Origin of the sequence: Marinobacter fonticola (assembly GCF_008122265.1) — a bacterium.
Lineage (GTDB): Bacteria > Pseudomonadota > Gammaproteobacteria > Pseudomonadales > Oleiphilaceae > Marinobacter_A > Marinobacter_A fonticola.
Map to the genome: position 1 here is coordinate 517,557 of NZ_CP043042.1, position 57,671 is coordinate 575,227.

The window sequence follows — 57,671 nt, forward strand, 5'->3', positions numbered from 1 at the left end:
CCAGGCCCGTGGGGGCCTGCAGCATGACGGTCTGACTGCGCACGCTGTTTTTGTAGGCGGCTTCCGCGAGCTGGCGCTGTCCGGTGCGAAAATTTTCGAAGGGAAATGCCAGCGTTTCCAATGCGTGATCACGGCGCAGGCGGTGCGCCTCTTCCTGTTGTGCCCACTGGCGATAAGCGTCGCAGAGGTCGGTTAGTTCCTGCCACAGCGCGCCAGCCGATGCGGCTTCGGTGAGCACGCTTTCCGTTTCCTTGCTCACATCGAAATAGACCAGCGCAAGCTGTACGCTATCCTGGCCGGTCTCGTGGCAGTGGAGGGCGCCATAGGCACGCAGTTGCGCGCGGTGCAGGGCCCGTTGGGCCGCGGACAGCCGGGACAAGTCGCCGCGATGAGTCTTGATTTCTTCGAGACGATTGGTCAGAGGGTCATAGCCATCGGCGCGGCCACTGAGTATCAGGCCGGCACACTCGCCGGACAACCGCCACTCTCGCTCGTAATGGGGACCGCGCCGGTCCTGAACCTTGCCGTGGCCGGCAATACCGTCCTCGGAGGATGGCGCCGGTGTGTAGCGGTGCTCCAGGTCGCCGCGGCGGGCTGCGAACTCGCATAGGGTGCGGACAGCTACCCGCATCAGCTTTCCGCCTCCAGCCAGCGCACGTAGCAGACGGCGACTTGAATGCCGTGGTCAAGGCAGAATTCCAGCCAGCGCCGCTGGTGGTCCTGTAGCCGGTCGCCGGGGCCTTTGACTTCGATCATCTCGTAATCACCGGCGTCGGGCCTGAAGCGAATCAGGTCGGGCAGTCCGCTTCGGTGTTCCTTCAAGTCTCGTAACAGTCTTAGGAAAATGAGCTTGAGATGGGCCGGTGGAATGCAATGCAGAGCCATGTCCAGGAGATCTTCAGTCAGCACCGGCCAAATCACGAAGGGCGATGTGATGCCTCTTTTCTCACGCCAGGCGTGGCGAATGCGCGCCTTGTAATCGCCGCTATCCAGCGTTGCCAAACAGGCGCCGAATAGATTCTGGCGCCGCTCGACAAAATCTTCCCGGTGCAGGTCGGCCGGCGCCATGTGAAACGGGTGGAAGAAAGCCCCGGGCAGCGGCGCGTAGAGCGCTGGCCAGCACAGCAAGCCGAATAAGCCGTTGAGCAGGGTGTTCTCGACATAGCATACGGGGGCGTCGTCGGTGCCCAAGTGCTCCAGCGCGGCCCACTCCACCGAATGCAGGCGTGGTTGAGGCAGATGCAGAGAGAATTCCGGTATCTTCGGGCGCCGGGGCGTTTCTGGCAGATCGTGACCCAGCTTTTTAGTCAGGCGCCGCATAAGGCGCTCCAAACCGCGAACTTCAGCGTCGCCGCGGGGCGCTGCCATGGCCTTCGTTGCCAGCGTCCAGGCTTCGTCGAAGCGTTTTTGGCGTTCCAGTAAGCGCAGTTGCCGCAATCGGGCTTCCCGGTGACCGCTGTCGCTCCAGGCTGTCAGGGCCAGCCCGGGGTTCCCTGCGCGTTCGGCTTGGCGGCCAAGCTCCAGCAGCAGGCGACCGCGCCGGCTTTCCAGCCAGGCGTTGCCGGTGCCGGTATCAGGCACATCCGGCCAAATGGAGTCAGGGCGTTCGCCGTCGTCCAATCGTTGGCGACACAGGTGCATCTTGAGGTAGCGTTCCACGTCCTCGCGACTCTGGAAGGCGCGCGAGTCGGGCGTGAACGGCACCTGTTCGTAAGCGTGATGACCCAGCTCCACCAGCACGAAATCCGACCAGCTCTGCCGCAGGTTGCCAAAGAACATCAGGCGAATCCGATCAAACAAAGGCATGTGGTTGAGCGCGACCAGACGATCTTCCGCTATTGGCCACCAGTGGGAGAAGCGGCGCGGTGCCGGTGCCTCGCTGACAATGTGAGCCCGCATGATTTTTTTGCTGGTGGCGCGGGGAAGGCCGGCTTCTGCGAGTGTCTGCGCGAAGACGGCCCGGCACTCCGGAGCCGTCAAAGCGTTGAACAGCGTGTCAATATCCAGTTCCGGGTCGACGTCCACCCAGCCACTATCGATCAGCCGGTCCAAGGCATCGGCGACGGGCAGACCCAGTTCGGCATAGTTCAGCCGGCTTTCGCGAAACAGCTCGCCGCTGCGCATCACCAAGCGCGCCAGCAGCGCCCGCACGGGCTGGTCCAGCGCCATTAGGGCGCCAATCGAGGTTCTCTCTTCGGCGGTTAGCAGGTCGCCGTGATGCTGGTGGACCCAGTTCACCACCGTCTCGAAATTGCGGAGGTAGTACAGCGGATCGTCCAGCGAAGCGGTTTGGGGACGCGGCGTCATCAAAAGCGTTAGGCGTTCATTCGGATTAACAGGGTGGGCGTTGCGGGGCGGATTCCAGGGCCGCCGGGCAGCGTATTCTGCCCAGTAGATTGGCGGCCCTGAAAATAAGTTGCAAGGGGTTTAACGTTACCGTTTTAGCGCCAGATGGAGCTGTCGATTTTCTCCGCCAACTCCGGATAATCCTGGGCTTTAAAACGCGGCACTTCGCCAGCCTTGCGTTGGCCCAGGTAGTCCTTGGTCAGCTTCACCACAGTGCCGGAAAGCAGCACGATGGCGATCAGGTTGACGGTAGCCATCAATCCCATCGACGCATCCGCCGTGTTGAATACGGTAACGACCGCCTCATAGCTGCCCCAGATCACCATGCCCAGCGCCGCCAATCGCAGCAGAGTCAGGGCAATCGTGCTGCTGCCGCCAAGATAGATCAGGGCGTTCTCGGCATAGGTGTAGTTGGCGACAATGGAGGTAAAGGCGAAAAACAGGATGGCGATGGCAATAAAGTAGCTGCCAAGGACGCCGACATGCACTTCCATGGCTTGCTGGGTCAGCTCGGTGCCGGTGACGCCGGATTCCGGGTCCAGCACACCGGAAAGCAGGATCATGATGGCGGTTGCGGTGCAGATCACCAGCGTATCCACGAAGACGCCGAAGGCCTGGACCAGACCCTGTGACGATGGATGGTGCGGGGCCGGCGTAGCCGTTGCCGCGATATTGGGCGCCGAACCCATGCCCGCCTCGTTAGAGAACAGTCCTCGTTTGATGCCGTTGAGCATGGCTGCGGTCACTGAGCCAGCCACTCCGCCACCAGCCTCCTCCAGGCCGAGCGCGCTATTGATGATTGTCATGATGACGCCAGGCACCTGATCGATATTAAAGAGCACCACGCCCAGCGCAATTAACACGTACGCGCCGGCCATGAACGGCACCACAATTTCGGCAAAGCGAACGATCGAGCGCAAGCCGCCAAAAATCACGATACCGGCGAACACCGCGATAACGATGCCGACCCAAATCTTGGGAACGCCGAAAGCCCCTTCCATGGCGTCGGCGATGGAGTTTGCCTGGACCGCGTTAAAGACCAGACCGAACGACAGAATGAGGCAGACGGCGAAGATTCCACCGGCCCAGGGCGCCTTAAGTCCTTTTGCCATGTAGACGGCGGGGCCTCCCCGGTACTGGCCCTTGCCATCACGCACCTTGTAGAGCTGAGCCAGCGTGCTCTCGGCATAGCCTGTCGCCATGCCCACCAGGGCAACCATCCACATCCAGAAAATTGCGCCGGCGCCGCCCAAATACAGCGCCACCGCGACCCCCGCCAGATTGCCGGTGCCCACCCGTGAGGCGAGACTGGTGCACAGCGCCTGGAATGGTGAAATGCCATTGGCGTCGCTCTCCCTGGAGCCCCGAATGGCGCGGATCATCTCACCGAAATTGAGAAACTGGAGGAAGCCAAGACGGATGGTGAAAAACACGCCCACGGCCAGCAGTCCGTAGACGAGAACGTAACCCCAGAGAATAGAATTCAGGAAATCGACAATTGCGGTCATGCAGTATCTCCAGCGGCCCTGCCGCGATACCGGTGAATTTCAAGCAAGCCGCCAGAATACCGACCTCACCCTGGCTTTCCATTATGCCTTGGTGGACTTCCTGCCTGACGTTTGCATGGGTAAGGCGTTAATTTTTTGAAGCTTATTCACATGCTCTTTAACCAATCTAGCCAAGAATGGCATGATCGACATTCAAATTCTCCACCCTGCATCTCTCTTCATGCTTCTACGCCATGGCCTTTAAGCTCCAACCACACCAGATCGCCGTCTATGGCACGCTCAAGCGCGGTTGCGCTAATCACGCGCTTCTTCGCGGCGCACGCTACGTCGGTACCGACCGATTGCAGTCGATCGCGCTTTACGATCTCGGACACTACCCCGGTGCGAAGCTGGAAAGATCGCAAGGTATCGAGGTGGAAATCTACGCGGTGACGCCCCGGGGCTTGAACCTGTTGGATCGGTTGGAAGAACATATCCCCCGGGCGCCGGAGCGTAGCGTTTACGATCGCAAGCAGCTAGAAACCTGTCACGGACCGGCGTGGGTTTACCTGTACAGGCGACCGGTTAAAGGTCATCGGCGCATTGTGCGGGGTGGCTGGTGAAGCACTCGATGGGCGCCTGCTTTTCGGTTATTTTCTGACCAAGGCTTAATCTGGCTCGTCTTCCGGCCTTCAGATGTTAGGCTAAAAGCGTTCCTGTCGTATCCATCGATCACAGGGAGGGCAGAGCCATGAGCAAGGTGTTCAAGAATAGGATAGATGCGGGACAACAACTGGCTGATAAACTGGAAGAACTCACCCTCGAAGACAATGCCCTGATACTGGGCTTGCCTCGAGGCGGCCTGCCGGTCGCCGCGGAGGTGGCTAACCGTCTTAATCTCGAACTGGACGTATTCAACGTTCGCAAACTGGGTGTGCCCGGTCAGTCCGAAGTGGCTATGGGCGCGATGACCGAAGACGGCACCCGCTACCTCAATCACGACCTGATCCAGGCGCTACAGATTAGCGATGCCGACATCGACCAGGTAGCCGCTCGCGAGCAAGCCACGTTGGAACGACGTGCCGAGGAATACCGCAGAGGGCGGAAGCAGCCCAGCTTCGAAGGGCGACAAGTGATATTGATTGACGACGGGCTGGCCACCGGCGCCACCATGCGCGCCGTCATCGAGTCGGTACGTCTTCAGAAGCCCGTGCGGATTACGGTGGCGGTGCCGGTAGCGGCACGGGACAGCGCAGACGCAATGCGGGGGATCACCGACGATTTCGTGTGTCCCTTGGAGCCGAGAGATTTTCGTGGCGTAGGTCTCTGGTACCAGGATTTTGCCCAGGTCAGCGACGATGAAGTGACGGAAATCCTCGCCCAGGCCCGCCGGCCGTAGGGCGAATAGGGTGGCTCCTTAGTTTTCCGGAGGGGCGACCCGGCTCAGCGTTAGGTCCTTGTGCAGCCGGTACTCATCGAAATCACGGGCCAGTTCCAGATGGCCGTTGTAGAACCGGCGCGCCTCTAATTCGATCTCGTCGATCTGCGGGGCGCCACCTTGCGTCAGTTGGTAGCGTGAGCTGAAGTGGGTGAGTATCAGGTTCGGTAGCCCGGCTGACTCGGCGAAGCGAGCCACTTGTTCTGCCGAGCTGTGCTGCGGCGCTGGACCGACACGGTTGGAGACAGCTTGGGTATAGGTGGATTCGTGGATCAGGAGGTGGGCATCGGAGCAGGTCTCGTGCAATAGTTCCGGTGTATCGTTATCGCCACCCACCACAATGCGCCGGGGATCACGGGTGACCGCAGCGTAGGTGTCGCTCTTGAGTACGCGTCCGTCGTCCAGCACGACATCGCGTCCACGCTGAAGCTCGCCCCAGGCGGGGCCGGGTTCAATATCATCGGCTTCCAGCTCGTCGGTCAGAAGCTTGCGCTCCAGGTTTTGCTCCGTGAACGCATAGGCCACGCAGGGCACGCGATGGGACAGCGGTGCTGTCGTTACCTCCACATAGTCGTCCGACCATACAAAATCCGCCGCACCCACCTCGATAAAATCGACGTCGTAGCCCAACTGCGAGTCGCAAGCGGATAGCGCCGTCTCGACATAATTCCGGAGTGGCGCTGGCGCAATCAACGGCAGTGGCGACGTCCGGCCGGACATCGATGCACTGGCGAGCAAGCCAGGCAAACCGAACGCATGGTCGCCATGCACGTGGGTGATAAAGATGGCCCGCAGTTGAACCAGTGAATGCCGCGTATGCAGTAACTGATGCTGGGTTCCCTCACCGCAATCGATCAAGTACCAGCCCCTGGCTCCGCCATGTTGCAGAGCCAGTGCCGTGACGTTGCGAACCTTGGTGGGTGTACCCGCCGAGGTGCCTAGGAAGGTGAAATACATGGCGATATCAAAACCTGTTTGTTTTCATCCTATGCTACGAAGCTGCCTTTTCCGCCTGATACCGTTCCCGTCCCGCACGTTCTTTCAGTCTTTCAATACACTCCCGGAACGTTCGGCTGATCAACGTCTGGTCCTCGATCATGGCCATCATCGGCCAAGTCGCCCGTTCGCCAATCCGGATATACATTTCCAGATCGGTCTCGCTGGGGTTGGCGAGCACTTTGCGATAGAGCATCGGCTTGAATGGAAACTGGATATTGATATCCCCCAGGTAGGACTGGGTCGCCATGGCGTGAGCTTGCTCGAGCAGAGGGCGGACCATCGTCGACGACCAGGTGTTGCTTGTCAGCTCCAGCACGGTCGCAACATGGGCATGCAGGATCGACGATGCGGCCTGCTTGAGGGATGCCCGGTAGCCACGCTCGAAACGGTGGCTGATAAAAGGCAGCACGTGTGGGTTCGCTTGGCTGACGATGGTTTTGTTGACGTTGTGCAGGCGCGCCAAGCGCATGTGCGGCAGGTCGCCCTGAACACTGCCGTCGATCCATCGCTCGGTCGGCATGTAGGGCGTTTCGCCCTTGCCGTCACCGGATTGGTCCCGGGCTTTCAGGGTCACCGAGGGGAAAATACCGGGTACGGCGCATGAGGCCAGCACAGCCGAATCGATCGTGACATTCGGCGAGGCCAATTCGTTCAGCAGACGTGGCTTCTGACGCGTGCGTGTTGGGGAGACGGAGATGTTCAGGGTGCGTCCGCTGCGCTCGAACGCTTCCCGGAAACTGTAGCTGCCGATATTGGTACGGATATGTTCGTGGAGCTGGGCCTGATCCATGGCGAAACCATCGCGCCAGATCTCGTCGAGTTTCAGCCAGCGCAGGGCGTCGCGGTGCACCCGTTCGGGATGATCGAAAAATTCCGCCAATTCCGTATTGTTGCGGCTGCAGACGCTGGCGGCAATGATGGCCCCCATGCTGGAGCCGGCAATGACGTCCGGCAGCAGGTGCTGGCGCCAAAGTGCCCGGGTAACGCCTAAATGATAGATGCCGAAGGCTGCGCCACCGCTGAGCATCAGCGCCGGTTGGCCGAACACCTTCTCCGCCTGGCGGAACATCTGCAGTTTCTCGGCCGCCGAGACGCCCGGCTGCTTTTGGTCGCAGATGGTGTTCATGCTGCGCCGGACTTCGCCGAGGAATTCGGTGACTACCAGTTTCGTGCCGGTGCGGGCGCGGGCGTAAAGATCCGGGTTGGAGAGTTCGCCCAGGTGGCGGTACAGGCTTTCCTGGAGAACGCGGGTTAGGGCAGCGGTCTGGCCCTGCTCACGGTATTTACGCATCAACTGGATATGCTCACGAATCAGCGACCCGTGCAGCATGTCCGTTTCGCCTTCCTGGCGCCACTTCAGTGCGCCGTCGAGCTCGTCCAGTTTCTCCGCGATCTCCCGCCACCGCTCGAAAGAGTCGGCTTCGGTGAGTTGGTGTTTGAGCTGTTTACGTACCTTGGCTTTGGTGTTCATAGCTCACACGATAGCGTATCGATCGCGATCGAGGTAGGGCTTCACCCATTCAGCCGCTGCCACGCCGCCACGTAGGCATCGGCGTTTTGGCGCAGTGTCGCTGCGTCGTGGCCCGGTTTGTAGAGGCCCGATCCCAACCCAAAGCCTTTGGCGCCGGCATGGGCAAAGGTGGCCAGATTATCGGGCATGACACCGCCGGTCGGTGCGACGACTGTCCCCTTGGGCAGCACCGAGAGCAGGGCCTTGATACCGGATGGACCGACAAGTTCTGCCGGGAATATCTTCAGGGCTTCAGCACCGGCTTGGAGTGCGGCAAAGGCTTCGGTGGGCGTCATGACGCCGGGTAGCACATCGAGCCCCCGGTGTACGCCAGCGCGAATCACGTCCGGATCTGCATGGGGCATCACCATCAGCTGCCCACCTGCCTGCTTCAAGGTTTCGACGTCTGAGGGCCGGGTTACTGTGCCGGCACCGATCAGCGCCCGATCACCAAACCGCTCGGCCAGCGCCGCGATGCTCTCGAAGGGATCAGGGGAGTTCAGCGGTACTTCGATCAGGCGAAAGCCCGCGTCGATCAGCGCACTGCCCAGGTCGATAGCTTCGTCCGGACGCATACCGCGGAGGATGGCGATCAGCGGCATGTCTTCGAAATAGCGGTTGAATGCGGTGCTTGGCATGGCGGTATCCTGTGCTCAGTTCCGGATAAGATCGGCGTGGGTGGCTAAGTGGTGGAGACCGGCGATGGCCGCGGCGTCGCCGTCGATGCACCGGGTGTTTACACCTCTCGCGTCGAGGGCGTCAGCGTATAGCGCCGTTAATTGACGGTTGGCAATCAGCGTGACGGTGCCCTGGGGTTTCAGCGCGTCTACCATGGCGTGGACTTCCGAACCGATCAGCAGGCCGGAAAGGTACGCTGCCGACGCCTGTGGTGGCAGATCGCCCAGCAGCACTTCGGTGCGTGCACTGAATAAGTGATGTAGCAAACCGCCGGGCTGATCGGTTTGCGCCAGACCCTGGCGGAAAGCCTGCGGATCGTGCTCGCCCTGGGTGGTGTAGCGTTTCAACAGCGTGTGGCTGCGGAGCGCGGCGTAGACATCACCGGTCATGCAGGTGCTGAACGTCATTACGCGCCGTCCCTCAAGCGATACCCATTTGGAGTGGGTGCCGGGTAGGCAGAACGTTTGCGCATCAGGCTTGGTGCCTTGAAGCGCACCGAGAATCTGAATTTCTTCGCCGCGCATGACATCGTGGTTGCCGGACATTGAACGCCCCCGCAGGCCGGGGACGATATAGGCCTGACGGTGGCCTTCGAGTTCGGGGACCGGCGCTAGTGCTTGAGCCATATCGTCCAGGCTGGCCGGACATTCCAGGTAGGGCACTTCAACCAACCCCTCGGCACTGCCGATCATGCCGGCCATGAGAAGAGGTGTATCCGGCAGGGCCGATAGCCAGGGTGCCAGCAATTCGGTCAAGGTGCTTGCCAGCATGCCCTTCTCCAGCTGCAGTAAGCCCTTCGGTGCCTGAATGCGATCGAGAATCTCACCTGCGTCATCAAGCAGTGCCGCGCGGAAATTGCTGGTCCCCCAGTCAACCGTAATCAGCTTGCCGGCCTGAATACTTTCGCCGGCCATATCAATGGGACTCCCGTGTCACGATATGGCCGCTGCCGCCGACCAGAAAGTCCAGGTCAGCCCCATGCTCGGCCTGCAGGACATGGTCGATGTAGAGCCGGTAGTAGCCACGGGTGTGGGGTGTCTCCGGGGCTTCCCATTCAGTCTGGCGCTGGATCAGCTCGTCCGGCGGGATATCCAGATGAAGCTGACGGGCTTCCACATCCAGCTCGATCCAGTCGCCGTTCTGAACCAGGGCCAAGGGGCCGCCTTCATTGGCTTCCGGCGAGATATGCAGGACCACGGTGCCGAAGGCGGTGCCGCTCATGCGGGCATCGGACAGGCGCACCATGTCCGTCACGCCTTTTTCCAGCAGCTTGGGTGGCAGCGGCATATTGCCCACTTCCGGCATGCCGGGGTAACCCTTGGGGCCACAGCCTTTGAGAACGAGGATGGAGTTCTCGTCCACATCCAGGTCCGGATCATCGATGCGGGCCTTGAAGTCTTCGATGGTCTCGAAGACCACCGCCCGGCCCCGGTGCTTGAGTAACGATTCGCTGGCGGCGGACGGTTTGATGATGGCGCCATTGGGGCAGAGGTTGCCTTTGAGTACGGCGATACCCGCGGCCGGGCGCACCGGGTTGTCCATCGGGCGAATAACGTCGTCATCGAAGCATTCCACCGCGTCCAGGGCATCGCCGATCCGGCCACCAGAGATGCTGGGAGCGTCCAAATGAAGCCGATCCGCCAGGCGCTTGAGCACCACCGGCACACCGCCGTTGTAGTGGAAGTCTTCCATCAGGTATTTGCCCGACGGCATCAGGTTGATCAGCAGCGGAATCTCCCGGCCCAGGCGGTCGAAGTCTTCCAGGGTCAGATCGATACCCAGGCGGCCGGCCATGGCCAGCAGGTGGACCACCGCGTTGGTGGAGCCGCCAATCGCCGCGTTCACTTTGATGGCATTCTCGAAGGCTTCGCGGGTAAGCACTTTGGAGATGGTCAGGTCTTCGTGAACCATTTCGACCAAACGCTTGCCCGTCAGATGTGCTAACACGCGGCGGCGGGAATCCACCGCCGGGAGCGTGCCGTTCAGCGGCAGCGACAGGCCCATGGCTTCCATCAGCGAGGCCATGGTGGAAGCGGTGCCCATGGTCATGCAGGTACCGACACTGCGGGACATGCAGCTTTCGGCATTGAGGAATTCCGGCAGGCTCATGGTGCCGGCCCGCACTTGTTCGCTGAACTTCCACACGTCCGTGCCCGAGCCAATATCCCGGCCCCGGTACTTGCCGTTGAGCATGGGGCCGGAGGAAATCACCGCCGTGGGCAGATTCACGCTGGCGGCGCCCATCACCTGGCCTGGCGTAGTCTTATCGCAACCGCCCAGCAGCACCACGCCGTCCAGCGGATTGGCGCGGATCGATTCTTCCACCTCCATGCTCAGCAAATTGCGGAACAGCATGGCGGTGGGGCGCATCTGGGTCTCGCCCAGGGACATGGCGGGGAATTCCAGCGGCACCCCGCCGGCTTCCCATACGCCTTTCTTGACGAACTCGGCGATGTCGCGCAGGTGGGAATTACAGGGGGTGATTTCCGACCAGGTGTTGCAGATCCCGATCACCGGACGACCGTCAAACGCGTGGTCCGGGAACCCCTGGCTCTTCATCCAGCTGCGGTGGATAAACCCGTCGCGGTCCAGCTTGCCGTACCACTGCTGGCTGCGAAGTTTGCGGTCCTTGTCGTTGCTCAACTTAATGTCTCCAGTGTTCGGTTTGAATCTTTCGCTAGGGCGTCTCTGCTCAACGCTTTGTCTCTGGGTGCAAGGGATTATTTAGCGGTTCCTTGGGATCTGTTTGCTTTGACCGGGCGGAGGGCTGTCCCATTCACAATCAGTTTAGTCGCCGGTTTAGGTCCTGTATTTCATGGGCAGGATACAAACATTAGTTCCTTATAATGGAACTAATGTTCCGAATATTTGGATAAGTTTGAAGTTTAATGAGTTCTAGTGTCAAGCAGGGCGGCTTTGTAACAACTTTGTTACGTTTGCCGATAACCTTGACGTAGGTAAATTAAAACGTCCATATTATGGAACTTATATCCTTTATGTCGGAACGTTCTGCTGGATTTAAAAAGGAGTATCCGGATGTCGTCGATTGACAAGGCGATTCAAGTGCTGGAGGCCGTCTGTGACAGTGCAGAGCCGGTGCGATTCACCGACCTCGTGACCCGCCTCAAGCTGCCCAAGTCGACGGCTCACCGGCTATTGACCACGCTGCTGGAGCAGGGTTTGGTGCGCTACGACCGGATTGAGCAGCGTTATTCGCCGGGCTACCGGCTGTTAACGCTGGCGCAGCGGACCTGGGCAGGAATGGATATCCCACGGGCGGCGAAGGACTACATGCAACGCCTACTGCAACAGGCGGGTGAGACGGTGCATTTGGCGGTGGTCGACGGCAACGAAATTATCTACGTCGACAAGCTGGAGAGTCCGAAGACCGTACGCCTATATTCGGCGGTTGGTAAGCGCGGGCCGATGTATTGTACCGGCGTCGGCAAAGCCATCCTGGCCTACCTGAGTCAGGAGCGTCAGGACGAGGTTATCGCCCAGACGACCTTTCAGCGGCATACGGCGCACACGCTCAGCGACGCACGGGCCTTGAGGCAGGCACTGGCGGATATCCGGGTAAGGGGCTGCGCACTGGATATGGAGGAGCACGAAGAGGGCATCCGTTGCGTGGCGGCACCGATTTTCAATTTCCGCGGTGACGTCGTGGCGAGTATCAGTGTGACCTCGGTGGCCTCTCGGATGACGAATACACGATTGCAGGATCTGCAGCCGGTGGTGCTGGACATCGCCCGCAGTATTTCGCGGGAATTGGGCTTCTTGCCCAATGACGGCCTGAACCGGACGGCAGGCTGAAGCCAGTGAGCCTGCAAGCCTCCTTAGGCTCATCAAACAAAACAACAAACCACGGTTAGGAGGGCGGCGAATGAAATTCCAGCCTGTGAGCACCGATCGCTTCATGCTGGGGGAAGGCCCCCACTGGGATGAAGCAAAGCAGGAACTGCTCTGGGTCGATATTGCCGGACGGCAAGCGTATGTCTGGCAACCCGGTACCGATCGACCGCGTCGATGGGCTTTCGATGAGCCCGTCAGCGCCATCGTGCCGAGAACGAATGGCCACTATCTGGTGGCAACAGGCCGCGGCGCTTACGATCTCGATCCGGAGACCAGCGCCCTCACACCGATCGCCGAACCCGCTGACGAACATCCCCGCAATCGCACCAACGAAGCTCGCGTCGACCCGCGGGGGCGTTTCTGGTTGGCGTCGATGGAAAACAATATCGGCCCTGGCGGTGAGAGCCTTCCCGTGGAGCAGAGCACCGGCATGCTCTGGTGTATCGATACGGATCGGAGTCTGCGGCAAGTGGAAACGGAAATCGGCATCAGCAATAGCCTGGTGTGGAGCCCCGATCACAAGCAGATGTATTTCGCCGATACCCTCAAGAGCGTTATCTGGGTCTACGACTGGGACGCGGACACAGGTCATCCCTCCAACCGTCGCGTATTTGCGGATACGCAAGGCTACGGCCACCCGGACGGTTCTGCGATGGACGAGGATGGCTGTCTGTGGAACGCCCGTTGGGGCGCTGGCTGCATTATCCGTTACCGGCCGGACGGGAGCATCGACCGCATCGTGGACGTGCCCGCGCGCTGCCCGAGCAGTTGCGTGTTCGGCGGTGAAGACCGGCGCACGCTGTATGTGACGACCGCCCACTTCGGTCTGGATCCAGCGGAGCGCGGGGAAATGGATGGAGCCCTGCTTGCGGCTCGAACGGATGTGGTCGGCCAGGCTTGCTCGCCTTTCGCCGGTTGACAATAAATCAAACAGGGCGCCGTTCGCTCCCATGGCGAACGCGTCGGGCGCCAACAACTCTCGCATAAACAAGGACAAGATATGCATGCCCTCACACTGATCTCGTTTCTCTTCTTTACGGGTCTGGTCGCCCTGATCACGTGGTGGTTCACCCGCCGGGATGACCACAGTAGCACCCGTGGCTATTTCCTGGCCGGGCGTAGCCTGACCTTCCCGTTCATCGCCGGTTCGCTGCTGATGACCAACCTCTCCACCGAGCAGATGGTTGGCCTCAACGGTGCTGCCTTCACCGATGGGCTGAGCGTCATGGCCTGGGAGGTCGTGGCTGTCATCGCCTTGGTCGCTCTGGCCCTGTTTTTCCTGCCACGCTTCTTGCGTAGCGGTATCGCGACGATTCCCCAACTCTTGCGGATTCGCTTCGACGGAACGACTCAGCTGATCTGTAACCTCATCTTCCTGGTGGCTTATGCGGTCATCCTGTTGCCGATTATCCTCTATTCCGGCGCAGTAGGGCTGCAGGGCATGTTGGATCTGCCCGGACTGACCGGTATCCAATCCGATACGGCGCTGCTTTGGGGAACGGTCTGGGTTGTCGGCATCATTGGTTCGATCTACGCCTTGTTTGGCGGTCTGAGAACGGTCGCCTTTTCTGACACCCTCAATGGTGTGGGGCTGCTAATTGGCGGGTTTGTCATCGCCTACTTCGGTCTGCAGGCGGTTTCGGACGGCAACGGCGTGATGGCCGGCTGGGAGATGCTCAAGGAGACCAATCCCGACAAGCTCAACTCCATCGGCAGTAGCGAACAGCAGGTGCCGTTTGCCACGCTGTTTACCGGCGTTCTGTTGATCAACCTGTTCTACTGGACCACTAACCAGCAGATCATCCAGCGGACCTTTGCCGCCAAAACCTTGGCCGAAGGCCAGAAGGGTGTCCTGCTCACCGGTTTGTTCAAGCTTTTAGGCCCGCTGTACCTGGTTCTGCCGGGGATCATCGCGTACCACCTCTATGCCGGTGACGACATCCGTGCGGACGAGGCCTACGGGCACCTGGTCTTCAACGTACTGCCGCCGTACCTGACCGGCTTCTTCGCCGCGGTGATGGTCGGTGCCATCCTGTCGTCCTTCAACTCGGCACTGAACAGTACCACCACCCTGTTCAGTATCGATCTGTACAAAGGTTTGCTGAACAAAGACGCCACGGAAGAACAGGTGGTGAAATCAGGCAAGATCTTCGGCTGGATCATGGCTATCGCTGCGATGACCATTGCCCCGATGCTGGCCGGTCAGGACAGCCTGTTCGGTTACCTGCAGAAGATGAACGCGATGTACTTCATCCCGATCCTGGCCGTCGTGCTGGTAGGCTTGCTGACCAAGCGCGTCCCCGCTATTGCGGCGAAAATTTCCCTGATCGGCGGCTGCATTGTCATCGGACTGGTGTATTTCGTGCCGCCCTTTACCGGTTTGCTGGACGTGGTCCAGAATTTCCACTTCGTCGCCATCGTTTTCGTGGCTTTGGTCGCTCTCATGCTGCTGCTTGGCAAGATCAGTCCGCGTGAGACCGCCTGGGTGCATGAAGACGCCCGCAAAGTCGACCTGACGCCGTGGAAAGGCGCGGTGCCTGCGGGGATCGTGCTGGTGATTCTGGTGATCTCGATCTATGCGGCCTTTGCGGGGTAGGTAAGTCGCAGCTAACAACGACATCAAGCACTTGATGACGCCACCATCGGGTTTTCTGCAAACCTGATGGTGGCGTTTTTATTTGGCTGGCGAAAAATTTAACAGCAAATAATAGGTTATTCGGTGTAAAAACAAGTCAAAAGTTGTAATTTGTCGGCTAAAACAACTAAAAGTTGTATTTTTGGTATAAAACAACAAATATATTGTTGTGTTTAAGAGGTTTGAGAGACGAGTAATCAATGAAAGCCGTAGCAGAGATATCGGAGGTACTGCAGGCTCAGCGTAAAAAGCTCGGGCTGAGCCAAAAGGATATGCTGATGCGCATCGGTATGTCCCAGCAGCAGTACCAGAAAATCGAATCCGGCAGCGATATGAGGCTGTCTACGTTGCTACGCATTCTCGAAGGTATGAATCTGGAACTGGCTATCCTGACACGCGAGCAGGCCCAGGGAATCGATGCTGTTACCTCCGCGCATGATGACTACAACACCCCGGAACGGGACTCCATCTGGTCGTCGGTGCTTGATGACCTGAAGGACGATCAGTGATGGAAGGCCGGCACGATAGACAGGAGTTGGTGGAGGCGCTTGCCATTGAACTGCATGGTGACCGTGTCGGCATTCTGGTCCATTACGCCGGCGGCAAGAATATACTCACCTTCGATCCGGCATACGCTGAAAGCGATCCCGCCTACCGACCCACGGTTACCTTAAGTCAGCAACTCAGTGAGCATTATCTTCACAAGCCCCAACTGGCTGCCCAGCGGCTGCCGCCACTTCTGTCCAATCTCCTGCCCGAAGGGGCTTTGCGGGAATGGATGGCCGAGTCACTGAAGACGCATCCGGACAACGAGTTTCCGTTGCTCGCTATTGCCGGTCAAAACCTTCCGGGCGCATTGGTTGCTCGGCCTTTGGCAAAGGGCCAGATTCCAGCTTGGGCTCTATCTTCCAGAGAGCGGGTCGAACCTGTTCAAATCGACGTCCGAACCCGAGGGCAGCGCTTTTCGTTGGCTGGCGTGCAGATGAAATTCTCCGCCAGGCGTCATGATCAACGCTTCAATATTGCGTCTGAAGCCAGTGGCGACGACTGGATCATCAAAACCCCGTCCACTATCCATAGGCATGTACCCGTCAACGAATATAGTGCCATGCGACTCGCCGAGGCTGTGGGTGTGGACATTCCGGACATTGAACTAATTCCTCTGGATAGATTGGAGAATCTGCCGGATATCCAGATGGGTGAAGACTACGCCTACGCGATCAAGCGGTTCGACCGCAGTGCACAAGGCAGGGTCCACAGTGAAGACTTTGCACAGGTTTTCGGCCTTTATGCCCACGAAAAATACGGCACAACCAACTATGAGCAGATTGGGCGGGCTCTACACCGGTTCAGTGCTGACGGGCTGACGCAGCTACAGCAAATGGCGCGTCGCATGCTGGTCAATATTCTCCTGGCCAACGGCGACGCTCATCTTAAAAACTGGTCTCTGATCTACCCTGACCGTCAAAGTGCTCGATTATCCCCGGCCTATGACATCGTAACGACACTTCCTTATGTGCCCGGTGAATCAGGCGCAGCGTTGAACATGGCAGGGACCAAACGTTGGGAGGCGATGAGCCTGAATCATTTCAAAACCTGGTCCGAACGAGTTGGGGTGTCCTGGCCGGCGATTCGTGTGCATCTGGTCGATGTGCTGAAGCGGGCGAAGGCCGACTGGTCGGCTATCCTGGATGCTTCGCCCATGGTGGACCCCCATAAAGCAGTTTTACGCCAGCACTGGCACACGCTGCACAAGGATTTCCGCTTGGGGCACGGCCATGCTTAGTTTTCTTTTTTGGGGATGGCGAGCGCTTCTGCTTTGGCTACTCGCGACTATGGCCATGTCTGCCTACGCGAACTGCCCACCGGAGCCACCGACCGCTTACGAGAGAATCTACTGCGCTGTAAATGCGAAAGGAGAGGGCGCTTCACTGCCTTCCTACGAGGACTTCCGTCGTAACGACCCAAAAGTCCAGGCGTTACTTTTGAAACGCCCGGCGCAACGCCTTGGTATTGAAGTGCCCGTGCCAACAGCCAGCGCTACGCAACCTCCCACCACCACCAACCAAAATCCTGGACCCCAATCAGAACCAGAGTCGCCTGTCCCTGAAACTCCGTCCGTCACGACCGGGCTGGATAGTTGCACCTTGCAGGGGAAGACGATCCTTTGCTCAGGCAGGGCCTATCGACTGGCAACAAACCAGCCCAACAGCGCATTGGCGGACGGTGTGCTGGACGAATCAAACACCCTGGGCCTGGACAACTATAAGGGCGACCTGAACGACGAAGCGGCGGCGCGCAGGTATCTCTCAAACGCCTATGACCGCTACATCGCCAAGATGCTGGAGATCGGTTTGGGCGGTGCATCCATGAGCTTCACCCGCTTCTACAACAGTTTTCACCGGCACGAAGCCGAAGGAATCGACTTCGCAGAGCGGATGGAGTCGACGTTCAGTTATCTCAAACAGGACAAGCAGAATCTGGGTATCAGTGGGCGGCTGACCGAAGAGTTGCCCAAGCGGATCCAGGAATGTGCCTGGGCCGGGCGCGCCATCATCGTCTGCGACAACGTGGCAACCAATTGGATATATGTGCGACAGGAATAACAAGCTGGATCGTTATTGATCATATTCACTTGAGGCGGGTTATTTTAAGTTAGGGGCAAAGATAAAATAAGGTTTGTGGCTAATTTAAGTTGCAGAGGGCTTATTTAGCAGCCATCAGGCTTTCGATGAGTGGATTTAGCCTGCTTTGCGCAATTCATTCAGTCGCTCCACAGCCAACTTCGAAACCGCACTCAACTCACTCCCATCACTCTCCGCATACTCAATAATCTGCTGCTTCATACTACGCGCCCAGAATTTCTTGATATGGCTAGCGACCGCTTCGGCGGCTTTGTCCTTATCGCCGTGATCGAGGTTGACGCTGATCTGGTTGATCATTTTGATCAGGGGCTGCAGTGGGTCACTCACGTCTTGTTCTCCTGGACTTGATCGATGGCATTTGTGGTCTGTCCCTGGTGGTAGATCACGTGGCGGCCCGGGCGGGCGAAGCCGATGAGGGTCATGCCGGCCTTGCGCGCTTCGCGGATGGCCAGACCGGTAGGCGCGGAGACCGCAGCCAGGCAGCCGATGCCCACGGTGGCGCTTTTCTGGACCATTTCGAAGCTGGCCCGGCTGGAGATCAGCGCGAATCCATTTTCGAAGGTGTGGCCAGCGTGCAGGTGATAGCCAACGAGCTTGTCCAAGGCGTTATGGCGGCCCACATCCTCGCGGACGGCGATGATTGAACCGTCGACGTCGCACCAGGCGGCGGCGTGGGTCGCACCGGTTTGGGCTTGCAGAGGCTGGTGCTGCCTGAGGCTTTTTAGCGCAACCTGGATCGCGTGATCGCTAACAGTCGGGTGCGGTCCAACCTTCGGGATTTTGCGGATCGCGTGGGCCAGCGACTCGGTGCCGCACAGGCCGCAGCCGGTGCGCCCGGCCATGTTACGGCGTTGCTCCTTGAGGGCGAACAGGCGCTCGGTGGCGATGGTCATTTCAACCGTCACACCGTCCGGGCCGTGGTGCATTTCGAGATCGTAGACTTCATCCAGGCTGCAGACGATGGTCTCCGTCAGGCTGAAACCCAGCGCGAAATCCTCCAGGTCTACCGGCGAGGCCATCATCACCGCATGGGAAATGCCGTTGTAGACCATGGCAACCGGACATTCTTCCGCAACCACATCCTCTCCTTCGCCAGCCTGCTCCGTGCCGCGTTCGTCGACGCGGGTACGGAACAGGGGCGAAGGCGCGCTTTCCTCTTCGGAGGTCGCGCCGATGTCACTTGAGCGCAAAGTTCGATGCATCGGAGGTTTGCTCAAGATAAGCCTGCTGTCGTTGGTCGAAATGCTGGAAGTGTTTCTGCCATTCCGACGGTTGCGTGACTTTTTCCACCTGCACTGCGGTCACCTTGTACTCGGGGCAGTTGGTCGCCCAGTCCGAGTTGTCGGTGGTGATGACGTTCGCACCGCTGCCAGGATGATGGAATGTGGTGTAGACCACCCCCGGTAGCATGCGGTCGCTGATCTTGCAGCGCAAGACCGTCTGGCCCACGCGGCTGCTGATACCCAGCCAGTCGCCGTCCTTGATGCCGCGCAGTTCTGCATCGCTGGGGTGGAGCTCCAGTACGTCCTCATCGTGCCAGGCGCTGTTGTCGGTACGCCGGGTCTGGGCACCGACGTTGTATTGGCTGAGGATCCGCCCCGTGGTGAGCAGCAGTGGATAGCGCCGGTTGGTGCGCTCCTCGGTGGCCACGTACTCGGTAATAGCAAAGTGGCCCTTGCCGATGGGGAAGTCCACTTCGTGCATCGTCGGCGTACCGTCGGGGTGTTCGTTATTGCACGGCCACTGGATGCTGCCCAATTCGTCGAGCTTGGCATAGCTGACGCCGGTAAACGTCGGGGCCAACTGCGCGATCTCGTCCATGATTTCCGTCGGATGGCTGTAGTTCATCGGATAACCCAGGGCATTGGCTAGGTCCTGGGTGACTTCCCAGTCTTCCTTGCCCGCAACCGGCGGCATCACCTTGCGCACGCGGTTGATACGGCGTTCGGCGTTGGTGAAGGTACCGTTTTTCTCCAGGAAGGTGGAGCCCGGCAGCAGCACGTGCGCGTACTTGGCGGTTTCGTTGAGGAAGATGTCCTGCACGATCAGGCAGTCCAGCGCGGTGAGTGCGCTTTCCACATGCTGGGTATTGGGATCGGACTGGGCGATGTCTTCGCCCTGCACATACATGGCCTTGAACGTGCCGGCGATGGCCGCGTCGAACATGTTGGGAATGCGCAGGCCCGGCTCGTCGTCGATCTTCACCTGCCAGATGTCTTCAAAGCGCTCCCGTACGGCTGCATCGGCCACATGCTGATAGCCCGGCAGTTCGTGGGGGAAGGACCCCATGTCGCACGAGCCCTGCACGTTGTTCTGGCCCCGCAACGGGTTCACGCCCACGCCTTCGCGGCCAAGGTTACCGGTGGCCATGGCTAGGTTGGCGATGCCCATCACCATGGTGGAGCCCTGGCTATGCTCAGTCACGCCGAGGCCGTAGTAGATGGCGCCGTTACCGGCCGTAGCATAGGCGCGGGCGGCTGCGCGAACCTGTGCAGCCGGCACGCCGGTTTCCGCTTCCAGGGCCTCCGGCGAGTTGCGGTCTTCGCTGATGAAGTTGCGCCAAACCTGGTAGGCCTCGGCTTCGCAGCGTTTCTCGATGAAGGCCTTGTCTTCCAGTCCTTCCGTGACGACGACGTGGGCCAGCGAGTTGATCAGCGCGACGTTAGTGCCCGGCTTCAACGCCAGATGCATGGATTCGCCGCCATGGGGTGTCTTGAGCAGGTCGATGCGGCGCGGGTCGGCGACGATCAAGGAGGCGCCCTGACGCAGCCGGCGGCGCATCTGTGAGGCAAAGACCGGGTGGGCATCGGTCGGGTTGGCGCCGATAACCAGAATAGTGTCCGCCTTCATCACCGAATCGAAGGTCTGGGTGCCGGCGGATTCCCCGATGGTGGTCTTGAGGCCGTAGCCGGTCGGGGAATGACAAACCCGGGCGCAGGTGTCGGTGTTGTTGTTGCCGAAGCCGGCGCGGATCAGCTTCTGCACTAGATAGGTTTCTTCGTTAGTGCAGCGTGACGAGGTGATACCGCCGATGCTTTCCCGACCGTATTTGGCCTGCGTGTCCTTGAGGCGTTTAGCAGCGAAGCCGATAGCGTCTTCCCAGGATACGGTGCGCCAGGGCTGGTCGATGGATTCCCGGATCATCGGTTCCTTGATGCGGTCCTTGTGCGTAGCGTAGCCAAACGCAAAGCGTCCCTTTACGCAGGAGTGGCCATGGTTCGCGTCGCCACCCTTGTAAGGCACCATGCGCACCAGCTGATCGCCTTTCATTTCGGCCTTGAAGGAGCAGCCCACGCCGCAATAGGCGCAGGTGGTGACAACGCTGTGCTCCGGTACGCCCTGGTCGATCACGCTCTTTTCCATCAGCGTCGAGGTGGGGCAGGCTTGTACGCAGGCGCCGCAGGAGACGCATTCGGAATCAATGAAGTCCTCGTTCTGGCTGGCGGCGACGGTGGAATCGAAGCCCCGGCCATCGATGGTCAGCGCGAAAGTGCCCTGAACTTCCTCGCAGGCGCGAACGCAGCGGGAGCAGACAATGCATTTGCTGGGATCGAAGCTGAAATAGGGATTGGAGGCATCCGTTTCCGCATCCAGGTGATTCTTGCCATCGAAGCCGTAGCGTACGTCCCGCAGGCCGACGGCCCCGGCCATGTCCTGCAGCTCGCAGTCGCCGTTGGCAGGGCAAGTCAGGCAGTCGAGCGGATGGTCGGAGATATACAGCTCCATGATGTTACGCCGCAACTTGGCCAGCTTGCCGGTTTGCGTGGTGACATCCATGCCTTCGGCCACCGGCGTGGTGCAGGAGGCGGGGTAGCCGCGCCGGCCTTCGATCTCCACCGCGCACAGGCGACAGGAGCCGAACGCCTCCAGGTTGTCGGATGCACATAGTTTGGGAATGGTGATGCCCGCCAGAGCCGCCGCGCGGATGACAGACGTCCCTTCCGGCACGCTGATCTCCATGCCGTCGATGGTCAGGGCGACGTGGTTCTCGGAGAGCCTGGCCGGCGTACCGTAGTCCCGATTAGGGTCGACACGGTGCTGGCTGGGATCGAAAAAGTTCAACATGGCTTGCCTCCAGTCGGTCAGGCTTGCTGCCGGGTCAAATCGTTCGGGAAGTGCTGCATGACACTTTGCACGGGAAAAGGCGTCATTCCGCCCATGGCGCATAGGGAACCATCCACCATGGTTTCGCAAAGGTCGGACAGGAGTTCGAGGTTGGCGTCGGCGTTCTCGCCGGCACGGATGCGATCGATCACTTCCACGCCGCGCACGGCGCCGATGCGGCAGGGGGTACACTTGCCACAGGATTCGACGCTGCAGAATTCCATGGCAAAGCGGGCCTGTTCGCCCATATCCACGGTGTCGTCGAACATCACCACGCCGCCATGGCCGACGACGCCGCCGAAGGCCGCAAAGCCTTCGTAATCGATAGGACTATCCCATTGGCTTTCGGGCAGATAGGCGCCGAGCGGGCCGCCGACCTGGACGGCTTTCAGTGGACGGCCACTCAGGGTGCCGCCGCCGAAGCCTTCCATCAGTTCACGCAAGGTGGTGCCGAAAGCAAGCTCTACAAGGCCACCCTGCTTGACGTTGCCCGCCAGTTGCAGTGCAAGGGTCCCGCGGGACTTGCCCATGCCGTAATTCGCGTAGGCCTGCGCGCCCTGATCGATGATGAACGGGACAGCCGCTAGAGATAGGACGTTATTGACCACCGTAGGCCGGCCGAAGAGGCCTTTGATAGCGGGCAGTGGCGGTTTCGCCCGCACCATGCCGCGCTTGCCTTCCAAGCTGTCGAGCAATGAGGTTTCCTCGCCGCAGATGTAGGCACCTGCGCCCAGGCGCACTTCCAGATCGAAGTGCCTGCCGCTGCCCAGGATATCGTTGCCCAGATACCCCGCGTTATAGGCGCGTTTGAGGGCTTCGTTAAACATCCGGTGGGCGATTGGGTATTCCGAACGCAGGTAGATATAACCCTGGGTCGCGCCCACTGCCAGTCCGGCGATAGTCATGCCTTCGATGAGCATGTAGGGATCGCATTCCATCACCAGCCGGTCGGCGAAGGTGCCGGAGTCGCCCTCATCGGCATTGCAGACGATGTATTTCTGGCCCTCCGGCTCGTCGTGGACGGTTTGCCACTTGATCCCCGTGGGAAAAGCCGCACCCCCACGCCCGCGCAGGCCGGAATTCTTCACCTCGTCGACAATGGCTTGGGTGGCCATGGTCAGGGCTTCTTCCAACCCGGCAAAGCCGCGATGGGCGCGATAGTCGTCGATGGAAAGCGGGTCGGTGAGACCGATGCGGGAGAAGGTCAGGCGCTGCTGGTTCTTCAGATAGGGGATTTCGCCAGTCAGTCCGTGAGCCAGCGCGTGCGCCCGTTCACCCTCGAACAGTCCGGCATCGGCAAGCTCAGCCACATCGGAGGGATCGACCGGGCCATAGGCAACGCGGCCCTCCGGGGTGTCGACCTCAATCAGGGGTTCCAGCCAGAACAAGCCTCTCGACCCATTGCGGACAAGCTTCAGATCCAGTTGGCGGCTTTCGGCTTCACGCTCGATCAAGCTGGCGACGTCGTCCGCGCCAAGGGCCAGGGCGGTGGTGTCGCAGGGCACATACACGGTCACGGTCATCATTTCACCTCCAGCGTCGAGGTGGTGAGCCGGTCCACCAGGCGATCGAATTTGTCGGCGGTCACCCGGCCGTGGATGGTGTCATCCACACGGATCGACGGGCCGCAGGCGCAATTGCCCAGGCAATAGACAGGCTCAAGGGTAAATTCGTTGTCCCGGCTGGTCTGGTGATAGTCCACGCTCAGCTTATTCTTGATATGGGCTTCGAGCTGGCGGCTACCCACCGCCTGGCAGGCTTCCGCGCGGCACACATGCACCACGTGGCTGCCCGCCGGGTGTGTTCGGAAATGGTGGTAGAAACTAATAATGCCGTGGACCTCGGCGCGAGTGTGGCGCAGAGCTTCGGCAATGATGGGCACGGCCGCTTCCGGGATATACCCAAAGCGGTCCTGGATCGCGTGCAGGATCGGCAGAATGGCTCCGGGCTTGTCCTTCAGGGCATCAATCTCCTGCTGGATCAACTCGGGGGTCCACTCTTGCGGCTGCAGTGTACCGGAAGGGGCCATGGACAAGCTCTCATCAATGTGGTTATTGTGCTCTAACATATGAATTATCGTTCTTAATTGTTTTTGGTTTTGTTAGGCTATTTATCTGCAAAATAGCACTCAAAAATTAACCAATAAATATGAATAGTCATGCATAAGAAAAAACTTCATATATCACCCGCCTGGGTATTTCGAACCGAAGACGGCGAGTTGTTCGAGCCGGTCCTCTTCCGCTTGCTCAAGGGCGTGCGCGATTCCGGCAAGCTGACGGTTGCCGCCGAGGTTGCCGGTATTTCCTATCGCCATGCCTGGAACCTCCTCAACCGCGGTGCCGACTTCTTCGACGTGCCGCTGGTACTGATGCGCAAGGGGCACGGCACGCAGCTTTCGGCCCTCGGGGAGAAGTTGCTGTGGTCCGAGCAGCGGGTCAAGGCGCGCTTGGGACCACAAATCGACAGCATGGCCTCCGAACTCAATATGCAGCTCCAGCAGTTGCTTGCGGGCGCCCACCCGGTGCTGCGCCTGCATGCCAGTCACGGCTATGCGGTGGCGCTGCTACCGGATTTCTCCGAATGGGTGGAGCTGGACCTGCAGTACACCAACCCCGCCGACGCCCTAAGTGCGCTGGCCCGGGGCGAGTCCGACCTGGCCAGTTTCCATTTTCCCGCCTGCCCGCGACTGGCGGATCAGGTCATGGCCCTCTACAGGCGTCAGCTCGACCTCAAGAACCTGCGCGTGATCCGCTTCGTCACCCGGGAGCAGGGGCTGATCATCCGCAGCGACAGCCGAGAGGCAATCGCCGGCCTGCAGGATCTCACCAAGCCGGACGTCCGCTTTATCAACCGTGATCGTCATTCCGGCACCCGCATCCTGTTCAACTTATTGCTGGAGGAGCAGGGCATCGTGACTGACGACATCCGCGGTGCCGATCAGGAAGAGTTTACCCACACCGCGGTGGCGGCCTACGTCGCTGCCGGCATGGCCGACGCCGGTTTCGGTGTGGAGGCCTCGGCCCGGCAATTCGGGCTCGACTTTATCAACCTGGCCACCGAGCACTACCTGCTGATCTGCCCTGAAGACAAGCTCAAGCAGGGCAACATGCGCCAGCTGCTGGAGCTCATGGGCGCGCCCGAGTTTCTCGCCGAAATCGACAAGCTCCCCGGCTACGCCCCGGATCGCTGCGGCGAGATCTGCTCCTTTGAACAGATGCTCGCCGGAGATCGGGGCGTCTGACGGCGATCCGGGATTATTCCCGGTCGCCTCTAGCCGATGACTTAGAGCAACGCTGCGGCTTTGGCCAGCGCGATATAAAGTCCGATGAGAAACGGAATGCCCACACCCAGCCAGCACAGCACGCCGGTAATGCCGAACTTGCCGCGCGCGGCGGTTTCGGCGTTGGCGGAAACGCGGTCTTCATGCTGCAGCGAGCGCTCGTATTCCACCTCTTCTTCGGTCATCTGGTCGGATGCCTTTACCGGCCGTACCAGCGCGTTGCAGATCAGGCCCAAAAACAGCAGGCCCGCCATAATGTACAACGTGCGGTCGTAGACCAGCGCGGGCTCTACGCCTGCTTCCAGTTGGGCTTCGCGTAGCGCTGCGATAATCAGCGGGCCGACCAGGCCGGCGGCGGTCCAGGCAGTGAGTAATCGGCCGTGGATCGCGCCCACCATTTGCGTGCCGAAAATGTCCGCCAAGTAGGCCGGCACCGTGGCAAAACCGCCGCCGTACATGCTCAGGATGACGCAGATGGAAAGGACGAACATGCCCGCCATGCCGAGGTGTCCCCAGGTGGGTAGCAGGCAATACATAACGATGCCGATGACGAAAAAGCAGTAGTAGGTGTTCTTGCGGCCGATCTTGTCCGAGAGGGAGGCCCAGAACAAGCGCCCGACGCTGTTGAACAGACTGATCAGGCCCACCAGGCCGGCGGCCGCCGCAACGACCGCGGCCTTCTGGGCATCCGTCAGCGTGGCGGCGCTGTCCTGGATGCCAACCAGCGCGGCGCCGAACACATCCTGAAGCATCGGGCTGGCCATGGAAATGACGGCAATGCCGGCTGTCACGTTGAGGAACAGGACCCCCCAGATCAGCCAGAACTGCTTGGTCTTCCAGGCCCGGTTCAGGTGAACGTGTCCCTGCGTGATCATCGCGTTGGATTTCTGGTCTTCGGAGGGTTGCCAGCCTTTCGGGCGCCAGCCGTTGGGTGGGACGCGAAAGCCGATAGCACCGCTGACCATGACGATGGCGTAGATGATACCCATGGTAATTAGCGTCATGGCGACTCCGGTGCCCCCATCCGCGGAGAAATAGCTCATCAGCAGGACCGCCAGCGGGGCGCCGATCATCGCACCGCCGCCGTAACCCATGATGGCAAAGCCGGTAGCCATGCCGCGGCGATCCGGAAACCACTTGATGAGCGTCGAAACGGGTGTGATATAGCCCAGACCCTGGCCGATACCGCCCAGCACGCCCGCGCCCAGGTAGACCAGCCACAACTGATGGACCATCACGCCGATACCGCCAACCACCATACCGCCGCCCCAGCACAGGGCCGCAATGCAGCCAGCTTTTCGTGGTCCGGCATGCTCCAGCCAGGCGCCCCAAATGGCAGCAGAGACGCCCAGCACGGCGATGAAGATCCCGAACACATAGGTGACGTGGGCCACCGACCAGTTACAGGTGGTGGTTGTCAGCGCCTGAATAAAGCCGATATTGGCGCAGCTGGCCGGGGCGTTGGCAATCTCGTTGCTCATTGGCAACCAGAATACCGAGAAGCCGTACGCCATCCCGATACAGAGGTGAATCGCCAGCGCGGCTGTGGGTACCAGCCAGCGGTTGAAGTTGGGTCCTGCAATTGTGCTTTCACGGGCGAAGAAACCAGCGGAGCGCCGCCCGCCGGATGCCAATGTTCCGTCTTCAGTGATGCCGTCCATAAACAGTTCTCTCTTTTCTTATTTGTTTTGCAGAAGGCTCCGTTACAGATTGAAGAGCCTGCGTACAGCTTCGGAACGGTGGAGGTTCTGACTGCTAGTGCGTTCGTCGTCGGTGAGTGAATACGCAGCGAACTCCCGGGGGTGGGAGCGCAAAGGATGGGGCGCGAGGCTGGAAAAGCGGGGCTATCCGGCCACAGCTGCACGGGATGGAATCGCTCATGGCAGCTCTCTTTATTGTTTTATATGAATTGGAGTGCATAGGTGAAACGGTGTTGACAAGGGCTTCACCAAAGGCGTCATTTGATTTGAATGGTGGTTAGGCTGCAACTAGTCGAAAGTCTTATGATTTATTATGCATATATTGTGGAGTGCACTCAGACCAGTATGCCTGGGCTCCTAAAACGCTTGGTCTGAAAGGGGCTTGCAGTTGAAAGCTCGATGGGCCTCTATTTCTGAGAACCAGAGGGATCTATTGAGGTGATTGGCGAAGGTTATGGGTCGTCAGCTCTCTGTCCTCGGATTCTTCGGATAATACCGCTCCGGCAGGCGCTCGATGTGCGGGAAAAAACGCGTGTCTTTGTAGGGCATTTTCATAAAGCCCGAAACGCCCAGCCCGGTGATCTGGTCCACGGCGGCGAGGATGTCGTCCAGGCAGCGGCTGAATTCAACTTCCTTGGCCGGGTCGAGCAGGCGGTAGTGGCTGTGGATCTTCAAATGGCGGGGTAGGGCCTCGAAGATGATCATGCCGGTGTGATGGATGTTGTTCAGCGCTTCCAGGGATTTCATGATGGCATCGGGCAGGACCAGGAATTCTTCCGGGTCCGGGCCATCCTCGAAATAGGAGTGGATGCGGGTGCGGTCCTCGATTTCCGGGGCGGCGCTAACTTCGTAGCGTAGCTGCATGTCCGGGGAGAGGATGAACGGCTGGTTCGGATCGTCGCGGTCGACGTGCAGGGTGTCGCGGGCATTGAACAGGCAACTCTTGAAGATGCCCTGGCGGTAGATCGCCTGAGCCAGGTTCACCATATTGTTGACCGCCGTAACAAAGGCATTTTTGAGCTTGGGATCGTGCAGGTTCAGTGAGGTGTCCACATAGACGCCGTTGGCCTCCCAGCGCACCGCCAATCCGCCTTCCACCGGATAGCGGCCCAGTCGGCTGACCGCCGCCAGGAACGCCTTTTCGGTTTCACCCATGCCTTGCATGAAGTTCTTGTAGTAGCGGTCGAGCTGCACGTCGTTGACGTCATTGAGCGTCGAGGGCGCATTTTCTTCACGCAGGAATGACTTTCGCGAGCTATAGACGACGGTATCGATCTCCCGGTCCGATTGCCGTGTCCAGACCGGCACCAGTGGGCTCGGCGCCGGCTCGGGCAGGTCGATCATCACCGTGCGGGCCATGCGCGGCATCTCTTTCAGGTAGTAGTCGCCAGCGCGTCGGCGGGTGTCGGGGTCGGGGTCGAGCATGCCGTCCAGCATGCGGGCGAACGCCATCGGCAAGCCCAGGGAGGTGGAAGGTATGGCGTGGTGGCCGAAGCGGCAGGATTGTCCCGAGGCCAGCGCATAGAGCGTTCCCGCGGCACCCTGCTCGTCGAAACGTGGGGAGGAAAGCCCGCCATGCAGTTGTTCCTCCCCGATAAAGTAGACATCGCCTAGACGGGCGTTGGTCTGCTGCAGGTTATCGGACATCAGTTCCATCACATTGGCGGTGATGAACTGCTGATTGGCGTCCAGTTGCGCGAACACGGAGGAGCCCCAGTCGATCAGGGCGATGTTTTCGCGCTCGGCGTCGAAGACCAGGTTGGACGGTTTGATGTCGCCGTGGACGATGGGCCGTCCGGAAGGTCCGGATTCGCGGCGTAGATTGCGCAGGATATCCGCGAGCTGAGCGGCAATGCGCATGACCAGCCGGGGCCGCAGCCGGCCTTCCCGTAGCGAGACCTCTTCCAGGTTGAGGCCGGCGGCCCGCTCCATCACCAGAATGGGTTGATTCCGTGCCCGTTGGAACGCGATCAGACGAGGCACCCTGGGATGCTCCACCTGCTCGAGAATAAACGCCTCGTCTTCCAGCCGGTCCTGCAGGTGCTGGGGCAGGTTGACCCGGGTGAACTTGAATACGTGCTCAAGGTCCCGCGTACCCTCCAGCGCCAGCCGGCCGGCAAATACGAAGCCGTAGGCGCCTTTGCCGATCATCTCGATATCGCGGTAACCCAGCTGCCTGAGCTGGTCTGCGCACAGGGCCACCCAGTCCTTCAGTTTCCTGGCATCGTCCTCGCTGAGCAGATAGATCGACTGCTCTTCGGGGATGTAGAACTGCTGAAGCTGGGATGGCTCGGTGTCATGCAGCATGTTCAGCCCAAATGCAGCAACATCGTTTGCGGCGCTTCCAGGTAGCCCTTCCAGCGGTTGCAGAAGCGGGCGATGGTGCCGCCATCGATGACGCGGTGATCGCCGGCCCAGCTGATCGTCATGATCGCCCGTTCCACCACCTGGCCGTTGGCATCGAAACGCGGCAGGCGCTGGGTACGGCCGAGCGCGACGATGGCTACCTCCGGCGGGTTGATGATGGGCGCGGCGTAGGTGCCGCCCAGCGCGCCGATGTTGGAGATGGTGATGGTGCCGCCTTTCAGGTCTTCCTGACTGACGCGGCCCTCGCGGGCGGCTTCGGTCAGGCGGGCCACTTCATCGGCGATCTCCAGCAGGGTCAGCCGCTCGACGCCTTTCACGTTGGGCACGATCAGGCCTACTTTGCTGTCCACCGCCATGCCGATATTGCACTGAGGCTGGTAGTGAATCTCGGTGACGTCATCGTTGATGCGGCTGTTGAGGATCGGGAACTCCTGGACCGCCAGTGCCATGGCTTTCATGATGAACGGCATCAGCGTCAGGCGCTTACCCTGGGCTTCGGCCTCGGGTTTGAGCTGCTGGCGCAGGTTGAGCAGGTCGGTGACGTCGATGTCCTCGCTGAAGTTGAAGTGAGGGATCGTCGACGCCGATTCCGCCATGCGCTTGGCCATGGCTGCCCGCATGCCTTTGATCGGCTCGACGCGCACCTCCTGCTCGGCCGCCTCGGCGCGGCGTGGTTTGGCGGCCTTCGCCGAGTCCTCGGGCTGGCGGGTTTGTGCGGCCGGCTTTTCGAGATGCGCCAGAATGTCCGCTTTGAGCACCCGGCCGTCCTTGCCGGTGCCCTCAATGTCGGATAGCTCCAGATCATGCTCGCGGACCAGTCGCCGCACCGCGGGGCTGGCGGGAATGCGCTGACGTGTTTGCGGCGAGGTGGTGGTTTTGGCGGTAGCCGGCACCGAGTCGCTGCTCTTGGGCGCGGCGGCTTGTTGCGGTTTAGCCGCAGGTGCCGAGCCTTCCTCTCGTTCCCGCGGGATAAACGCAAACAGCGGCGAATGTACCTTGGCCAGTTCTTCCTTCTGATAGTAAAGCTGAGTCACCCGGCCGGCTTTTGGCGCGGTGATCTCGACCATCGCCTTGTCGGTCATCACGTCGACCACAGGCTGGTCTTCCTCGATCTCGTCGCCCTCGGCGATGCGCCATTCCACGACCTCGCACTCGACGATGCCTTCACCGATATCCGGCAGGATAAAGTCCTCTGTCTCGCCATCGTCAGAGGCGGTGGTTTCGCCTTTTTGCTCAGCTTCGGGACTGCTTTTGGCGTCCCGGTTGCTATCGGCGGGCGAGGACTCCGATGCGGCGCTTTCGCTACCGTCGTCGTCGTCTTCTGCGATCAGCTCGAACAGCGGTTCATGCACTTTGGCGGTGTCGCCTTCCTGATGGTATAGGCGGGTCACGCGGCCTTTATAGGGCGCTGGAATTTCCACCAGCGCTTTGTCGGTCATGACCTCGGCCACCGGCTGATCTTCCTCGATCACGTCGCCCTCGCTCACCAGCCACTTGACCAGCTCGCACTCCACGATACCTTCGCCGATATCGGGCAGTATAAAATCACTCATGGTTGCTCTCCTGTCCTTCACCCGTCCTTCAATGAAAATCGGGGGACCTAGAATTCGATGCTTTCCCGGATGGCCTCGTAGACCTTCAGGTCGTTGGGCAAGTACTCTTTTTCGAGCACCAGCGGGAAGGGCGTGTCCATCCCGGTAACCCGTGCAATCGGGGATTCCAGGTAGAGGAAACAGCGTTCCTGGATGGTGGCGGCGATCTCGCTGGCAAAGCCGCCGGTCAGCGGGGCTTCGTGCGTGACCACCAGACGCCCGGTCTTGAAGACCGAATCGGCGACGGTTTCCACATCCCAGGGCAGGATGGTGCGCAGGTCGATGACTTCACAGGAGATGCCGTCCTTTTCCGCTTTCTCGACGGCTTTTTCGATGACCTCCATTTGCGCGCCCCAGCCCAGCACGGTGACGTCCTTACCTTCTTTGAGTACCTCGGCTTCGCCCAGGGGCAGCTGGTACTCGCCTTCCGGGACCTCGCCGACGGACGCGCGATAGAGGCGTTTGGGTTCGAAGAACAGGGTAGGGTTGGGGTCGTGAATCGATGCTAGAAGCAGGCCCTTGGCCTGATGCGGATTGCGCGGTACGACGATTTTCAGGCCCGGTGTATGCGCGAAATAGGCTTCCGGAGACTGGGAGTGGTACAGGCCCCCGGCGATGCCGCCGCCATAAGGGGCGCGAATGGTCAGGCCGCCCACATCGAACAGGCTGCCTGAGCGGTAGCGGAACTTGGCCGACTCGTTCACGATCTGGTCGAATGCGGGAAAGATGTAGTCCGCAAACTGGATCTCGGCGACCGGGATCGAGCCCTGTGCCGCCAGGCCGTTGGCGAAGCCAACGATACCTTGCTCCACCAGCGGTGTATTGAAACACCGGGCCTTGCCGTACTTCTGCTGCAGGTTGCTGGTGGCCCGGAAGACGCCGCCGAAAATGCCGACATCCTCACCAAAACACAGTACCCGGTCGTTGCCGGCCATCGCGATATCCAGGGCATCGTTGATGGCCTGGAGCATATTCATCTTCGCCATGTTAAGCCCCTCCCTTTGCCGTTATGGCTGGATCGTTCGCGCTCTTGGGATAGTCATCCGGGTATTTGCGGATGTGGGCCTTGAGCTTCTCGAACTGGGCGTTCAGCATCGGCGGCACCTGATCATAGACATCGGTGATCAAGGACTCGAGTGGCGGCGGCGGGCGTTTCTGGGCGCGTTTCATGGTTTCCAGTACTTCGCGGCGCAGGTCTTCCTGGATTTTCTTTTCGTCGTCCTCGGTCCACCATTTGTGCTTCTCCATCCAGCGCTGCATGCGCAGGAGTGGGTCTTTCTCGCGCCAGGCGGTCTCTTCGTCCTTGCTGCGGTAGCCGGAGGGGTCGTCCGACGACGAGTGCGCCGCGAGACGGTAAGTCATGGCTTCGACCAGTACAGGGCGGTTCTCTTCCACCGCCATTTTACGGGCCAGGCGAGTGGCTTCGTAGACAGCCAGAACGTCGTTGCCGTCGACGCGAATGACATCCATCTTGTAGCCATAAGCCCGGGGCGCTACGCCATCGGCCGCGAACTGTTCGACGGCCGGGGTGGAAATGGCATAACCGTTGTTACGGCAGAAGAAAATGACCGGTACGCGATGCACGGCGGCCATGTTGAGGGCGGCGTGGAAGTCGCCTTCCGATGCGGCGCCTTCGCCGAAATAGGTGATCGTGCACTCACCCTTGCCGGCCAGTTTTTGGCCGTAGGCGTAGCCGGTGGCCTGGGGAATCTGGGTGGCTAGGGGGGATGAAATGGTCATGTAGTGCAGGTTGCTCGAGCCATAGTGAACCGGCATCTGACGACCCTTGCCGTAGTCCAGCTCGTTACCGAACAGCTGATTCATGAACTCGTCGATGGTGTAGCCACGGTAAGCGAGCGAGCCTTGTTCCCGGTACTGGGCCATGATCATGTCGGTATCGTCCAGGGCAGCGGTACTGCCGATTACGGCGGCTTCCTCCCCGGTGCACTGCATGTAGAAGCTCAGGCGCCCCTGGCGCTGGGCGGCGAGCATGCGCTCGTCGAGTACCCGCGTCATCACCATCGCGCGATAGATGCGTAGGGCTTTGTCCTTGTCGATATCAGGCGCTTTGGCGCCCTTGTAGAGGGAGCCGTCCTGCTTGAGAAGCTTGAATGTGGGAATGTGAAATTCCGCACCGTCGGTAAAAGACGGAGAATAAACAACCTTGGATTTTGTTGTTGTCATAATCCTCTTCCTGGGGTGGTGGCTTGAGGAACAAGATGCCCCTTGTGAGGGCACCCATTTACGTGAGCCGCTGTTCCATCCAGTTCTATCGAGTTCTATCCAGAGTATAGAAAGTATAGAACGCAGAGCGCAGCCCGCTGGATATCCGCCTGGAGTCTGTGTCGACCCTCAGGCGAAAGCCAGCGAAACTGGGCTCTGCGCCGCATTTTCCGGTGATCGACCGGGGCGCGGCAGGGCTCTTTGGGGCTAACTTGTGGGTTTGGATAAAACCGACTTGAATCAGCCAGTGTTGACCTTAACGTAAAGTGCTGGCTTGGGGTAGTGTCAAGTGATCGAACTTTGGTTCTCGTTTAGGCAACGACACCGGATCGAAACAAGACTGCAATGGCGGCTTCGTCCAGTTCAAGGTCTTCCGTTAACAAGGTCTGGGTATGTGCGCCAAGGCCGGGCGGTGCCGCTCGATAGGCGGCCGGGGTTGCGCTGAATTTTGCCGGATAGGCAATGGTGGGAATGGCGTAGCCATCGGCTCGCTCGAGGGGAACGACCATCTCACGGGCGCTCACCTGGGGGTCTTCGAAAACTTCCGGGATGGTATTGATGGGACCGCAGGGCACCTTCGCCATTTCCAGCAGGTGAATAATGTGCTCGCGTGAGTAGTGGGCCAGCCGTTCTTCCAATGTGGCCTCAAGGGCGGAACGGTTTGCGACCCGGTCGGCGTTGGTGCGGAACCTTGCGTCCTGACCTGTCGCATCAAGCGCCAAAACGTCGCACAGCGATCGGAATTGCCGGTCGTTGCCGCAGGCGATAATCACGTGGCCATCCTGCACCGGATAAGCTCGGTAGGGCACCAGGTTAGGGTGATGATTGCCCATCGGGCGAGGCGTACGTTTGCCCACGAGCCAGTTGGAACCCTGGTTGGCAAGCATTGCTACCTGGCAATCCAGCAGGGCGCAGTCGATATACTGGCCCTCACCGGTTCGATCCCGGTGCGCGATGGCGGCGAGGATCGAGGTGGCAGCGTACATGCCGGTGAATTCATCGGCGATGGCAACGCCGGTCTTTAACGGTTCGCTGCGTTGATCCCCATTATCCGGCTGACCGGTAATGCTCATCAGCCCGCCCATGCCCTGAATCAGAAAATCATAGCCAGCGCGTTGGGCGTAGGGGCCGGTCTGGCCGAAGCCGGTGATAGAGCAATACACTAAGCGCGGGTTGAGCTCTCGCAGCGTGTCGTAGTCCAGGCCGTACTTCTTTAGGCCGCCGACCTTGAAGTTCTCCACCAGAATATCGGCGGAGCGGGCCAGCTTGCGGATCAGGTTCGCCCCTTCGGGCTTTGAGAAGTCGACACAGACCGACTCCTTGTTGCGATTGCAGCAGGTGAAGTAGGCGGCATCGGAGGCGCCGGACGATGGGTCTTCTATACTACCGCTACTGCGCGTCAAAAAGGGTGGGCCCCAGCGACGGGTGTCGTCGCCGATCAGGCTTTCAATCTTAATCACCCGGGCGCCCAAGTCCGCAAGAATCTGCGTGGCCCAAGGGCCGGCCAGAATGCGGCTCAGGTCCAGAACGGTCAGATGACTGAGTGGTCCCTGGCGTGCCGTCGTGGGAGGCGCTGGATTGGATTGATCCATGGAACACTCTCTCCGTTGCCCATTGGGATGCGCCGGACGTTATCGCGCCCGGCGGCCCCGGTCGGGTTTAGCAGGTAAACGCCTGGATGCCCGTCTGAGCACGGCCCAGGATCAGGGCGTGCACGTCGTGGGTCCCCTCGTAGGTGTTGACCGCTTCCAGATTCACCATATGGCGGATGACGCCGTACTCGTCGGATACGCCGTTGCCGCCGAGCATGTCGCGGGCCGTCCGTGCGATATCCAGCGCCTTGCCGCAGGAATTGCGCTTCATCAGCGACGTGATCTCCACGGCGGCCTTCTCTTCATCCTTTAATCGACCCAGCCTCAGACAGCCCTGCAGGCCCAGGGTGATTTCCGTCTGCATGTCCGCCAGCTTCTTCTGGATCAGCTGGTTAGCGGCCAGTGGGCGGCCGAATTGCTTGCGGTCGAGCACGTATTGGCGCGCCGCCGTCCAGCAGAATTCAGCGGCACCCAGGGCGCCCCAGGCAATGCCGTAACGGGCGGAATTCAGGCAGGTGAAGGGGCCACGCAGGCCGGTGACGTCCGGGAACATGTTCTCTTCCGGCACGAAGACTTCATCCATCGCGATCTCGCCGGTGATGGAGGCGCGCAGGCTCACCTTGCCGTGGATGGCCGGGGCGCTCAATCCCTTCATGCCCTTGTCGAGGATGAAGCCGCGGATCTTGCCATCCTCGGTCTTGCCCCAGACTACGAACACGTCGGCGATTGGGCTGTTGGTGATCCAGATCTTGCTGCCGCTCAGCTTGTAGCCACCGTCGACTTTCTTGGCGCGGGTTTCCATGCTGCCGGGGTCGGAGCCGTGATTCGGCTCGGTCAGGCCGAAACAGCCAATCCACTCGCCGCTGGCCAGCTTAGGCAGATACTTCTGCTTCTGCGCTTCGGAGCCGAATTCGTTGATCGGCACCATCACCAGGGAAGACTGCACGCTCATCATGGAGCGGTAGCCGGAATCCACCCGCTCGACTTCGCGGGCGATCAGGCCGTAGGACACGTAGTTGAGGCCCGCGCCGCCGTACTGCTCGGGGATGGTGGCGCCCAGCAGGCCCAGTTCGCCCATCTCACGAAAGATCTTCGGATCGGTGTTTTCGTTGCGGAAGGCATCCAGAACGCGGGTGGCCAGCTTGTCCTGGGCGTAGCTATGGGCGGTATCCCGCACCATGCGTTCTTCTTCCTCAAGCTGGTCGTCCAGCAGTAGAGGGCTTAACCAGTTGAATTCGGCGTCGGAGCGGCTCATTGTTCGTTAACCTCACTTGAGAATTTGTTGACTTTTTAGTCTGCTGCTCTGAAAAGGGCTTTGTTACGGTATAATTGGATAATAAAGAAACAACTGATCTTTACTCAAACGATAATATTTCATTCCATTGTGCTAAAATATCACTTCATAATTCGTGCGGCAGCCAGGAGCAGAGAGATTGCATGCGTCGTAAAGTACCCAGTACAACGGTCCTGATGGGCTTCGAAGCGGCGGCCCGGCACGTTAGTTTTACCGAAGCGGCCCAGGAACTGTCGTTGACTCAGAGCGCCATCTGTCGTCAGATCGCCTCCCTTGAAGAGTTTCTTGGTGTCAAGCTGTTTCGGCGCGGCCGCCAAGGTGTGCGGCTGACGCAAGCCGGCGAGAGCTACCATCGCCTGGTGGCGCAGCGTCTCAACGAGATTGAGCGCGACACGCTATCGGTCATGGGTAATCATGGCACGGAAAACGCACTTGAGCTTGCCGTAGTGCCCACGTTCGGCACCCGCTGGCTAATTCCTCGCCTGCGCAAGTTCAGGGCGCTGCACCCGAATATTACGGTGAACATGACCAACAAGACGCGGCCGTTCCTGTTCTCGGATACACCGTTCGACGCTGCTATTTACTTCGGCAATGGCGATTGGTCGGGCACCGAGACCACTTTGTTGATGTACGAGCGGCCGGTGCCGGTGTGCAGTCCGGAGCTGATTGCTCCAGCTACATCGCTGGCTTACGACGACATTGTGAACTATCCGTTGCTGCAGCAGACCACACGACCCTATGCCTGGCGGGAATGGTTTCGGTCGCTGGATATGCGCGTCGAGCGGGATATGTCCGGCCCACGCTTCGAGCTGTTCACGATGTTGGCGGAGGCTGCCGCCCACGGCATGGGCATCGCCCTGATTCCAGCGTTTCTGATCGAGCGGGAACTGCAGTCGGGCCAATTGATCGTGCCGGTTTCGCACAGCTTCCGCAGTAAAGGTGGCTACCATTTTGTATTGCCCGATCTTCGGAAAGACAACGAAACGGTCAACCATTTCAGGGAGTGGGTGTTGAGTGAAGGTGAGTTTGCCTGAGTGATGGAAGCCTAATGACGCTAGACCATTGCGCTATGCCGGATTAACCAACCGCCCCCTCCTTGGAACGGCTGCGCAACTGGATAAGGCCCTTGTAAAACCTTGATTGACGCTCCAAAAAATCGTCAGAAAAGCGATAACAGGCTTAACTTCCGCATCATTTGTATTGCAATGACGGCAGCTTTCCTGGCGCAATCCATGTTGCTCGTGGCGATTCCGGTCCACGCGCTGGATCTGCATGCCTCGCCGCTGGAACTCGGGGCCATCTTTAGTGCGCCGGCCATCCTGCCGCTGTTTTTTGCCATTCCCATGGGTGGCTTCGTGTCTCACCGGGGTGGGCGTTTCTCTATCATTTCGGGAGCGGTGGTGACGGTGGTGGGGATTGGCCTGATCCTGGCGCTCCCCTCCATTCCAGGTCTTTTTATAGCTCAGCTGTTGATCGGTCTGGCCCAGATGCAAATGGTGCTGGCGGCGCAAACCGTCGTTTCCAGTCTGGGCACCGGCAAGACGCTGGAGAACTATTTCGGCTGGTACACCACTTGGCTGTCCGGCGGTCAGGTGATCGGTCCGCTGCTGGCCGGTGGTTTGATCGATTTGTATGGCACCGCAGAGCCGGCGTTTTACGCCATGGCTCTGTTGTCGCTGGTGGGCGCTTTCCTCGCGCTAGGGTTGATCGGCGATGCCCGCGAAGGCCGAGCCACAGATCGATCCGTCAGCGGTTTTCTCGCCCAGGGGAGACTGCTGAAAACCAACCGCGGCGTACAGGTTTCCATCGCCGTCACTATGGCAGCGATGTTCGCCCTTACGGTCCATGGCAGTTACCTACCGGTCTATCTCGATGGTTTGGGGCTCGGAGCCTCCACCATCGGCTTTCTCGTCAGTTTGCGCGCAATCGCTTCCATGCTGGTTCGCCCTTTCACCGGGCGTATTATTTCCATACTCGGCGGTCGCGAAACCACGGTGTTGTTCTCCGTCGTGGCCATGACCGTCGGCCTTGGCTTCACCGGTAGCGTTCACGCGGTCGTAGCCTTGGGTCTGCTGTCCGTGCTGGTCGGCATCGGTGCGGGGCTATCGCAGCCGTTGTCCATGGTTCTACTGGCCGAAAGCGTTGACAGCGAACAGCGCTCCGGCGCACTGGGCATGCGGCTGATGGGGAACAGGGCGGTGAAACTCATTGCGCCGCTGCTGTTCGGGGCGGTATTTGCCATGGCTGGGTTCGGTGTGGCGTTTATGGTGGGCGGGGTGACTGTCGGCGTTTGTGGGATCTTGCTGTACTGGATTGTGCGGCGGTTGGGGGTGGAATCCGCATGATCGAGGCTGAGTCTGCAGGAAGCTTCCAACTCGAGGTGGGGCCTGTAAACTCGCGACGGGGCCCGTAAAAAGGGCGAGGCTATGATCCATCGCCCTAAGGTCGCTAAACTCTCAGCCGATTAAACCCGCCGTCGGTGACGAGGGATTCGCGCGCACTCGACGTGGCATGCGTTCAGCCAGGTACGCGCGGCGCCCGGCTTCTATCGCCATGCGCATGGCGCCCGCCATCAGAATGGGTTGCTTGGCGTGGGCAATGGCGGAATTCATTAATACGCCGGCACACCCTAGTTCCATCGCGAGCGCCGCATCGGAGGCGGTGCCAATGCCCGCATCGACGATGACGGGCACCTCCAGGCCGTCGAGTATGATCGTCAGCGCATGAGGGTTGGATAGCCCTAAACCGGAGCCGATTAACGAACCCAGGGGCATCACGGCACAGCAACCTATCCGTTCCAGCTCTTTAGCAACGATGGGGTCGTCATTGGTGTAGACCATCACGTCGAAGCCGTCTTGAATCAGCTCCTCGGCCGCCTTTAAGGTTTCCACAACGTTGGGGTACAGCGTGTTGTCGTCCCCGAGCACCTCAAGCTTGACGAGGTTATGACCGTCGAGCAGCTCCCGAGCCAGTTTGCAGGTGCGGACGGCATCCTTGGCCGTGTAACAGCCGGCGGTGTTGGGCAGCAGCGTATAACGTTCGGGCGAGATCACGTCCAGGAGGTTGGGACCCTCGTCTTGACCGAGGTTGGTGCGGCGTACCGCAAAGGTCACAATTTCAGCGCCGCTTTCAGAGACTGCAAGGGCGGTCTCATCGAAGTCACGGTACTTGCCCGTCCCCACAAGCAGTCGGGAACTGAACGTCCGTCCAGCGATTTTAAGCGGCTTATCTGCAACAGCTTTTTGCATGTCGTTTCCTTGGGTTTACCCCCGCCCCGGTACTGCGGATATCTTCGTAGGTTGTTACAGGTGCGTTGGTTGGCACCGTAACGGCTCCCCGAGGCGGTTCTTTCAGTAGTTTCCAGATGTTTCGTCGGCAACGGGCGCTGGGAGGGCGCGAAGTGTCGCCCGATTGGCCGAGACAGCGCGCCTATTTCCTTAGTCCCGTGCCTGGTTATGCCTCTGGATGTCCAGCGAGAAAGCTGGCGTTCTGCGGCTGCTCCAGGCAAGCGGCGATGGCTTTGATGCCGGCCTTGGCGACTTGGGCGTCCTGGTCGGGCTTGACGCCCGAGACGCCGATGCTGCCGGCCACCTGGCCGTTCTGGATCACAGGCACACCGCCGGTGAGCAGGCCCTCAAGCGGCGCGGAGAGAAAGGCATTCCGGCCGTTATTGATCATGTCCTCGAAGACCGCCGTTTCCTTGCGTCCGATGGCGGCGCTACGGGCTTTTTCTATGGCCACATTCACCGTGAAGGGTGCTACGTCGTCCAGCCGCCGCAAGCCCAATAAATGACCGCCGTCGTCGGCCACCGCTATCGTGACCGCCCAGCCATTGGCTTCGGCTTCTTTTTGAGCGCCGTCAAGAATCGCGCTGACGTCGGTCAACGCCAGCACCGGTTTTGTTTTCATAATAGGGTCCTTGGTTCGTCACTGTTTGTTATTGAATGTCGGAGTTAATCGTTAAATAGCGAGTCTCGACCTATCCGTTAGTTTCAGTGCCGTCGGGCAGTGAAATGCGGCTTTTAGGGAGAATCAGGTTCAATACGATTGCTGTAAGCGCTCCAGGGATTAAGCCGGACTCGATCATGGCTATGACATTTTCCGATAGGCCGGCATAAAGCCCTTCCTGTGCCGGCAGACCCACGGCAATTGTGAGCGATGTGCCGATGATCAGCATGTTGCGCTTGTCGAACGGGACGCTACTGAGCATTTTGATACCCGCACTGGCGATCATGCCGAACATGATCAGTACGGCGCCGCCGAGCACGGCATTCGGAATGCTGGAAATCACGCTTCCGAGCTTTGGCAGGAGGCCAGCCAACATCAGGAATACGCCGCCGATGGCGACGACGTACCGGCTGACAACGCCAGTGAGCGCCACCATGCCGACGTTCTGACTGAAACTGATTTGCGGAAAGGCGTTAAAGATGGCGGCAAAAACGCTTGCGATGCCATCGGCCATGACGCCGCCGGAGAGCTCTTTCTTGGTGGGCTCGCGGTTCAGTCCGCCCGCAGTGGTGCCTACGATATCGCCAATGGATTCGGCCACGGTAACCAATGACAACAGGACGACGGGAACAATGGCCGCAAGATGGAACTCAATGCCAATACCAAACGGTGAGGGTAGGGACACCCAGTCTGCACCGGTTACTTTCGAGAAATCGACATAGCCCAGGAAAATGGCCGCGCAGAAGCCTGCCAGCAAGCCGACCAGGGGCGCCACTTCGCTCCAGATACCGCGACAGAACTGGTGAAGGCCTATCGTCACGATCAGTACCAGCGCAGCAAGCCCAAGATGATGGATGGACCCGAAATCCGCGGCGCCGAAGCCGCCGCCGGCATAGGCAAGTCCGACCGGCATCAGCAATATACCGAGCATCACCACGAAGGTGCCCGTCACCACAGGCGGGAACAGGAAGCGGAACCAGGGCAGGAACAGACCCACCACCGCCATTGCAATACCGCCACATAGCGCGGCTCCCAAAGCAGCAGGCAAACCCAGACCGACGGCTATCGGGATCAGGACAGGTACAAACCCGAAACTCGTTCCCATGACGATGGGGAGGCGGGCGCCGATCGGGCCTAAACCCAACGACTGGAGCAGGGTTGCAACGCCGGCGACAAACATCGCCGCCTGAACCATGAACGCGGTTTGATCGGGAGGCAGGTCCGCCGCCCCCGCGATAATGATCGGTACGGTTACGTTACCGACAAACATCGCCAATACATGTTGAATACCCAAAGGTATTGCGCGCCGCAAAGGCGGCATGGCGTTGACGTCGTGGGAGCCGCCGCGGTTATCGGCCGGTGTGCTCTCTACTTTTTCGGACGTGGTTGAGGTCATCGGGGTCTCCTGGATATTGTTTTTGTACGGATCCTAGCGGGGACTGCGAGTGGTCCTATACGGCCCTCCTGAGCTTGCGGGCGGCCTCGTCGTGGCGTGCCATCAGCGAGTTGAGGTCGACGCCGCAGGGTTGGCCGTCGGCGACTCGCCAGCGCCCGGCGACCATGACGCGGTCCGCACGGTGGGCGCCGCACAGCAATAAGGCAGCTAAGGGATTTTCTGCGCCGGAAAAACGCGGCTCGTCAAGTTTGAACATCGCCACATCCGCCTGCTGGCCGGGCTCCAGACCGCCGATGTCTGTGCGTCCCAGACATCGGGCGGAGCCTCGCGTCGCCCAGCGGATGACGGCTTCGTGAGTGACCTCGCTCGGGGAATATCGCAGTCGACCCAACAGCAATGCCTGACGCATTTCCGAAGCAAGGTTCGAGTGGTCGCACGAGGCCGAACCGTCGACGGCCAAACCCACCGGCGCGCCCGCGGCTTCGAGCTCCAGGGTACGGCATAACCCGGAACCCAGAACCATATTCGAAGACGGGCAGTGCGCGATACCCGTTCCTGCGCGTCCAAGGCGCTGAACTTCGTCCTGCTCGAAATGAATGCCATGGGCCAGCCAGGTGCGATCGCTCAGCCAACCGCAATCTTCAAGATAGTCCAAGGGGCGCATGCCAAAGAGTTTCTGGCAATAGGCGGTCTCGTCTTCAGTTTCGGCAAGGTGGGTGTGCAGGCGAACGTCGTTGACCTCGGCCAAGCGCGCGCTCTCGCGCATGAGATCGCGGCTTACCGAAAACGGCGAGCAAGGCGCCAGGGCTATCGTGGTCATGGCCCCGTCAGCCCGTTGGTGGTAACGGTCAATGAGGCGCTGGCTGTCGTCGATGATGGTTTGCTCGTCCTGCACCACGGTCTGCGGCGGTAGGCCGCCATCGTCGCGGCCTACGCTCATGGAACCCCGCGTCAGCGCGGCCCGGACCCCCAGACGTTGGGCGGTTTCGACCTGGCAGTCAACGGCGTTTTTCAGCGCCCCGGAAAACACGTAATGGTGATCGGCGACGGTCGTGCATCCTGACATGAGCAACTCGACCATCGCCAGCTCGCTGGCCAAGGCCATCTGGCTTTCGTCGAGGTTGGCCCATACGTCATAGAGGGTGGTCAACCACGGAAACAGTTCCTTGTTGAGCGCTGGGGAGTAGGCTCGCGTCAGGGTTTGGTAAAAGTGATGGTGTGTATTGACCAGGCCGGGCAGCAGCACATGCTCTGATGCATCGAAGGTTTCATGAACGTCCTGGCTGGGTTGTTGACCCGCTGCCACCTTTTCCACGATTTTCGTCCCATCGACCACAATCCCACCGGCGGCATTCGGATCGGCGCAGGCAAGCGGGTTGCGAATCCACAATCGGTGTCCCGTCTCTGACATTTCTATGATTCTCTTTTTGTATACAGTGTAATGGTCAATGTCGTACTAAATTGTATCGGCTGTCAAGTCCGTCTGTTTCTGGCGAGGGTATTTCGTTGTTTTTGCTGGCGATCTATTTTCTGCTGGTGGTGGCGGTCAGGTTGCCGCGATAAAAGGCTGGTTTTATGGTTGCGCTCGTGCCCCTACGCCTGCTGGCGGCCTGCCCGTTTTCAGGCGGTGAGTTGGGCTTTGTTGAACATAAGCGTTAAATATCGGGGATTCAAAGAGAGGGATACTGGGGAATGGAAGACGTGTGGCCTTTGGGAAGAATGGCGGTATCGCCAATACAGGGTGCTGCCCCGCCGGCGCTCGAGTGAGCACCGGCGGGGCAGGGCGTTCAGGAAACGGTTATGCGTGCGAGGGTTCCTGAGCCGTTTCTCGCCGGTCAGACTTCGATTGCTCCGCCATCCAGCGCTCGGTCGCAGCGACCGCGCCGAGCACCCGCTCCGGGGTGGCGGGGGTGTCCAGGGGCGGGCTGTAGCGGTAATCTCCCACGCTGGCGACGGCATCGCGCAGGGCGGACCAGACCGCCATCCCCAGCATGAGCGGCGGCTCCCCTACGGCCTTGGAACGAAACACAGTGGCCTCGCGGTTAGGGCTGTGGGGTAGTAGCGCCACGCGAAAGTCCGGTGGGGCATCGGAAACGGCCGGAATCTTGTAGGTTGCCGGGCCGTTGGACAACAGTCGGCCGTCGTCGCTGTAGACCAGTTCCTCGGTGGTCAGCCAGCCCATGCCCTGGACGAAACCACCTTCGATCTGACCGATATCGACGGCCGGGTTAAGCGATTGGCCCACATCGTGAAGGATATCCGCGCGCAGCACTTTGTATTCGCCGGTGAGAGTGTCGACCACGACCTCGGCACACGCTGCTCCGTTAGCAAAGTACAGGAAAGGCCGGCCCTGCCCTGTGCCCCGGTCGTAATGGATTTTCGGAGTGCTGTAAAATCCGTTCGAAGACAGGGAAACGCGCGCCAGGTAAGCCTGCTGCACGAATTCCGCCCAGCCGAATTGCCGCTCGCCCACATGGACTTCGTTGTTGGCGAAGGCCACCGCGTCGGCCTCTACGCCGTAGGTTTCGACCGCAAAATCCACCAAACGCTGCTTGATCTTTTCGCAGGCATCCAGGGCGGCCATGCCGTTCAGGTCGGTGCCTGACGAGGCGGCAGTCGGCGAGGTATTGGGCACCTTGTCTGTCCGTGTTGCGGACACTTTTATCCGATCCAGATCGACCTGGAAGGCTGCCGCGACGACTTGGGCGACCTTGATATACAGGCCTTGCCCCATTTCCGTGCCGCCGTGGTTGAGATGAATGCTGCCGTCGGTATAGACGTGCACCAGAGCGCCGGCCTGATTGAGGTGCTTGGCGGTGAATGAAATGCCGAATTTTACTGGGGTCAGCGCCAGACCTCGTTTCAGGGCAGTGTTTTGCTTGTTGAACTCGGTTATTTCAGCACGGCGTTGGCGGTAATCCGAGCTGGCTTCGAGCGTTTCAATCAGCTCCGGTAGCACGTGCTGCTCGACCTTTTGGCCGTAATGGGTGACGTCCCGGCCCGGGCCATAGAGGTTGCGCTTGCGTACATCCAGCGGGTCCAGACCAAGATGACGGGCGATATCGTCCATCGCCCGTTCGATGATCATCATCCCCTGAGGGCCGCCGAAGCCGCGGAAGGCGGTATTGGAAACGGTGTGCGTCTTGCAGCGATGGCCGGCCACACGCGCCTGGTCGAGGTAATAGGCGTTGTCCGAGTGGAACATGGCGCGGTCGACGATGGCGTCGGAGAGATCCGGCGAGAAACCGCAGCGGCCGGCAACCATGATATCCGCGCCTCGAAGCACGCCTTGCTCATCGAAACCGATATCGTAGGTATTGTAAAAGTCGTGGCGTTTCCCGGTTTGTACCATGTCGTCGAAGCGTGCCATCCGATACTTGACCGGGCGCCCGGTGTGCCGGGCGAGCAGCGCCGCAATGCAGGCCAGGGGCGCGGCTTGCGTTTCCTTGCCGCCGAAGCCTCCACCCATGCGTCTGACTTCCACCTGAACTTCATGGATCGGCAGGTCGAGCACCTCGGCAACCAGTTTTTGCACTTCGGAGGGATGCTGGCTCGAGGTGTGGACGAATACACCTTCGTCTTCGGTGGGTTCTACCAGGCAGGCCTGACCTTCGAGGTAGAAATGTTCCTGACCGCCGACGTGCATGTCGGCTTGCAGGCGGTGTGGAGCGTCGGCGAGTGCTTTATCCGGGTCGCCGCTCAACTGGGTGTGTCCGGGACGGACAAACAATTGCTGCTCCAGCGCGGCTTGCGCGGTCAGCACCGCGGGCAGCGGCTCATAGCTGACTTTCGCGAGCCGGGCGGCTTGCCTGGCGGCACGATGGCTCGTTGCGGCGACGGCGAACAGGGGCTGGCCCACATGCTCCACCAGATCGCCGGCCAACACCGGGTCGCCGGGGAAGACCGGCCCGATATCCGTGTGACCCGGCACATCGTCGACGGTCATGACGGCGACGACGCCCGGGTAAGCCCGAACTTCGCTGAGATCCATAGCGGTAATGCGGGCATGGGCTTGGGCGCTCTGACCCACTGCTGCGTGCAAAATGCCTTCGGGCTCGGGCAGGTCGTCGATGTAGCGCGCCTGGCCTCGAACATGTTTCCAGGCGCTATCGTGAAACGCTTCGGTGCCGGTGACACCGTTTGCGGTGGTGGAGGTTGCTGAAGTGTTGGAAGGTAGCTTACGCATAGTCGGTCACCATGAGCGGCTGCTGTGAACGAGTGGAGTCCTGGGTGCTTTCCAAAAGCGCGCGGCGCAGTAGGTTACCGGCCACTTGTAGTCGATAGGCGGCGGAGCCCCGCACGTCGGTCATCGGGTTGAAATCGCTTTCCAGGGCTGACATGGCGGAGGCGACTGTAGACGCGTTCCAGGGCTGGCCTTTCAGTTCGGCCTCAGCGCTGGTGGCCCGTTTTGGCGTCGCCGCCATTCCGCCAAACGCCAGCCGGCAATCTGTGATAGTTTCCCCGTCCCGTTTCAGCCAGAACGCGCCCAGTACCGCGGAAATGTCGTCATCGATGCGCTTGGACACCTTGTAGATCAGTAGCGTCTCATCGGGCTTCGATGCGGGTATCCAGACGCCGCGAATGAATTCGTTCGGTTTGAGGGCGGTCTGCTTATAGCCCAGGAAGAAATCCTGTAAGGGCAGGCGACGGATGCCATCCACGCTGTCCAGTTCCAGTTCTGCTCCGAGCGCAATCAAGGTTGGGGGCATGTCGCCGATTGGCGACGCGTTGCCGATATTTCCGCCAACGGTTCCACGGTTCCGAATCTGTCGTGACCCCAGGCGCTCAAGCATTGGCCCGAAATGAGGCCAGCGCTCTTCAAGGTTGTGGAACACCGCGCGGTAGGTGGCGCCCGCACCCAAGTAGATTCCGTCGTCACATTCGCGGATGTCCTGGAGTTCTTCGATGCCGCTCAGACCAATTAGGTGCGTCAGGTCCTTCAGCTGCTGAGTGATTTCGAGCGACAGATCGGTGCCACCCGCAATTAACCTGGCATCGGGGAACTGGTTGCGTAACTTGCGCAGGGCTTCGAGCGTCGCGGGTGCGTCGTAGCGGTAGCCTTGCTCGTCCGAGAGCGTGCCAGAGGTGCCCTGTAATTTGAGCAACTGGGCGATCATTTCCGGGTCTTGAAGCCAGGCTGGTCCCGTAAGACCGGGCGCGGAATCACTCGAGTCGGCCGCAACGGGACCGCTGAGTGCACTTCCTCGATTCAGCACGGCGTTACTCGAACTGGGCTCCCAGGTTTGCACGCAGGCTCGGCGTCCGGCTTCGACGATAGGGCGGTAGCCGGTGCAGCGACAGAGGTTGCCGGACAGTGCTTCCAGTATCGCTTGGTCGTTGGGGGCAGAGCCGCTGGCAGCGCCCTCGGTATGTAGCGTGAACAGCGACATGATGATGCCCGGCGTGCAGAAGCCGCACTGGGCTCCATGACACTCCACCATCTCCTTCTGAACCGGATGGGCCGGTTCCTGAGTCAGCGCCTCCACGGTAACCAAGTGCTTGCCGTGTAGGCTCCCGACGAGTGCTATACAGCTATTGACGCTGTCGTAGCGAAGCTGTCCGGATTGCGACTGGTCAGGTGTGCCGATGGCCACGGTGCAAGCCCCGCAGTCACCGGAAGCGCAGCCCTCCTTAGTCCCGGTCAGGCGCGCTTTAGTGCGTAGCCAGTCCAGGATGCTTAGATTCGGGTCGACTTGACTCAGTTTTTGTTGTTGGCCGTTCAAGTAGAATTCGATCACAGATATTCCCCGTTCTCTGCACTTGCGCCGCGTTCTCTCTGGTTTCTCTTACTTGGCAGAGAGTCCGAGAGTAAGCGGCGAAAGCCGTTGTTGATTTCCTCAGTGTCCAGGCGGTTTCGCCTCACCGGGACCCAGTATCATCTGAGCTGTTTTTATTTTTACAATTTCCTGACTGTTTAGTCTAGTTTTTATGAGTGCGCAATATGGTTCACGCCGAGGGCCGTGCTGCAGGGAGAGATGGCGGAAGATCAAAGTGGAAAAAACAGCGTTTGAGCCTAAACTAAGGGTTAGTGCAGGCGTACCAAGAGATTGTTTAGCCTATGGGCCGGGGCGTCGAGTTCAAGCCGGCCACGCTCTCAGTCAATCATATTTCCTGACTTTATGGTCAGTTTATTGTTGACCAGAAAGCCGCGCCTGTTTAAATTCTTTGGCAATCAACCCTCAAGTCGCCGCTAACAAAACTGATGAGAGTGACTATGTCTCAATGCAAAGCCTACCGTGCCTCTATCCTTCACAGTGTCGCAGACCCGAGCGAAGTGGGGGCTGAAGCGTCTTATGAATATTTTGAGGACGGCCTGCTGGTAGTCGAGAACGGTACTGTTATCGACTTGGGAAGCGCAGAAAGCCTTTTGTCGTCGCTCTCGCCTGAAGTTGAGGTTGTCCATTACGCCGATGCGTTGATAACCCCGGGTTTTGTCGATACCCACATTCACTATCCGCAAGTCGGCATCATAGGTTCCTATGGTTCGCAGTTGCTGGATTGGCTGGAGACATACACCTTTCCTTGCGAAGGGGAGTTCGCCGATTCCCAGCATGCGAGCGAGCAGGCTGATTTATTTCTCCGCGAGATGCTACGAAACGGAACCACGACCGCGCTGGTGTTCGGCACGGTTCACAAGCAATCCATGGATGCCTTTTTCGAACAGGCCTCCAAACTGAACCTTCGAGTGATCGGAGGGAAAGTATTAATGGATCGAAACGCGCCGGACTATCTGTTGGATACAGCGGAATCGGGCTACGCGGACAGCAAAGAGCTCATCGAGCGCTGGCACGGCAAAGGACGGCTCTCCTACGCCGTAACACCGCGCTTCGCGCCGACAAGCAGTGCCGAGCAACTAGAGCTCGCCGGCAAACTGTTGAAAGAGTTCCCTGGCTTGTACATGCACACTCATCTTTCCGAGAATCGGCAGGAAATCGAGTGGGTCAAAGAACTGTTTCCGGAAAGAGGCGGCTACCTGGATGTGTATGATCACCATGGCCTGATCGGCGAGCGATCGGTGTTCGCGCATTGTGTCCACTTACGGGACGACGAGTGCCAGCGCCTGGGCGATACCGGATCCGCCGTCGCGTTTTGTCCGACATCGAACCTTTTCCTCGGTAGCGGCTTGCTCGACCTGGCGCGTTTGGAGGAGCACGGCGTACGTGTTGGTCTGGGTACGGATATCGGGGCGGGCACCAGTTTTTCCCAGCTGCAAAGCCTCAACGAGGCCTACAAGATATTGCAATTGCAGGGGCAGAAGCTGGACCCTTTCAAGGGGCTGTACCTGGCAACGTTGGGTGGGGCGAAATCCCTCTACCTCGACTACAAAATCGGTAACTTGAAGCCGGGGAAAGAGGCTGACTTCGTGGTGCTCGATTACAACGCCACCCCCCTCGTCGGCGACCGTTTAAAGCGCGCCCAAAGCTTGGAAGAGAAGCTTTTTGCTCTGATGATCCTGGGCGATGACCGCGCGGTGAAGGAGACCTTTAGCGCGGGCGCGTCTGTCCATCAAAGGTAATCACCCTTTTTCTTGAGGCGATGGGCCTCGTTTTCCGGCAGCCGCCAGGCTGCCGGCTTTTTTTTGTGTGGAACAGGGGGTGCAAGGTCGCAACCGTTTCAGCATTCTTCGCCTTGAGAGGGTATTGCAAAAGCTTGCGGTTTTAGGCCGCTTTCCCTCCGCGGGAGAGAGGTGCATTTGTGCAAACCGGCTGGTTGGTGTTTTTACAGCGCCCTCTTGAGAGCCTCGGTGTCTTGAGGGTCTCAGTGTCGCTTGATAGTTGTCCGGGAATGGCCGCCCCGGGCGGGGCGGCGAAATCGCATTGTGAGTCTGAACCGCTATTTTTCTTCCGCATCCTTTGTTTCTTGCCGCTTCAGGAAGTCGATTTTCCACTGCTCCATGCCGAGATATTGAGAGTCAATATGCGCTTCGACCTGATGCTTGGCTTTCAGTGCCTCGATGTCTGCTTGTTGCTCTTTCAGGAAGTCGTCGAAACGCTGCAGCAGCTCGGTCTGTTTCATTGTTGAGAGCCGGAAGGCGCTTCGTGTGTGTGGAAGGTTGGGGTCGAATACAAGGACGTCTGGCCTCGCGCGTATATTGTTGATGTAGTGCAAAGCCACCACGACGTTGTAATAGGCACCGTCGCTGTTTTTTAGCAATGTTTGACGAACCATTTCCTGCAGGCTATCGCTGCGTATGGCCAGTATCTGCGAAGACTCAATCTGTTCTTGATAGCCCAGGGGCGTCCAGCCTTCGACCAGCGCCAAGCGTTTGAGGTGTTCTACAGCCAGACCGGCGCGCCTTGGCGTTACCAATACGCCGTCGACGTATTCGACGATGGGGTCGCTATAGCTCAACGCGTCGGCCGAGCCATCCGAGCGGGCCCAATCGGGGTTATCCGGATACTTGAAATCGATCTTCCCTTCCACCAGAGCCGCTCCCAGCTCCTCCGTGGGCAGCGCTTTGTACACCAGCTTTACATCGGTCTGCTCGGCGAATAGATCGAGTAGGTCTCGGGCAAAGCCGCTATACCGTCGCCACTTGTCGAACCCGTAATGGGGCATGAAATTCGTGTCCTCCACGCCGACGACATAGGTCTGCGCAGCCGTATGGGTTGAGAAAGCCAAAGCCAGGGAAAAAGCGAGTATGTACTTCAAGGGGAACTCCTACTACGTATCGGATGACTTGCTCAACGGCTTGCCGTCGGCGAGTAAACGCTGAATGGTGCAAAGGTAAGCGTACCGTGCGCTATACCGGTAGCCATCAGGCTGCCGGAGCGCTCCTTTCCGGTTGGGTCGCGATTGGGGGCCTTGAAAGGGCGCCTACGAGATAGCCAGTCGAAGGGGCAGCAGTTACTAGCGGCAGCGGTCACGGGAAAAGTGGTCGCCATGAGGTTTGTCACAGGCATTTTTACGGCTCTTTTTGTTGTATACATCTTTGACTATAAAAATCGTATACAATAATACGGTTTGTCAAGCTTAATTCGGCATAAGGCGCGCGCTGTGTTCTTTGCTGTTACCTCGTTCTCCTTCTGCTGGCCGAAAATGCTGCTTCCGTGACGGCGCGCCAGCTATGTTCGGCTGCTTATCGTGCTAGCCGAAGTGACCAACATCCTGAGCCCCGGTTTTGTTTGTTTTCATCGTCGGAGCGGGCGGCGAGCGTGACAAGGCCCGTCTCCGAAGGTCGGTCCACTCCCACTCTGAAAAAGACGGGATGCCTTGCTCGTTAAGGAGCCGTGTCGGGTTCAATTAAGCTTCGAAGTCGGTCTGTCGGGTTTTTGTGTCGTCTACTCAACTTTTTTCAAAAATTGGGTTGCATTTATTGTATACAAAACCATAATCAAGGTGTTCTATCCTGACCGATAGGTCAAGAAATTCAGATGATCGAGACCGTCGTCACCTGCCTCAAGAGCTCGGCTCTGGGTGATTGAAAACAATAAGATGAGGAATACCTTTGTGGAAAATATCGACCAAGAGAAAGGCTCGTACAGCCAAGAAAAGGGCTCGCCCAAAGAGTCTTCAAAAGTGGATTTGCTCGAACGCATCTTCAAGCTCAAGCATCACGGCAGTACCGTAAAGATTGAGCTTCTGGCAGGCCTGACCACATTTATAACGATGGCCTACGTGATCTTCGTGAACCCCAGCATTATGTCGCAAGCCGGTCTCGACTACGGGGCTGCGTTTGTTGCAACCTGCCTTGGGGCGGCACTCGGTTGTCTGCTCATGGGGCTCTATGCCAACTGGCCCGTGGGGCTGGCGCCGGGTATGGGGCTCAATGCCTTCTTCACGTACACCGTCGTTGGTGAGATGGGTTACAACTGGGAAGTTGCACTGGGTGCGGTATTCCTGTCGGGCATCCTGTTCATGATTATGAGTCTGTCGCGCATCCGCGAGTGGCTGCTCAATAGCATACCCATGAGTCTGCGGTTTGCCATGGGCGCCGGGGTGGGTATGTTTCTCGGGCTTATTGGCCTGAAGACGGCAGGCATCGTCGTCGCCAGTCCGGCTACTTTGGTGACGATGGGGTCGTTCGGCGAGCCTCCCGCGTTCCTCGCCGCTATCTGCTTCCTGATGATTGCGGTGCTCAGTCACCGTAATGTCTTCGGCGCTATTCTGGTGAGCATGTTCGTCGTTACGGCCATTGGCTGGGGTATGGGGCTTGTCGAGTACAACGGCCTGATGTCGGCACCGCCGAGCCTTGCGCCCACCTTCATGGCTATGGATGTCGCCGGCGCGCTTAACGTCGGTATGATCAGCGTCGTCCTCGCGTTCCTGTTTGTGAATATGTTCGATACTGCGGGCACGCTGATGGGCGTGGCTCATCGCGCCAATCTTGTCGACGAGAACGGCAAAATAGAAAACCTCTCCCGCTCTCTAAAGGCTGACAGCACCTCCAGTGTGGCCGGCGCTATGATCGGTTGTCCGCCAGTGACCAGCTACGTCGAGAGTGCCGCCGGTGTGGCTGCTGGCGGCCGCACGGGGTTGACGGCAGTCACGGTCGGCGTGCTCTTCCTGCTGGCGACCTTCTTTGCGCCTTTGGCAGGCATGATCCCCGCCTACGCCACCGCAGGCGCGCTGATCTATGTGGCGATGCTGATGATGAGCGGTATGGCTCATATCAACTGGAAAGACGTCACGGACACCATTCCGGCCATCATCACCGTCGTCATGATGCCGCTGACCTTCTCGATCGCCAACGGTATTGCTCTCGGTTTCCTTACATACGCCACGCTGAAGTTGCTCACCGGGCAGCGTGACAAAGTCTCCGTCAGCCTCTACCTGTTGTGTGTGGTGTTTATCGCCAAGTTTGCCTTCCTGTGAGCGGCGGTCCTGAATTCCCGCGCGCTCAATAACGTTCGAAGTCGGGCATGCGTTGTATGCGGTGATGGCTAACGTTGTATTCGTTGGCCCTGCCTCACGGCAGTTCGATGCGCCGGTACGCACATGCCCCAAGTCAAAGCTGACTACAACAAAAAGAGAGGTAACTAGAATGAATCTTTTACAGAAATCTGTCATTGCAGCCTGTGCCTGCACTGCGTTCACCCCCGGCGCCTATGCCGAGAAGTTTTTCGGCGACTCCAGTGTGTCGCTTCTCTACAGTGACGACTACGAGATCTTTGGCTCCGAGCAAGAATCCGCGACGGTCTTTACCTTCGAGAACGCGACCGGCCACAACTGGGGCGATACGTTCTTGTTCGTCGACCGTTATCAAGTTCAGGGCGGTTCGGATAGTGCCGATGACACCTATGGCGAGTTTGCGCCACGCTTGAGTCTGAGCTGGTTAACCGGTCAGCCGCTCAGTTTCGGGCCGGTGTCCGATGTGTTCGTCGCCACCCAATACGAGTTTGGGGGCGGTGTCGATGCCAACAACTACCTTTATGGGCTGGGGTTGAGCTGGGACGTGCCTGGCATGCAATACTTTAATACGAACGCCTACTATGTGAGCAATAACACGATTTTTGACGCCGAAGATGACTGGCAGTTGACCGTCACCTGGGGTGCGCCATTCAATGTGGGTAGCGCACGGTTCGTCTTCGATGGTTATGTGGACTACGCGGCGGGCGTAAGTGGTGGTCAAAGTGCTGATCTGCATATCAATCCCCAGTTCAAGCTCGATCTCGGCCATTTCATGGGCGAGTCCGGCGTGCTTCTGGCCGGTATAGAGTACTCGTACTGGCGCAATAAATACGGTAGCCCTAATATCGACACCGAGAATGCCGTCAGCGCATTGGTCAAATTCCACTTCTGAGGTTCCCATCGGCGGCACGGGCAGTGCCGCCCTGCTTGGGCGCGCGGACGGCCGAACCGGAGATCGTGCCGGTCGTCCGCCCTTCCGGCACACTAGGCCATCGGGTTAAACGCCCCCGCAAGTCCATAATAGATCCGCAGAGTTCCAGCCTTCTCGCCTGAAGCATCGACATCGGTTCCATTGTCTGGTGCACAGTGCCCTTGCCCTCGTGCGTATGTCGATGCTGTTATTACTCGGTACCTGTGAGGCAGTGCGGTGTTTGTCCAGGTATTTTGACAATTCATCGCTCACCAAAGTGTGTACAAGATATATATTCAATTGTATACTTTTACCGAATGAGAGAGACCTTTTCGCTTGCCGCGTTCTTGTGGTCCGTTCACCATCACGTTACAGGAGAGCTTTATGGGGCGCCTAACCACACACGTACTGGATACTTCGCTTGGCCAGCCCGGGGAGGGGATTCGCATCGAAGTCTACCGGCTGGAGGCAGAGTCACGCACTTTTTTGAAAGAGGTGACGACCAACGCCGATGGGCGTTGCGACGCGCCGATTCTTGAGGGTGAAGCGCTCGGGGAAGGTCAGTATGAACTGATTTTTCATGCCGGGGACTATCTTGGCGCTCAGGACGAAGGGGCTGGGCCGCGCTTTCTAGATACCATTCCGCTGCGCTTTGGCGTCGCCGACACCACCCAGCACTATCACGTACCGCTACTCTTGTCTCCTTATAGCTATTCCACATACCGCGGTAGCTGAGTCGCCGGTGTTTCTAACGTCATAATAATCCGAGCAACAACACAATAAGAGAAGAGCCTCATGGAAGCTTATATTCTAGACTTCGGGAACTTCATGCTGCGGTGGCTGCACGTCATTGCTGCAATCGCATGGATCGGCGAGTCAATCTACTTCGTGATGCTGGATAACGGTCTCAAGCCACCCAAGGAAGAAAGCTGCAAGAAGAAAGGGGTTTTCGGGGAAATGTGGGCGGTGCATGGCGGTGGCTTCTACCACAACCAGAAGTACGCCACGAGTCCGGAAACCTTGCCCAAAGACCTGCACTGGTCGTTCTGGAAGTCGTACACGGCTTGGCTTTCAGGTTTTGCGTTGTTTGTCCTTCTCTATATGGTCAATCCGAGCTTCTATCTGATCAACGCCAACAGTGACTGGGCGTGGGCAGCCCAGCTGACGGGCTGGCAGGCTAATTGCGTAGCGCTGCTTTTCCTTCTGTTTGGCTGGGTGGTCTATAACGAGCTGTGTAAGCGCATCAGTCCCAATATGGAGCGGGATGGTCTGCTAAGCGTTGCCGTTGGCATCTTCATGATTGTGGTGGCGTATCTCAGTACCCAGCTGTTCGCTGGCCGCGCAGCTTTCCTGCTAACGGGTGCCGTTATGGCGACAGCGATGTCCGCCAATGTGTTCTTCTGGATTATTCCCGGCCAGCGTCGAATGGTTAATGCCATGAAGGCGGGCGAGGAGCCCAATCCCCTCGATGGTAAGCGCGGTAAGCAGCGTTCGGTTCACAACACGTACTTTACGCTACCGGTCGTGCTTCTGATGATCAGCAATCACTACGCCTTCGCGTACACCCATGACCTGGCATGGCTGCTCATGGCGCTGTTTATTTTTGCAGGGGCGCTCATTCGCCAGTTCTTCGTGCTGATGCATGCGGGCAAAACCAATCCCGTTTACCTCGTTGCGGGTGCCTTGCTGATCCTGCTGGTGTTTACGATTGCGGCGCCGGAGAGTAAGTCGCAGGACAATGAAGCCTCCGCGAATTCCACAAGCTCGGAGCCTGCGTCGTCGGCGAGTTCAGGGTCCGAGTCGTCGGCAGCGTCGGAGTCCGACACCTCCGCGGCAAGCTCTGAGCCAGCCGCGAATGACGAGTCAGGGGCTGCAGCGAGTGCAGACGCCGGCGCAGCGCCGGAGGCTGCGGGTGCTGGTCTGCCGGAAAACGTAAGCACGATTATTGATCAGCGCTGTGTGGCCTGCCACTCCGAGTCGCCCAGTCATCCGGGCTTTTCTGCGCCTCCAGCGGGTTTCTCGCTCGATACCGTAAGTCAGATTGAAGGTCAGGCCGCCAAGATCAAGGAGGTTGTGGCTAGCGGCTACATGCCACTGGGCAATATGACCAAGATGACGGAAGAAGAGCGCGACGTTATCGAAAACTGGAAATAGTCATGTTTTGCCAGCGTCTGGCCTGCGTCTGACTATCGACGTCGAGGCCGGCGCTGGGTTGCTTCTCAGGTGCGATTTGGGTTGGCAAGCGACCCAACCCAGATTTTGGGGTCAGTCTGTAGTTGGCGTGGGCCGCCTGTACCCCGTATCGCCAAGGCTGGCCTCCTTTTTGTTTTCCTCCTGTTCTCACTCGGCAATAGCGCTTCTCTTGCGCACACCCTTCCTGTGGTCTGTCACTTCTAGTTGTGGACAAATATATAAGAAATTGTTCTTTGTCCGCTTTGTAAAAAATCCAAATAACTAAGTTATTGCTATGGATTTTCAGTTTTAAATGTATACAATAATTCATAGTAACGGTATGCAAAATGCTCGAAGACTCGTGCAGCCTGCCAGGCAGAACGAAAGAAGGAAGGACGCAGTTTGATGAATCCCGTGCACCCTGATGACTATCCTCGCGACCTGATTGGTTACGGTTCCGAGCCGCCGCATGCGAACTGGCCCGGGCGGGCGCGCATCGCTGTGCAGTTCGTTCTTAATTACGAAGAAGGTGCAGAAAACTGCGTCCTGCATGGCGATGCGCATTCCGAGCAGTTTCTGTCGGAAATAGCGGGGGCGGAAGCCTACGCCGACCGCCATATGAGCATGGAGTCGATCTACGAGTATGGTTCGCGCGCCGGAGTGTGGCGGCTGCTGAGGGAATTTCAGCGCCGCGGAATGCCGCTCACGGTCTTTGGTGTGGCGATGGCGCTTGAGCGCCACCCTGAGCTCGCTCATGCCTTTAAGGAGCTGGGGCACGAAATTGCCTGTCACGGCTGGCGCTGGCTTCACTACCAAAACGTCCCCGAGAGCATCGAGCGAGCGCACATGCGCCGAGCCATCGAAACTTTCCAGGCGCTCTACGGCGAGAAACCGCAAGGGTGGTACACCGGCCGTGACAGTGAAAATACCCGGCGCCTGGTGCTGGACGAGGGCTCCTTCCTCTACGACAGCGATTACTACGGCGACGACCTGCCATTCTGGACTTCCCAGAGCGATAGCGAAGGGCATCGGCACAATCATTTGGTGGTGCCCTACACGCTGGACACGAACGATATGCGCTTCGCTTCCGCGCATGGTTTTGGCACCGGCGAGGACTTTTTTACTTACCTTCGGGACGCATTCGACGTGCTTTATGCCGAGGGCGAGGAAGCGCCGAAGATGCTGTCCATTGGCCTCCACTGCCGGCTGGTAGGGCGACCGGGTCGCTTCCGTGGCCTGCAGCGGTTTCTCGACCACATCGAGGCTCATGATCGTGTCTGGGTTACCCGGCGGGTGGATATCGCACGCCACTGGGCTGAGTGTCACCCGTTTTCATCTAAGGAGCAGTAATGTCTAGTCGACCTGTGCACAACTACTACGCCCCGGCGGGCGGCCATCCGCCCCAGACTCAGTTGCTGACTGATCGCGCCGTATTTACGGACGCGTATGCCGTCATCCCCAAAGGCGTGATGCGGGACATCGTTACCAGTGCCTTGCCGCACTGGGAGAACACCCGGCTGTGGGTGCTTTCCCGTCCATTGTCCGGCTTCGCCGAAACGTTTTCGCAATACATCATGGAAGTCTCCGCCGGTGGCGGCAGCGAGCGGCCGGAGTCCGACCCTAACGCCGAAGGCGTGCTGTTCGTGGTCGAGGGCGAGATGACCCTGACGATGGCCGGTCAGCGGCACCGGATGGAGACGGGCGGTTATGCCTTCATTCCGCCGGGCACCACGTGGCAGCTGCGTAACGAAACCGATACGACCGTGCGCTTTCACTGGATACGCAAGGCCTACGAGTGGGTCGACGGTATCGAGGCGCCCCAGCCCTTCGTCACCAATGACAATGACGTTACACCGATGGAAATGCCGGAGACCGAAGGTCGCTGGACCACGACGCGCTTCGCCGATCCGCAGGACATCCGTCACGACATGCACGTCAATATCGTCAACTTCCAACCGGGCGGGGTCATTCCGTTCGCCGAGACGCACGTGATGGAGCACGGCCTCTATGTGCTCGAAGGCAAAGCCGTCTACCGCCTCAACCAGGATTGGGTTGAAGTCGAAGCGGGCGACTACATGTGGTTGCGGGCTTTCTGTCCCCAGGCGTGCTACGCCGGCGGTCCAGGCCCCTTCCGTTACCTGCTTTACAAAGACGTTAACCGTCACATGAAGCTCAGCCCATTCGGTTCGCGCTGAGCTGAGACGAGGAGGTACCCATGCTGGAACTTCAGGCCCAATCGTTGACCCCCGAAGCCTTCGCGGATTTCGGCGACGTGATCGAGCAGCGGGAAGATAAAGCCTTCCCCATCAATGCGGGACGCACTCAGCGCCATCACGATCTCGCCAAGGTTGAAGTCCTCGGTGAAGAGGCGAGGACGCTCGTGAGTATTTTTGTCAGCCAGCCGGTGACGGTGCCTCTCGAGCTCGCTTTTCTGGAGCGCCACCCCCAAGGCAGTCAGGCGTTCATGCCGCTGCACGAGGAGCGCTTTGTAGTTGTCGTGGCGCCGCCGGGCGACTCGATCGATCCGAGTGAAGTCCGTGCCTTTGTCACGAATGGACGACAGGGCGTGAATTACCGGGCCGGCACCTGGCACGCGGTGCAGTCGGTACTGGATAAAGAGGGAGAATTCCTGGTTGTTGACCGCGGTGGCGC

At 59.2% G+C, this 57,671-nt stretch carries 46 protein-coding genes (2 of these 46 cut by a window edge); 19 read left to right on the forward strand and 27 right to left on the reverse strand.

Features of this window, described 5'->3' with window-relative positions:
* The 3 genes from FXO11_RS02280 to FXO11_RS02290 all read right to left on the reverse strand — a co-directional run.
* Window positions 1–631 carry the 5' end (the start) of an ATP-dependent DNA helicase gene (locus tag FXO11_RS02280; protein ID WP_148861383.1) on the reverse strand. Its footprint begins 1,667 nt before the window's first position, so the window shows 631 of its 2,298 coding nt (coding positions 1–631); the start codon lies at window positions 629–631; the stop codon falls past the left edge of the window.
* Window positions 631–2,307: a VRR-NUC domain-containing protein gene (locus FXO11_RS02285; protein WP_148861384.1), complete on the reverse strand. Its 1,677-nt coding sequence runs from the start codon at window positions 2,305–2,307 to the stop codon at window positions 631–633. Before FXO11_RS02285 ends, FXO11_RS02280 begins: the two co-directional genes overlap by 1 nt.
* 134 nt (window positions 2,308–2,441) lie before the next feature.
* Window positions 2,442–3,854: an alanine/glycine:cation symporter family protein gene (locus tag FXO11_RS02290; protein WP_148861385.1), complete on the reverse strand. Its 1,413-nt coding sequence runs from the start codon at window positions 3,852–3,854 to the stop codon at window positions 2,442–2,444.
* 233 nt (window positions 3,855–4,087) lie between these two features.
* Here FXO11_RS02290 and FXO11_RS02295 point away from each other — a divergent pair, with 233 nt between their 5' ends.
* Entirely contained in the window at window positions 4,088–4,456 is a 369-nt protein-coding gene (locus tag FXO11_RS02295; RefSeq protein ID WP_148861386.1) for a gamma-glutamylcyclotransferase family protein, read from the forward strand.
* 128 nt (window positions 4,457–4,584) lie between these two features.
* A complete protein-coding gene (locus FXO11_RS02300) occupies window positions 4,585–5,232 on the forward strand; it encodes a phosphoribosyltransferase (protein ID WP_148861387.1) in 648 nt (215 codons plus the stop codon).
* Between the two features lie 18 nt (window positions 5,233–5,250).
* On the opposite strand, the gene FXO11_RS02305 is transcribed toward FXO11_RS02300, so the two are convergent.
* The 5 genes from FXO11_RS02305 to FXO11_RS02325 are packed head-to-tail and all read right to left on the reverse strand — an operon-like array spanning window position 5,251 to window position 11,101.
* Window positions 5,251–6,228 carry a ribonuclease Z gene (locus tag FXO11_RS02305; protein ID WP_148861388.1) on the reverse strand — a complete coding sequence of 326 codons (978 nt, stop codon included), beginning with the start codon at window positions 6,226–6,228 and terminating at the stop codon, window positions 5,251–5,253.
* Between the two features lie 34 nt (window positions 6,229–6,262).
* A complete protein-coding gene (locus tag FXO11_RS02310; protein WP_148861389.1) occupies window positions 6,263–7,741 on the reverse strand; it encodes a DUF3336 domain-containing protein in 1,479 nt (492 codons plus the stop codon).
* Between the two features lie 41 nt (window positions 7,742–7,782).
* The gene (locus FXO11_RS02315) at window positions 7,783–8,418 is read right to left on the reverse strand and encodes a 2-dehydro-3-deoxy-6-phosphogalactonate aldolase (protein WP_148861390.1); all 636 of its coding nucleotides are present in this window, start codon (window positions 8,416–8,418) and stop codon (window positions 7,783–7,785) included.
* 15 nt (window positions 8,419–8,433) lie between these two features.
* Entirely contained in the window at window positions 8,434–9,372 is a 939-nt protein-coding gene (locus FXO11_RS02320; RefSeq protein WP_148861391.1) for a 2-dehydro-3-deoxygalactonokinase, read from the reverse strand.
* A gap of 1 nt (window position 9,373) precedes the next feature.
* Entirely contained in the window at window positions 9,374–11,101 is a 1,728-nt protein-coding gene (locus FXO11_RS02325; RefSeq protein ID WP_148861392.1) for an IlvD/Edd family dehydratase, read from the reverse strand.
* Between the two features lie 393 nt (window positions 11,102–11,494).
* On the opposite strand from FXO11_RS02325, the gene FXO11_RS02330 reads away from it, so the two are divergent.
* From FXO11_RS02330 to FXO11_RS20375, 6 genes are all read left to right on the forward strand, one after another.
* A complete protein-coding gene (locus FXO11_RS02330; protein ID WP_148861393.1) occupies window positions 11,495–12,271 on the forward strand; it encodes an IclR family transcriptional regulator in 777 nt (258 codons plus the stop codon).
* 70 nt (window positions 12,272–12,341) lie between these two features.
* Window positions 12,342–13,229, forward strand: coding sequence for an SMP-30/gluconolactonase/LRE family protein (locus FXO11_RS02335; RefSeq protein WP_148861394.1), 888 nt, complete (start codon window positions 12,342–12,344; stop codon window positions 13,227–13,229).
* A gap of 81 nt (window positions 13,230–13,310) precedes the next feature.
* Entirely contained in the window at window positions 13,311–14,906 is a 1,596-nt protein-coding gene (locus FXO11_RS02340) for a solute:sodium symporter family transporter (RefSeq protein WP_148861395.1), read from the forward strand.
* Window positions 14,907–15,145: 239 nt separating this feature from the next.
* Window positions 15,146–15,454 carry a helix-turn-helix domain-containing protein gene (locus tag FXO11_RS02345; RefSeq protein ID WP_148861396.1) on the forward strand — a complete coding sequence of 103 codons (309 nt, stop codon included), beginning with the start codon at window positions 15,146–15,148 and terminating at the stop codon, window positions 15,452–15,454.
* Window positions 15,454–16,731 carry a type II toxin-antitoxin system HipA family toxin gene (locus tag FXO11_RS02350; RefSeq protein ID WP_148861397.1) on the forward strand — a complete coding sequence of 426 codons (1,278 nt, stop codon included), beginning with the start codon at window positions 15,454–15,456 and terminating at the stop codon, window positions 16,729–16,731. Before FXO11_RS02345 ends, FXO11_RS02350 begins: the two co-directional genes overlap by 1 nt.
* A gap of 361 nt (window positions 16,732–17,092) precedes the next feature.
* Entirely contained in the window at window positions 17,093–17,551 is a 459-nt protein-coding gene (locus tag FXO11_RS20375; protein WP_227546017.1) for a hypothetical protein, read from the forward strand.
* A gap of 135 nt (window positions 17,552–17,686) precedes the next feature.
* Here FXO11_RS20375 and FXO11_RS02360 read toward each other — a convergent pair whose 3' ends face one another.
* Genes FXO11_RS02360 through FXO11_RS02380 form a run of 5 tightly spaced genes read right to left on the reverse strand, consistent with a single transcriptional unit; the run spans window position 17,687 to window position 23,762 of the window.
* Window positions 17,687–17,917: a formate dehydrogenase subunit delta gene (locus FXO11_RS02360; protein ID WP_148861398.1), complete on the reverse strand. Its 231-nt coding sequence runs from the start codon at window positions 17,915–17,917 to the stop codon at window positions 17,687–17,689.
* Window positions 17,914–18,792: a formate dehydrogenase accessory sulfurtransferase FdhD gene (gene fdhD, locus FXO11_RS02365; protein WP_148861399.1), complete on the reverse strand. Its 879-nt coding sequence runs from the start codon at window positions 18,790–18,792 to the stop codon at window positions 17,914–17,916. Before fdhD ends, FXO11_RS02360 begins: the two co-directional genes overlap by 4 nt.
* Entirely contained in the window at window positions 18,767–21,655 is a 2,889-nt protein-coding gene (fdhF, locus tag FXO11_RS02370) for a formate dehydrogenase subunit alpha (protein ID WP_148861400.1), read from the reverse strand. The genes fdhD and fdhF overlap by 26 nt, the downstream gene beginning before the upstream one ends.
* A 17-nt stretch (window positions 21,656–21,672) precedes the next feature.
* Complete coding sequence (locus tag FXO11_RS02375) at window positions 21,673–23,217, reverse strand: formate dehydrogenase beta subunit (RefSeq protein WP_148864764.1); 1,545 nt, start codon at window positions 23,215–23,217, stop codon at window positions 21,673–21,675.
* On the reverse strand, window positions 23,217–23,762 hold the full coding sequence (locus FXO11_RS02380; protein ID WP_148861401.1) for a formate dehydrogenase subunit gamma: 546 nt from the start codon (window positions 23,760–23,762) through the stop codon (window positions 23,217–23,219). Before FXO11_RS02380 ends, FXO11_RS02375 begins: the two co-directional genes overlap by 1 nt.
* Window positions 23,763–23,852: 90 nt before the next feature.
* Here FXO11_RS02380 and FXO11_RS02385 point away from each other — a divergent pair, with 90 nt between their 5' ends.
* Window positions 23,853–24,935 (forward strand): substrate-binding domain-containing protein, encoded by a 1,083-nt coding sequence (locus tag FXO11_RS02385; RefSeq protein WP_148861402.1) that lies wholly within the window; start codon window positions 23,853–23,855, stop codon window positions 24,933–24,935.
* A gap of 41 nt (window positions 24,936–24,976) precedes the next feature.
* Here the strand turns inward: FXO11_RS02385 and FXO11_RS02390 are convergent, their stop codons facing one another.
* The 7 genes from FXO11_RS02390 to FXO11_RS02420 form a co-directional block, all read right to left on the reverse strand.
* A complete protein-coding gene (locus FXO11_RS02390) occupies window positions 24,977–26,635 on the reverse strand; it encodes an OFA family MFS transporter (RefSeq protein ID WP_148861403.1) in 1,659 nt (552 codons plus the stop codon).
* A 501-nt stretch (window positions 26,636–27,136) separates the two neighbouring features.
* A complete protein-coding gene (locus tag FXO11_RS02395) occupies window positions 27,137–28,981 on the reverse strand; it encodes a protein kinase domain-containing protein (RefSeq protein ID WP_148861404.1) in 1,845 nt (614 codons plus the stop codon).
* Window positions 28,982–28,983: 2 nt separating this feature from the next.
* Window positions 28,984–30,594: a dihydrolipoyllysine-residue acetyltransferase gene (locus FXO11_RS02400; protein WP_148861405.1), complete on the reverse strand. Its 1,611-nt coding sequence runs from the start codon at window positions 30,592–30,594 to the stop codon at window positions 28,984–28,986.
* Between the two features lie 47 nt (window positions 30,595–30,641).
* Window positions 30,642–31,619, reverse strand: a complete 978-nt coding sequence (locus FXO11_RS02405) for an alpha-ketoacid dehydrogenase subunit beta (protein ID WP_148861406.1) — start codon at window positions 31,617–31,619, stop codon at window positions 30,642–30,644.
* Between the two features lies 1 nt (window position 31,620).
* Complete coding sequence (locus FXO11_RS02410) at window positions 31,621–32,817, reverse strand: thiamine pyrophosphate-dependent dehydrogenase E1 component subunit alpha (protein WP_148861407.1); 1,197 nt, start codon at window positions 32,815–32,817, stop codon at window positions 31,621–31,623.
* 350 nt (window positions 32,818–33,167) lie between these two features.
* Entirely contained in the window at window positions 33,168–34,448 is a 1,281-nt protein-coding gene (locus FXO11_RS02415) for a CaiB/BaiF CoA transferase family protein (protein WP_148861408.1), read from the reverse strand.
* Between the two features lie 67 nt (window positions 34,449–34,515).
* Window positions 34,516–35,703, reverse strand: coding sequence for an acyl-CoA dehydrogenase (locus tag FXO11_RS02420; RefSeq protein ID WP_148861409.1), 1,188 nt, complete (start codon window positions 35,701–35,703; stop codon window positions 34,516–34,518).
* 182 nt (window positions 35,704–35,885) lie between these two features.
* On the opposite strand from FXO11_RS02420, the gene FXO11_RS02425 reads away from it, so the two are divergent.
* Complete coding sequence (locus tag FXO11_RS02425) at window positions 35,886–36,776, forward strand: LysR family transcriptional regulator (protein WP_148861410.1); 891 nt, start codon at window positions 35,886–35,888, stop codon at window positions 36,774–36,776.
* Between the two features lie 171 nt (window positions 36,777–36,947).
* Window positions 36,948–38,087 (forward strand): MFS transporter, encoded by a 1,140-nt coding sequence (locus FXO11_RS02430; RefSeq protein ID WP_148861411.1) that lies wholly within the window; start codon window positions 36,948–36,950, stop codon window positions 38,085–38,087.
* A 111-nt stretch (window positions 38,088–38,198) separates the two neighbouring features.
* Here FXO11_RS02430 and FXO11_RS02435 read toward each other — a convergent pair whose 3' ends face one another.
* The 6 genes from FXO11_RS02435 to xdhA form a co-directional block, all read right to left on the reverse strand.
* The gene (locus tag FXO11_RS02435; protein WP_148861412.1) at window positions 38,199–38,990 is read right to left on the reverse strand and encodes a thiazole synthase; all 792 of its coding nucleotides are present in this window, start codon (window positions 38,988–38,990) and stop codon (window positions 38,199–38,201) included.
* A 205-nt stretch (window positions 38,991–39,195) separates the two neighbouring features.
* Window positions 39,196–39,651 carry a heme-binding protein gene (locus FXO11_RS02440; RefSeq protein WP_148861413.1) on the reverse strand — a complete coding sequence of 152 codons (456 nt, stop codon included), beginning with the start codon at window positions 39,649–39,651 and terminating at the stop codon, window positions 39,196–39,198.
* A gap of 70 nt (window positions 39,652–39,721) precedes the next feature.
* Window positions 39,722–41,086 (reverse strand): uracil-xanthine permease family protein, encoded by a 1,365-nt coding sequence (locus FXO11_RS02445; RefSeq protein WP_148861414.1) that lies wholly within the window; start codon window positions 41,084–41,086, stop codon window positions 39,722–39,724.
* 55 nt (window positions 41,087–41,141) lie between these two features.
* On the reverse strand, window positions 41,142–42,497 hold the full coding sequence (locus FXO11_RS02450; RefSeq protein ID WP_148861415.1) for an 8-oxoguanine deaminase: 1,356 nt from the start codon (window positions 42,495–42,497) through the stop codon (window positions 41,142–41,144).
* Window positions 42,498–42,884: 387 nt separating this feature from the next.
* A complete protein-coding gene (xdhB, locus tag FXO11_RS02455; protein WP_148861416.1) occupies window positions 42,885–45,272 on the reverse strand; it encodes a xanthine dehydrogenase molybdopterin binding subunit in 2,388 nt (795 codons plus the stop codon).
* Complete coding sequence (xdhA, locus tag FXO11_RS02460; RefSeq protein ID WP_148861417.1) at window positions 45,265–46,824, reverse strand: xanthine dehydrogenase small subunit; 1,560 nt, start codon at window positions 46,822–46,824, stop codon at window positions 45,265–45,267. Before xdhA ends, xdhB begins: the two co-directional genes overlap by 8 nt.
* Before the next feature lie 476 nt (window positions 46,825–47,300).
* On the opposite strand from xdhA, the gene guaD reads away from it, so the two are divergent.
* Window positions 47,301–48,602 (forward strand): guanine deaminase, encoded by a 1,302-nt coding sequence (gene guaD, locus FXO11_RS02465; protein WP_148861418.1) that lies wholly within the window; start codon window positions 47,301–47,303, stop codon window positions 48,600–48,602.
* A gap of 317 nt (window positions 48,603–48,919) precedes the next feature.
* Here guaD and FXO11_RS02470 read toward each other — a convergent pair whose 3' ends face one another.
* Window positions 48,920–49,738: a transporter substrate-binding domain-containing protein gene (locus FXO11_RS02470; RefSeq protein ID WP_148861419.1), complete on the reverse strand. Its 819-nt coding sequence runs from the start codon at window positions 49,736–49,738 to the stop codon at window positions 48,920–48,922.
* 798 nt (window positions 49,739–50,536) lie between these two features.
* Here FXO11_RS02470 and FXO11_RS02475 point away from each other — a divergent pair.
* The 7 genes from FXO11_RS02475 to FXO11_RS02505 form a co-directional block, all read left to right on the forward strand.
* Window positions 50,537–51,901, forward strand: coding sequence for an NCS2 family permease (locus tag FXO11_RS02475; RefSeq protein WP_227546018.1), 1,365 nt, complete (start codon window positions 50,537–50,539; stop codon window positions 51,899–51,901).
* Window positions 51,902–52,070: 169 nt separating this feature from the next.
* Entirely contained in the window at window positions 52,071–52,829 is a 759-nt protein-coding gene (locus tag FXO11_RS02480; protein WP_148861420.1) for an outer membrane protein OmpK, read from the forward strand.
* Window positions 52,830–53,231: 402 nt separating this feature from the next.
* On the forward strand, window positions 53,232–53,582 hold the full coding sequence (gene uraH, locus FXO11_RS02485) for a hydroxyisourate hydrolase (protein ID WP_148861421.1): 351 nt from the start codon (window positions 53,232–53,234) through the stop codon (window positions 53,580–53,582).
* Between the two features lie 60 nt (window positions 53,583–53,642).
* Window positions 53,643–55,001: a urate hydroxylase PuuD gene (locus tag FXO11_RS02490; RefSeq protein ID WP_148861422.1), complete on the forward strand. Its 1,359-nt coding sequence runs from the start codon at window positions 53,643–53,645 to the stop codon at window positions 54,999–55,001.
* Window positions 55,002–55,424: 423 nt separating this feature from the next.
* The gene (puuE, locus tag FXO11_RS02495; protein WP_148861423.1) at window positions 55,425–56,369 is read left to right on the forward strand and encodes an allantoinase PuuE; all 945 of its coding nucleotides are present in this window, start codon (window positions 55,425–55,427) and stop codon (window positions 56,367–56,369) included.
* Window positions 56,369–57,214, forward strand: coding sequence for a bifunctional allantoicase/(S)-ureidoglycine aminohydrolase (locus FXO11_RS02500; protein WP_148861424.1), 846 nt, complete (start codon window positions 56,369–56,371; stop codon window positions 57,212–57,214). Before puuE ends, FXO11_RS02500 begins: the two co-directional genes overlap by 1 nt.
* 20 nt (window positions 57,215–57,234) lie before the next feature.
* Window positions 57,235–57,671: the 5' portion of an ureidoglycolate lyase gene (locus FXO11_RS02505; RefSeq protein ID WP_148861425.1), read on the forward strand. 61 nt of this gene lie beyond the right edge of the window; only the first 437 of its 498 coding nucleotides appear in the window; its start codon is at window positions 57,235–57,237; the stop codon falls past the right edge of the window.

Excerpts from the sequence above, each read along its gene's own strand:
- FXO11_RS02285 (WP_148861384.1), bottom strand. The coding sequence starts at position 2,307 with ATGACGCCGCGTCCCCAAACCGCTTCGCTGGACGATCCGCTGTACTAC.
- FXO11_RS02290 (WP_148861385.1), bottom strand. The coding sequence starts at position 3,854 with ATGACCGCAATTGTCGATTTCCTGAATTCTATTCTCTGGGGTTACGTT.
- FXO11_RS02295 (WP_148861386.1), top strand. The coding sequence starts at position 4,088 with ATGGCCTTTAAGCTCCAACCACACCAGATCGCCGTCTATGGCACGCTC.
- FXO11_RS02300 (WP_148861387.1), top strand. The coding sequence starts at position 4,585 with ATGAGCAAGGTGTTCAAGAATAGGATAGATGCGGGACAACAACTGGCT.
- FXO11_RS02305 (WP_148861388.1), bottom strand. The coding sequence starts at position 6,228 with ATGTATTTCACCTTCCTAGGCACCTCGGCGGGTACACCCACCAAGGTT.
- FXO11_RS02310 (WP_148861389.1), bottom strand. The coding sequence starts at position 7,741 with ATGAACACCAAAGCCAAGGTACGTAAACAGCTCAAACACCAACTCACC.
- FXO11_RS02315 (WP_148861390.1), bottom strand. The coding sequence starts at position 8,418 with ATGCCAAGCACCGCATTCAACCGCTATTTCGAAGACATGCCGCTGATC.
- FXO11_RS02320 (WP_148861391.1), bottom strand. The coding sequence starts at position 9,372 with ATGGCCGGCGAAAGTATTCAGGCCGGCAAGCTGATTACGGTTGACTGG.
- FXO11_RS02330 (WP_148861393.1), top strand. The coding sequence starts at position 11,495 with ATGTCGTCGATTGACAAGGCGATTCAAGTGCTGGAGGCCGTCTGTGAC.
- FXO11_RS02335 (WP_148861394.1), top strand. The coding sequence starts at position 12,342 with ATGAAATTCCAGCCTGTGAGCACCGATCGCTTCATGCTGGGGGAAGGC.
- FXO11_RS02340 (WP_148861395.1), top strand. The coding sequence starts at position 13,311 with ATGCATGCCCTCACACTGATCTCGTTTCTCTTCTTTACGGGTCTGGTC.
- FXO11_RS02345 (WP_148861396.1), top strand. The coding sequence starts at position 15,146 with ATGAAAGCCGTAGCAGAGATATCGGAGGTACTGCAGGCTCAGCGTAAA.
- FXO11_RS02350 (WP_148861397.1), top strand. The coding sequence starts at position 15,454 with ATGGAAGGCCGGCACGATAGACAGGAGTTGGTGGAGGCGCTTGCCATT.
- fdhD (WP_148861399.1), bottom strand. The coding sequence starts at position 18,792 with ATGCATCGAACTTTGCGCTCAAGTGACATCGGCGCGACCTCCGAAGAG.
- fdhF (WP_148861400.1), bottom strand. The coding sequence starts at position 21,655 with ATGTTGAACTTTTTCGATCCCAGCCAGCACCGTGTCGACCCTAATCGG.
- FXO11_RS02375 (WP_148864764.1), bottom strand. The coding sequence starts at position 23,217 with ATGACCGTGACCGTGTATGTGCCCTGCGACACCACCGCCCTGGCCCTT.
- FXO11_RS02380 (WP_148861401.1), bottom strand. The coding sequence starts at position 23,762 with ATGTTAGAGCACAATAACCACATTGATGAGAGCTTGTCCATGGCCCCT.
- FXO11_RS02385 (WP_148861402.1), top strand. The coding sequence starts at position 23,853 with ATGCATAAGAAAAAACTTCATATATCACCCGCCTGGGTATTTCGAACC.
- FXO11_RS02390 (WP_148861403.1), bottom strand. The coding sequence starts at position 26,635 with ATGGACGGCATCACTGAAGACGGAACATTGGCATCCGGCGGGCGGCGC.
- FXO11_RS02395 (WP_148861404.1), bottom strand. The coding sequence starts at position 28,981 with ATGCTGCATGACACCGAGCCATCCCAGCTTCAGCAGTTCTACATCCCC.
- FXO11_RS02400 (WP_148861405.1), bottom strand. The coding sequence starts at position 30,594 with ATGAGTGATTTTATACTGCCCGATATCGGCGAAGGTATCGTGGAGTGC.
- FXO11_RS02405 (WP_148861406.1), bottom strand. The coding sequence starts at position 31,619 with ATGGCGAAGATGAATATGCTCCAGGCCATCAACGATGCCCTGGATATC.
- FXO11_RS02410 (WP_148861407.1), bottom strand. The coding sequence starts at position 32,817 with ATGACAACAACAAAATCCAAGGTTGTTTATTCTCCGTCTTTTACCGAC.
- FXO11_RS02415 (WP_148861408.1), bottom strand. The coding sequence starts at position 34,448 with ATGGATCAATCCAATCCAGCGCCTCCCACGACGGCACGCCAGGGACCA.
- FXO11_RS02420 (WP_148861409.1), bottom strand. The coding sequence starts at position 35,703 with ATGAGCCGCTCCGACGCCGAATTCAACTGGTTAAGCCCTCTACTGCTG.
- FXO11_RS02425 (WP_148861410.1), top strand. The coding sequence starts at position 35,886 with ATGCGTCGTAAAGTACCCAGTACAACGGTCCTGATGGGCTTCGAAGCG.
- FXO11_RS02430 (WP_148861411.1), top strand. The coding sequence starts at position 36,948 with ATGACGGCAGCTTTCCTGGCGCAATCCATGTTGCTCGTGGCGATTCCG.
- FXO11_RS02435 (WP_148861412.1), bottom strand. The coding sequence starts at position 38,990 with ATGCAAAAAGCTGTTGCAGATAAGCCGCTTAAAATCGCTGGACGGACG.
- FXO11_RS02440 (WP_148861413.1), bottom strand. The coding sequence starts at position 39,651 with ATGAAAACAAAACCGGTGCTGGCGTTGACCGACGTCAGCGCGATTCTT.
- FXO11_RS02445 (WP_148861414.1), bottom strand. The coding sequence starts at position 41,086 with ATGACCTCAACCACGTCCGAAAAAGTAGAGAGCACACCGGCCGATAAC.
- FXO11_RS02450 (WP_148861415.1), bottom strand. The coding sequence starts at position 42,497 with ATGTCAGAGACGGGACACCGATTGTGGATTCGCAACCCGCTTGCCTGC.
- xdhB (WP_148861416.1), bottom strand. The coding sequence starts at position 45,272 with ATGCGTAAGCTACCTTCCAACACTTCAGCAACCTCCACCACCGCAAAC.
- guaD (WP_148861418.1), top strand. The coding sequence starts at position 47,301 with ATGTCTCAATGCAAAGCCTACCGTGCCTCTATCCTTCACAGTGTCGCA.
- FXO11_RS02480 (WP_148861420.1), top strand. The coding sequence starts at position 52,071 with ATGAATCTTTTACAGAAATCTGTCATTGCAGCCTGTGCCTGCACTGCG.
- uraH (WP_148861421.1), top strand. The coding sequence starts at position 53,232 with ATGGGGCGCCTAACCACACACGTACTGGATACTTCGCTTGGCCAGCCC.
- FXO11_RS02490 (WP_148861422.1), top strand. The coding sequence starts at position 53,643 with ATGGAAGCTTATATTCTAGACTTCGGGAACTTCATGCTGCGGTGGCTG.
- puuE (WP_148861423.1), top strand. The coding sequence starts at position 55,425 with ATGAATCCCGTGCACCCTGATGACTATCCTCGCGACCTGATTGGTTAC.
- FXO11_RS02500 (WP_148861424.1), top strand. The coding sequence starts at position 56,369 with ATGTCTAGTCGACCTGTGCACAACTACTACGCCCCGGCGGGCGGCCAT.